57 protein-coding genes, 1 tRNA gene and 1 pseudogene (1 of these 59 only partly in view) are annotated in these 57,531 nt (G+C 64.1%); 45 read left to right on the forward strand and 14 right to left on the reverse strand.

Features of this window, described 5'->3' with window-relative positions:
- Positions 1-512, reverse strand: a pseudogene (locus ABEA06_RS07310) (integrase); the annotation flags it as partial.
- Positions 513-685: 173 nt separating this feature from the next.
- On the opposite strand from ABEA06_RS07310, the gene ABEA06_RS07315 reads away from it, so the two are divergent.
- From ABEA06_RS07315 to rpsI, 24 genes are all read left to right on the forward strand, one after another.
- Positions 686-758, forward strand: a tRNA-Asn gene (locus tag ABEA06_RS07315).
- 643 nt (positions 759-1,401) lie between these two features.
- Entirely contained in the window at positions 1,402-1,770 is a 369-nt protein-coding gene (rplN, locus tag ABEA06_RS07320) for a 50S ribosomal protein L14 (protein WP_095796586.1), read from the forward strand.
- A gap of 1 nt (position 1,771) precedes the next feature.
- Complete coding sequence (rplX, locus tag ABEA06_RS07325; protein WP_303381382.1) at positions 1,772-2,116, forward strand: 50S ribosomal protein L24; 345 nt, start codon at positions 1,772-1,774, stop codon at positions 2,114-2,116.
- Positions 2,116-2,685, forward strand: coding sequence for a 50S ribosomal protein L5 (gene rplE, locus ABEA06_RS07330; RefSeq protein WP_303381381.1), 570 nt, complete (start codon positions 2,116-2,118; stop codon positions 2,683-2,685). Before rplX ends, rplE begins: the two co-directional genes overlap by 1 nt.
- 75 nt (positions 2,686-2,760) lie before the next feature.
- Complete coding sequence (rpsH, locus tag ABEA06_RS07335; protein WP_190781368.1) at positions 2,761-3,159, forward strand: 30S ribosomal protein S8; 399 nt, start codon at positions 2,761-2,763, stop codon at positions 3,157-3,159.
- A gap of 31 nt (positions 3,160-3,190) precedes the next feature.
- Complete coding sequence (gene rplF, locus ABEA06_RS07340) at positions 3,191-3,727, forward strand: 50S ribosomal protein L6 (RefSeq protein ID WP_345311065.1); 537 nt, start codon at positions 3,191-3,193, stop codon at positions 3,725-3,727.
- 2 nt (positions 3,728-3,729) lie between these two features.
- Positions 3,730-4,101 carry a 50S ribosomal protein L18 gene (gene rplR / locus ABEA06_RS07345; RefSeq protein ID WP_303381379.1) on the forward strand — a complete coding sequence of 124 codons (372 nt, stop codon included), beginning with the start codon at positions 3,730-3,732 and terminating at the stop codon, positions 4,099-4,101.
- Entirely contained in the window at positions 4,098-4,823 is a 726-nt protein-coding gene (gene rpsE, locus ABEA06_RS07350; protein ID WP_303381378.1) for a 30S ribosomal protein S5, read from the forward strand. Before rplR ends, rpsE begins: the two co-directional genes overlap by 4 nt.
- Entirely contained in the window at positions 4,823-5,032 is a 210-nt protein-coding gene (rpmD, locus tag ABEA06_RS07355) for a 50S ribosomal protein L30 (RefSeq protein ID WP_190781372.1), read from the forward strand. Before rpsE ends, rpmD begins: the two co-directional genes overlap by 1 nt.
- A 2-nt stretch (positions 5,033-5,034) precedes the next feature.
- Positions 5,035-5,505 (forward strand): 50S ribosomal protein L15, encoded by a 471-nt coding sequence (gene rplO / locus ABEA06_RS07360; RefSeq protein WP_190781373.1) that lies wholly within the window; start codon positions 5,035-5,037, stop codon positions 5,503-5,505.
- A gap of 197 nt (positions 5,506-5,702) precedes the next feature.
- On the forward strand, positions 5,703-7,016 hold the full coding sequence (secY, locus tag ABEA06_RS07365) for a preprotein translocase subunit SecY (protein ID WP_312396507.1): 1,314 nt from the start codon (positions 5,703-5,705) through the stop codon (positions 7,014-7,016).
- Between the two features lie 99 nt (positions 7,017-7,115).
- The gene (locus ABEA06_RS07370) at positions 7,116-7,682 is read left to right on the forward strand and encodes an adenylate kinase (RefSeq protein WP_345311066.1); all 567 of its coding nucleotides are present in this window, start codon (positions 7,116-7,118) and stop codon (positions 7,680-7,682) included.
- Between the two features lie 99 nt (positions 7,683-7,781).
- Positions 7,782-8,615: a type I methionyl aminopeptidase gene (gene map, locus ABEA06_RS07375; RefSeq protein ID WP_345311067.1), complete on the forward strand. Its 834-nt coding sequence runs from the start codon at positions 7,782-7,784 to the stop codon at positions 8,613-8,615.
- Between the two features lie 37 nt (positions 8,616-8,652).
- Positions 8,653-9,801 carry a dual-specificity RNA methyltransferase RlmN gene (rlmN, locus tag ABEA06_RS07380; protein ID WP_345311068.1) on the forward strand — a complete coding sequence of 383 codons (1,149 nt, stop codon included), beginning with the start codon at positions 8,653-8,655 and terminating at the stop codon, positions 9,799-9,801.
- A gap of 252 nt (positions 9,802-10,053) precedes the next feature.
- Positions 10,054-10,275 carry a translation initiation factor IF-1 gene (gene infA, locus ABEA06_RS07385; RefSeq protein ID WP_016997072.1) on the forward strand — a complete coding sequence of 74 codons (222 nt, stop codon included), beginning with the start codon at positions 10,054-10,056 and terminating at the stop codon, positions 10,273-10,275.
- A gap of 91 nt (positions 10,276-10,366) precedes the next feature.
- Positions 10,367-10,480 carry a 50S ribosomal protein L36 gene (gene rpmJ / locus ABEA06_RS07390; RefSeq protein ID WP_016997073.1) on the forward strand — a complete coding sequence of 38 codons (114 nt, stop codon included), beginning with the start codon at positions 10,367-10,369 and terminating at the stop codon, positions 10,478-10,480.
- 161 nt (positions 10,481-10,641) lie between these two features.
- Positions 10,642-11,010: a 30S ribosomal protein S13 gene (gene rpsM / locus ABEA06_RS07395; protein WP_303382525.1), complete on the forward strand. Its 369-nt coding sequence runs from the start codon at positions 10,642-10,644 to the stop codon at positions 11,008-11,010.
- Positions 11,011-11,069: 59 nt separating this feature from the next.
- Entirely contained in the window at positions 11,070-11,474 is a 405-nt protein-coding gene (gene rpsK, locus ABEA06_RS07400; RefSeq protein WP_303382526.1) for a 30S ribosomal protein S11, read from the forward strand.
- A 144-nt stretch (positions 11,475-11,618) separates the two neighbouring features.
- Positions 11,619-12,638 carry a DNA-directed RNA polymerase subunit alpha gene (locus ABEA06_RS07405; RefSeq protein WP_303382527.1) on the forward strand — a complete coding sequence of 340 codons (1,020 nt, stop codon included), beginning with the start codon at positions 11,619-11,621 and terminating at the stop codon, positions 12,636-12,638.
- 74 nt (positions 12,639-12,712) lie between these two features.
- Positions 12,713-13,474, forward strand: coding sequence for a 50S ribosomal protein L17, sunset domain variant (gene rplQ / locus ABEA06_RS07410; protein WP_303382528.1), 762 nt, complete (start codon positions 12,713-12,715; stop codon positions 13,472-13,474).
- 67 nt (positions 13,475-13,541) lie between these two features.
- The gene (truA, locus tag ABEA06_RS07415; protein ID WP_345311069.1) at positions 13,542-14,438 is read left to right on the forward strand and encodes a tRNA pseudouridine(38-40) synthase TruA; all 897 of its coding nucleotides are present in this window, start codon (positions 13,542-13,544) and stop codon (positions 14,436-14,438) included.
- A gap of 79 nt (positions 14,439-14,517) precedes the next feature.
- Complete coding sequence (locus ABEA06_RS07420) at positions 14,518-14,781, forward strand: hypothetical protein (RefSeq protein WP_303382530.1); 264 nt, start codon at positions 14,518-14,520, stop codon at positions 14,779-14,781.
- Between the two features lie 287 nt (positions 14,782-15,068).
- Positions 15,069-15,512 (forward strand): 50S ribosomal protein L13, encoded by a 444-nt coding sequence (gene rplM / locus ABEA06_RS07425; protein ID WP_303382531.1) that lies wholly within the window; start codon positions 15,069-15,071, stop codon positions 15,510-15,512.
- A gap of 31 nt (positions 15,513-15,543) precedes the next feature.
- On the forward strand, positions 15,544-16,062 hold the full coding sequence (gene rpsI / locus ABEA06_RS07430; RefSeq protein WP_303382532.1) for a 30S ribosomal protein S9: 519 nt from the start codon (positions 15,544-15,546) through the stop codon (positions 16,060-16,062).
- Between the two features lie 335 nt (positions 16,063-16,397).
- Here the strand turns inward: rpsI and ABEA06_RS07435 are convergent, their stop codons facing one another.
- From ABEA06_RS07435 to ABEA06_RS07445, 3 genes are read right to left on the reverse strand one after another with little or no spacing between them, the layout of a single operon-like run.
- Positions 16,398-17,174, reverse strand: coding sequence for an amino acid ABC transporter ATP-binding protein (locus tag ABEA06_RS07435; protein ID WP_345311070.1), 777 nt, complete (start codon positions 17,172-17,174; stop codon positions 16,398-16,400).
- Positions 17,171-17,950, reverse strand: coding sequence for an amino acid ABC transporter permease (locus ABEA06_RS07440; protein ID WP_345311071.1), 780 nt, complete (start codon positions 17,948-17,950; stop codon positions 17,171-17,173). Before ABEA06_RS07440 ends, ABEA06_RS07435 begins: the two co-directional genes overlap by 4 nt.
- Positions 17,947-18,645: a transporter substrate-binding domain-containing protein gene (locus ABEA06_RS07445; protein WP_312396966.1), complete on the reverse strand. Its 699-nt coding sequence runs from the start codon at positions 18,643-18,645 to the stop codon at positions 17,947-17,949. The genes ABEA06_RS07440 and ABEA06_RS07445 overlap by 4 nt, the downstream gene beginning before the upstream one ends.
- A gap of 340 nt (positions 18,646-18,985) precedes the next feature.
- Here ABEA06_RS07445 and ppk2 point away from each other — a divergent pair, with 340 nt between their 5' ends.
- Together ppk2 and glmM are read left to right on the forward strand one after the other, a co-directional pair.
- Positions 18,986-20,038 (forward strand): polyphosphate kinase 2, encoded by a 1,053-nt coding sequence (gene ppk2, locus ABEA06_RS07450; RefSeq protein ID WP_312396965.1) that lies wholly within the window; start codon positions 18,986-18,988, stop codon positions 20,036-20,038.
- Between the two features lie 48 nt (positions 20,039-20,086).
- Positions 20,087-21,439, forward strand: coding sequence for a phosphoglucosamine mutase (gene glmM / locus ABEA06_RS07455; protein WP_312396964.1), 1,353 nt, complete (start codon positions 20,087-20,089; stop codon positions 21,437-21,439).
- A 76-nt stretch (positions 21,440-21,515) separates the two neighbouring features.
- On the opposite strand, the gene mscL is transcribed toward glmM, so the two are convergent.
- Positions 21,516-21,944, reverse strand: coding sequence for a large conductance mechanosensitive channel protein MscL (gene mscL, locus ABEA06_RS07460; protein ID WP_312396963.1), 429 nt, complete (start codon positions 21,942-21,944; stop codon positions 21,516-21,518).
- Between the two features lie 26 nt (positions 21,945-21,970).
- The gene (coaA, locus tag ABEA06_RS07465; protein WP_303382536.1) at positions 21,971-22,927 is read right to left on the reverse strand and encodes a type I pantothenate kinase; all 957 of its coding nucleotides are present in this window, start codon (positions 22,925-22,927) and stop codon (positions 21,971-21,973) included.
- A 73-nt stretch (positions 22,928-23,000) separates the two neighbouring features.
- Between coaA and glmS the strand changes: the two genes are divergently transcribed.
- The 9 genes from glmS to ABEA06_RS07510 all read left to right on the forward strand — a co-directional run bounded on the left by glmS (position 23,001) and on the right by ABEA06_RS07510 (position 36,883).
- A complete protein-coding gene (gene glmS, locus ABEA06_RS07470) occupies positions 23,001-24,884 on the forward strand; it encodes a glutamine--fructose-6-phosphate transaminase (isomerizing) (RefSeq protein WP_345311072.1) in 1,884 nt (627 codons plus the stop codon).
- 102 nt (positions 24,885-24,986) lie between these two features.
- On the forward strand, positions 24,987-25,358 hold the full coding sequence (locus ABEA06_RS07475) for a holo-ACP synthase (protein ID WP_303383102.1): 372 nt from the start codon (positions 24,987-24,989) through the stop codon (positions 25,356-25,358).
- Positions 25,351-27,000 (forward strand): bifunctional ADP-dependent NAD(P)H-hydrate dehydratase/NAD(P)H-hydrate epimerase, encoded by a 1,650-nt coding sequence (locus ABEA06_RS07480; RefSeq protein WP_345311073.1) that lies wholly within the window; start codon positions 25,351-25,353, stop codon positions 26,998-27,000. Before ABEA06_RS07475 ends, ABEA06_RS07480 begins: the two co-directional genes overlap by 8 nt.
- A 97-nt stretch (positions 27,001-27,097) precedes the next feature.
- Positions 27,098-29,284, forward strand: a complete 2,187-nt coding sequence (gene glgX, locus ABEA06_RS07485) for a glycogen debranching protein GlgX (protein ID WP_345311074.1) — start codon at positions 27,098-27,100, stop codon at positions 29,282-29,284.
- A 173-nt stretch (positions 29,285-29,457) separates the two neighbouring features.
- A complete protein-coding gene (gene treY / locus ABEA06_RS07490) occupies positions 29,458-31,821 on the forward strand; it encodes a malto-oligosyltrehalose synthase (RefSeq protein ID WP_345311094.1) in 2,364 nt (787 codons plus the stop codon).
- A gap of 2 nt (positions 31,822-31,823) precedes the next feature.
- On the forward strand, positions 31,824-33,644 hold the full coding sequence (gene treZ / locus ABEA06_RS07495; RefSeq protein WP_345311075.1) for a malto-oligosyltrehalose trehalohydrolase: 1,821 nt from the start codon (positions 31,824-31,826) through the stop codon (positions 33,642-33,644).
- A gap of 135 nt (positions 33,645-33,779) precedes the next feature.
- Positions 33,780-34,871, forward strand: coding sequence for an L-glyceraldehyde 3-phosphate reductase (gene mgrA / locus ABEA06_RS07500; protein WP_345311076.1), 1,092 nt, complete (start codon positions 33,780-33,782; stop codon positions 34,869-34,871).
- Positions 34,868-35,635 carry a LysE family translocator gene (locus ABEA06_RS07505; RefSeq protein WP_345311077.1) on the forward strand — a complete coding sequence of 256 codons (768 nt, stop codon included), beginning with the start codon at positions 34,868-34,870 and terminating at the stop codon, positions 35,633-35,635. The genes mgrA and ABEA06_RS07505 overlap by 4 nt, the downstream gene beginning before the upstream one ends.
- Before the next feature lie 162 nt (positions 35,636-35,797).
- A complete protein-coding gene (locus tag ABEA06_RS07510) occupies positions 35,798-36,883 on the forward strand; it encodes an inositol-3-phosphate synthase (protein WP_303382660.1) in 1,086 nt (361 codons plus the stop codon).
- Between the two features lie 75 nt (positions 36,884-36,958).
- On the opposite strand, the gene ABEA06_RS07515 is transcribed toward ABEA06_RS07510, so the two are convergent.
- Positions 36,959-37,756: a phosphatase gene (locus ABEA06_RS07515; protein ID WP_303382661.1), complete on the reverse strand. Its 798-nt coding sequence runs from the start codon at positions 37,754-37,756 to the stop codon at positions 36,959-36,961.
- A gap of 10 nt (positions 37,757-37,766) precedes the next feature.
- On the reverse strand, positions 37,767-39,029 hold the full coding sequence (locus tag ABEA06_RS07520; protein WP_312395306.1) for a glycosyltransferase: 1,263 nt from the start codon (positions 39,027-39,029) through the stop codon (positions 37,767-37,769).
- A gap of 50 nt (positions 39,030-39,079) precedes the next feature.
- On the opposite strand from ABEA06_RS07520, the gene alr reads away from it, so the two are divergent.
- The 4 genes from alr to tsaD are packed head-to-tail and all read left to right on the forward strand — an operon-like array spanning position 39,080 to position 43,435.
- Positions 39,080-41,095, forward strand: a complete 2,016-nt coding sequence (gene alr, locus ABEA06_RS07525; RefSeq protein WP_345311078.1) for an alanine racemase — start codon at positions 39,080-39,082, stop codon at positions 41,093-41,095.
- Positions 41,096-41,149: 54 nt separating this feature from the next.
- Positions 41,150-41,830, forward strand: a complete 681-nt coding sequence (gene tsaB / locus ABEA06_RS07530) for a tRNA (adenosine(37)-N6)-threonylcarbamoyltransferase complex dimerization subunit type 1 TsaB (protein ID WP_303382664.1) — start codon at positions 41,150-41,152, stop codon at positions 41,828-41,830.
- Positions 41,827-42,369, forward strand: a complete 543-nt coding sequence (gene rimI / locus ABEA06_RS07535; RefSeq protein ID WP_425559507.1) for a ribosomal protein S18-alanine N-acetyltransferase — start codon at positions 41,827-41,829, stop codon at positions 42,367-42,369. The genes tsaB and rimI overlap by 4 nt, the downstream gene beginning before the upstream one ends.
- Positions 42,356-43,435 (forward strand): tRNA (adenosine(37)-N6)-threonylcarbamoyltransferase complex transferase subunit TsaD, encoded by a 1,080-nt coding sequence (tsaD, locus tag ABEA06_RS07540; protein WP_345311079.1) that lies wholly within the window; start codon positions 42,356-42,358, stop codon positions 43,433-43,435. The genes rimI and tsaD overlap by 14 nt, the downstream gene beginning before the upstream one ends.
- 4 nt (positions 43,436-43,439) lie before the next feature.
- Here tsaD and ABEA06_RS07545 read toward each other — a convergent pair whose 3' ends face one another.
- The 6 genes from ABEA06_RS07545 to ABEA06_RS07570 all read right to left on the reverse strand — a co-directional run bounded on the left by ABEA06_RS07545 (position 43,440) and on the right by ABEA06_RS07570 (position 49,822).
- Positions 43,440-44,585: a glutamate--cysteine ligase gene (locus ABEA06_RS07545; RefSeq protein WP_303382666.1), complete on the reverse strand. Its 1,146-nt coding sequence runs from the start codon at positions 44,583-44,585 to the stop codon at positions 43,440-43,442.
- 95 nt (positions 44,586-44,680) lie between these two features.
- Positions 44,681-45,943, reverse strand: coding sequence for a class I SAM-dependent methyltransferase (locus ABEA06_RS07550; RefSeq protein ID WP_345311080.1), 1,263 nt, complete (start codon positions 45,941-45,943; stop codon positions 44,681-44,683).
- Positions 45,944-45,970: 27 nt separating this feature from the next.
- Entirely contained in the window at positions 45,971-46,729 is a 759-nt protein-coding gene (locus ABEA06_RS07555) for an iron ABC transporter ATP-binding protein (protein ID WP_303382668.1), read from the reverse strand.
- Complete coding sequence (locus ABEA06_RS07560) at positions 46,726-47,721, reverse strand: iron chelate uptake ABC transporter family permease subunit (protein ID WP_345311081.1); 996 nt, start codon at positions 47,719-47,721, stop codon at positions 46,726-46,728. Before ABEA06_RS07560 ends, ABEA06_RS07555 begins: the two co-directional genes overlap by 4 nt.
- Before the next feature lie 23 nt (positions 47,722-47,744).
- Positions 47,745-48,860, reverse strand: coding sequence for an ABC transporter permease (locus tag ABEA06_RS07565; RefSeq protein ID WP_345311082.1), 1,116 nt, complete (start codon positions 48,858-48,860; stop codon positions 47,745-47,747).
- On the reverse strand, positions 48,857-49,822 hold the full coding sequence (locus tag ABEA06_RS07570; RefSeq protein WP_312395296.1) for a siderophore ABC transporter substrate-binding protein: 966 nt from the start codon (positions 49,820-49,822) through the stop codon (positions 48,857-48,859). Before ABEA06_RS07570 ends, ABEA06_RS07565 begins: the two co-directional genes overlap by 4 nt.
- 418 nt (positions 49,823-50,240) lie before the next feature.
- On the opposite strand from ABEA06_RS07570, the gene groES reads away from it, so the two are divergent.
- The 6 genes from groES to ABEA06_RS07600 form a co-directional block, all read left to right on the forward strand.
- Entirely contained in the window at positions 50,241-50,537 is a 297-nt protein-coding gene (gene groES, locus ABEA06_RS07575) for a co-chaperone GroES (protein ID WP_095798825.1), read from the forward strand.
- Between the two features lie 108 nt (positions 50,538-50,645).
- The gene (groL, locus tag ABEA06_RS07580; RefSeq protein ID WP_303382254.1) at positions 50,646-52,244 is read left to right on the forward strand and encodes a chaperonin GroEL; all 1,599 of its coding nucleotides are present in this window, start codon (positions 50,646-50,648) and stop codon (positions 52,242-52,244) included.
- 153 nt (positions 52,245-52,397) lie between these two features.
- Positions 52,398-54,461 (forward strand): acyltransferase family protein, encoded by a 2,064-nt coding sequence (locus tag ABEA06_RS07585; RefSeq protein ID WP_345311083.1) that lies wholly within the window; start codon positions 52,398-52,400, stop codon positions 54,459-54,461.
- A 96-nt stretch (positions 54,462-54,557) separates the two neighbouring features.
- Positions 54,558-56,054 carry an IMP dehydrogenase gene (gene guaB / locus ABEA06_RS07590; protein ID WP_303382269.1) on the forward strand — a complete coding sequence of 499 codons (1,497 nt, stop codon included), beginning with the start codon at positions 54,558-54,560 and terminating at the stop codon, positions 56,052-56,054.
- A gap of 48 nt (positions 56,055-56,102) precedes the next feature.
- The gene (locus ABEA06_RS07595) at positions 56,103-57,224 is read left to right on the forward strand and encodes a GuaB3 family IMP dehydrogenase-related protein (RefSeq protein ID WP_345311084.1); all 1,122 of its coding nucleotides are present in this window, start codon (positions 56,103-56,105) and stop codon (positions 57,222-57,224) included.
- A gap of 35 nt (positions 57,225-57,259) precedes the next feature.
- Positions 57,260-57,531, forward strand: partial view of an SURF1 family protein gene (locus tag ABEA06_RS07600; RefSeq protein ID WP_345311085.1) — the 5' portion only. 784 nt of this gene lie beyond the right edge of the window; only the first 272 of its 1,056 coding nucleotides appear in the window; it begins with the start codon at positions 57,260-57,262; its stop codon lies off the right edge, out of view.

Raw genomic sequence — 57,531 nt, forward strand, 5'->3', positions numbered from 1 at the left:
AGGTCGATCTGGATAAACCCGGGCTCGGCGTCGTTCCACTCTCGCCAGGTCTTCATCGGGATTGAGGCCTTCAACATCGATCCCGGCCGGGTATGGCTGATCGGTTTGCGGGCCACCAGCCCGGCCCGGGCGTCGGCGAGGCGTCGATCGATCGTGGCCGGCGACATCGAACGCACCTGCGCAATGACCTCAGGGGCGACCCCGTCCAAGTGGCCGTGGAGTTCCAGGTTGGCCAGCACCTGCGGCAGCGCCGGATGCAGCCGCTTGCCCGTCGGGCCGTCCAACACGGCCCAACAGCGAGTGAGCAGCTCGACTGCGGCCGCATCATAGGTCCGGACTGGAACACGCTGCTTGTGTGGTGCCGGGCCGCCGCGAGCACGCTCGGTCAATCCCCGTCGGATCGCCTTGCGTGCGTGGTCACGGTGCCAGCCGGTCACCTCGCACACCGCGTCTAGGATCGCCGACTTCTCTGCTTTCGTGGCTTTTGGCCATTTATTGAGCTGAGCTGCCATGACCGCCCTGCGTTGTCCCATCGTGAGCTCCATCCCAGATGTTCTCGCACGCGGGCATTCTCGGATGAGTCAACGACTCGACCTACGCGGGCATCTTCAATGAGTCAACGCGTGGATTTGAGGAACCGGCGAAGGGTCTGTAAAGTAGCTTTTCGTTGCACGGATGTGCACGGTCCCCCGTAGCTCAATTGGCAGAGCATTCGACTGTTAATCGAAGGGTTACTGGTTCGAGTCCAGTCGGGGGAGCAAGCATCGAGAGAAGCCCCGGTCCGCCGGGGCTCTTTTCGTGTTCGGGGTTTGGCGCGCGATCGGGGTGGATACCTAAGCCTCGATCCACCGACGCGGGTTCAGGCCGGAGTGTGATTCCAGAAGCACCGGGTGAATTGATTTTGGGCGTGAGGAAGTNGTCAGTTGGACCCGAGGGTGCCTGAGCTGTAGAGTGGGGCAGTACGCGTGTGGCACACGTGTGCCCACATCACTGACTTCGACACTGCTGAGTCAGAATCCTCAATGCTCCTGGAACCGCCTGGCGGTCCACATTCTCGGAAGAGAAAGCGGGGCACGAGCCAGCGTATTCGCGCGTTCCGACACGCGAAACAGCGCGCGGCATCGTCAAGCGATGATCACCGCGCCTCAGCTGCCCGTTCACGGATTCTGGTTGCGCAGACCGATCCTCAGTGGGGCAGCGAAGCAGATGACCCGTTCGTCTGAGTCACTTCGAACCACTCACGCCACAAACCCAGCGCGTACGTGCTTTGTGAAAACGCCTCGGACCCCTCCTACGGTCACGGGGAGCACCGTGCAGCGAAGCGTTCAAATATCTACCGTTCCGCAAGGCTCGACATCGTCCAGATATGGATGAGAACCGGCGCGACGACAGGAGAAATCAGTGATTCAGCAGGAGTCGCGGCTTAGGGTCGCCGATAACACGGGTGCGAAGGAAATCCTCACCATCCGTGTACTCGGTGGATCCGGACGCCGTTACGCAGGCATTGGCGACGTTATTGTCGCCACCGTAAAGGACGCAATCCCCGGTGGCAACGTCAAGAAGGGCGACGTTGTCAAGGCCGTTGTGGTCCGTACCAAGAAGCAGAGGCGCCGTTCCGACGGCTCCTACATTCGTTTCGACGAGAACGCCGCAGTGATCTTGAAGACCGACGGGGATCCCCGTGGCACGCGCATCTTCGGCCCCGTGGGTCGCGAGCTGCGCGACAAGAAGTTCATGAAGATCATCTCGCTGGCTCCGGAGGTGCTCTGACATGGCGAAATTCAAGATTAAGACCGGAGACCTGGTTCAGGTCATTTCCGGCAGCAAGCAGAACAAGGGCAAGCAGGGCAAGGTCCTGCGCGTGAACACCGAAACCTCCCGCGTGGTGGTCGAGGGTGTCAACGTGATGACCAAGCACAAGCGTGCCAGCGCCCAGGGCGAAGCCGGTGGCATCGTCAAGACCGAGGCTCCCATTCACATCTCCAACGTGATGCTCGTGGACCCGGAGACCGGCAAGCCGACCCGCGTGGGCTACCGCACCGAGACCGTGGAGCGCGACGGCAAGCAGAAGACCGTCCGCGTTCGCGTGTCCAAGAGCACCGGCAAGGATCTGTGATGAGCGAAACGACCGAAACCAAGATGACACCGCGGTTCAAGACCAAGTACCACGAGACCGTTGCGCCGGCACTGCAGGAAGAGTTCGGTTTCACGAACGTCATGCAGCTGCCCCGCATCACCAAGGTCGTCGTGAACATGGGTCTGGGCGAGGCAGCCAAGGACTCCAAGCTGGTGGATTCCGCCATCAAGGACCTGACGGCCATCACCGGCCAGAAGCCCGTGGTCAACCGCGCCAAGAAGTCCATTGCACAGTTCAAGCTGCGCGAAGGTATGCCCATTGGCGCTCACGTCACCATGCGTGGCGATCGCATGTGGGAATTCCTGGACCGTCTGGTGACCCTGGCCCTGCCGCGTATCCGTGACTTCCGTGGTTTGTCCGATCGTCACTTCGACGGTAACGGCAACTACACCTTCGGTTTGACGGAACAGTCCATGTTCCACGAAATCGACCAGGACCGGATCGACCGCGTGCGCGGTATGGATATCACCGTGGTGACCTCCGCCAAGACTGACGACGAGGGTCGCGCGCTGCTCAAGGCGCTCGGCTTCCCGTTCAAGACCAACTAATTCCCGCGACGTCAGAGGTCCCGACTGGCTGTAACCGGCCGGGAAACCGTGACGAGGAAGGGCATGTGCCCAAACATGACAATGACAGATCCTGTCGCAGACATGCTGACGCGTCTGCGTAATGCGAACTCCGCATACCACGACACCGTGAGCATGCCGTACTCCAAGCTGAAGGCTCGGGTTGCGGACATCCTTAAGGCCGAGGGTTACATTGCGGACTGGAACGAGGAGCCGGCCAAGGTCGGAAAAACCCTCGTTCTGTCCCTGAAGTTCGGCCCCAACCGTGAGCGTTCCATTGCGGGCGTTCGCCGCATCTCCAAGCCGGGTTTGCGCGTGTACGCGAAGTCCACCAACTTGCCGAAGGTTCTCGGCGGTATGGGCATCGCGATCCTCTCCACCTCTTCGGGTCTGCTGACTGACAAGCAGGCCGGCAAGAAGGGCGTGGGCGGGGAAGTCCTCGCGTACGTCTGGTAATCGGTAGCACAGAACAAGAAAGGAAGAGAACATGTCACGTATTGGACGTCTCCCGATCTCTGTGCCCGCCGGTGTGGAGGTCGCTGTGGACGGTTCCGTGGTGAAGGTCAATGGCCCCAAGGGCGCATTGACTCAAACCGTGGCCGCTCCCATCACCGTGGTTGTGGAAGACGGCACCGTTCAGGTGTCCCGCCCCAACGACGAGCGTGAATCCCGCGCTCTGCACGGTTTGACTCGTACCCTGATCGCCAACATGGTCCAGGGTGCCTCCGAGGGTTACAGCAAGCAGCTGGAAATCGTCGGAACCGGTTACCGTGTGCAGGCCAAGGGCGCCAACCTGGAGTTCGCTCTGGGCTACAGCCACCCTGTCCCGTTCGAGGCTCCGGACGGCATCACGCTGTCCGTCGAAGGCTCGAACAAGGTCACCGTCGCCGGCATCGACAAGCAGCAGGTTGGCCAGGTTGCCGCGAAGATCCGTAAGCTGCGTCTGCCCGACCCCTACAAGGGCAAGGGCGTGCGTTACGCCGGCGAGCAGATCCGCCGCAAGGCCGGAAAGGCTGGTAAGTAATCATGGCTCTCGTAATCAAGGGCAAGTCGAAGTCCGCTCAGCGTGCACGCCGTCACCGCCGCGTACGCAAGTACGTTGCCGGCAGCGCTGTGCGTCCCCGTCTCGTAGTGACCCGCTCCGCGCGTCACATGGTCGCTCAGGTGATCGACGACGACAAGGGTGTCACCCTGGCGTCCGCTTCCACCATGGAAGCTGACCTGCGGTCCGCCTCGGACGACAAGACCGCCAAGGCCAAGCGCGTGGGCGAGCTCGTTGCCGAACGCGCCAAGGCTGCCGGAATCGAAACTGTGGTTTTCGACCGTGGCGGTAACAAGTACCACGGCCGTGTGGCCGCGGTGGCCGATGGTGCCCGTGAAGGAGGTCTGGCGCTGTGAGCGAGCAGAACAATGAGAAGGAAACCAAGGTGAGCGAAGCCACCAACGCTTCCAACGAAGCTACCGAGGCTCAGCAGGGAGCTGACGACAACCGCGGTGGCCGCGGCGGTCGCGGCAACCGCAACGAGCGTGGTGGCCGTGGCGAACGCGGCGGTCGTAACGAACGCGGCGGCCGTGGTGGCCGTGGCGGTCGTGACGAGGAGAAGGACAAGTTCCTCGAGCGCGTCGTGACCATCAACCGTGTGTCCAAGGTGGTCAAGGGTGGCCGCCGCTTCAGCTTCACCGCCCTCGTGGTGGTTGGCGATGGCAACGGCATGGTCGGCGTGGGTTACGGCAAGGCCAAGGAAGTTCCCGCCGCTATTTCCAAGGGCGTGGAGGAAGCCAAGAAGAACTTCTTCCGGGTTCCTCGCGTGGAAGATCGCACCATTCCGCACCGTGTGCAGGGCGAAGCCGCTGCCGGTGTCGTGATGCTGCGTCCGGCCACCCCGGGTACCGGTGTTATCGCCGGTGGTCCGGTGCGTGCCGTACTCGAGTGCGCGGGTATCCACGACGTGCTGTCCAAGTCCTTGGGTTCGTCCAACCAGATCAACATCGTGCAGGCAACCATCGAGGCCCTGCGGATGCTCGAAGAGCCCGCTTCCGTGGCTGCCCGTCGTGGCTTGCCCATGGACGAGGTTGTTCCGGCTCCGCTGCTGCGCGATATCCAGAAGGCAGGTGCCTGATGAACGGAAAGCGCATTCAGGCCGACGGTGCCAACCTGCGTATCAAGCAGATCCGCTCCATGGTCGGTCAGAAGCAGAACATGCGTGACACCCTGCGTTCCCTGGGCTTGAAGAAGCCGGGCAACGTGGTGGTACGCAAGGCCGATGCAGCGACCGCGGGCATGATCAATACCGTGTCGCATCTCGTAGAGGTTGAGGAGGCCGAGTGAGCATGGCTGAAAACATTGGGAGCAAGAAGCAGCACGCCCTGAAGGTTCACCACCTGCGTCCGGCCCCCGGATCTCACCAGTCCAAGACCCGTGTGGGTCGTGGTGAGGCTTCGAAGGGTAAGACTGCCGGTCGTGGTACCAAGGGCACCAAGGCGCGTTACCAGGTGAAAGCCGGCTTTGCCGGCGGTCAGCTGCCGTTGCAGATGCGTCTGCCCAAGCTGCGTGGGTTCACCAACCCGTTCCGGGTGGAGTACCAGGTCGTGAACCTGGACCGTCTGGGCGAGCTGTTCCCCGAAGGAGGCACGATCGGTATCTCCGATCTGGTCGCCAAGGGTGCAGTCCGCAAGAACCAGCCGGTCAAGGTTCTGGGCACCGGAGAGATCTCCGTTGCACTGAACATCACCGCGGACAAGTTCTCCGCCTCCGCGGCTGAGAAGATCGCCGCTGCCGGCGGTTCCACGCAGACCGCGTGAGACCGAACGCAGTAATCGGTTGTAGGGTGTAACCCTGAACTGAAGCGGGCCCCGTGCCGTATTGTCGGCGCGGGGCCCGCTACTTTTTACCGGGGTGTCGGCGCTCACCTCCCATCGTGAGCGCGCGGCATCCTTCGCTAGACTTGCCCGGGGTCGGGACCGGCCGGGCCAACACTGAAGTTTTTGGAGGAGGACCTGTGCTCAGTGCTTTCGCACGGGCGTTCACAACGCCGGAACTGCGCAATAAGCTGCTGTTCACCCTCGGGATCATCGTGATCTACAGGTTGGGCACTTTCATCCCCGCGCCTGGCGTGGACTACGGCAACGTGCAGCAGTGTCTGGCCTTGGGTAACACCAGCGGCGGCGTGTACGACCTGGTCAACCTGTTCAGCGGCGGTGCGCTCCTGCAACTGTCCATCTTCGCGTTGGGCGTGATGCCTTACATCACGGCCAGTATCATCGTGCAGTTGCTGCGCGTGGTCATTCCTCGTTTCCAGGAACTCCACGAAGAGGGCGCCCAAGGGCAGACCAAGCTCACGCAGTACACCCGCTATCTGACCATTGGTCTGGCCGCACTCAACGCCACCACGGTGGTGTCGCTGGCTCGCTCCGGTGCTCTGCTGGGTGACTGCCCCCTGCCGATCATTCCCGACGACTCGCTGATGATCCTGGTCATCATGATCCTCACGATGACCGCCGGCACCACCTTGATCATGTGGCTCGGTGAGCGCATCACCGACAGGGGCGTCGGTAACGGCATGTCCTTGTTGATCTTCACGTCTATCGCCGCAACCTTCCCCTCCGCGCTCGGTGACATTCTCCGCACCCGCGGTTGGGGCTTGTTCCTGGCGGTGTGTGCCGTGGGGCTGGTGGTCATCACGTGCGTGGTGTTCGTGGAGCAGTCACAACGCCGCATTCCCGTGCAGTACGCCAAGCGCATGGTGGGTCGCCGCACGATCGGTGGCACCAGCACGTACATTCCGCTCAAGGTCAACATGGCCGGGGTGATCCCCATCATTTTCGCGTCGTCCATGCTGATGCTGCCGTCCATGATCGCGCAGTTCGGAATGCCCAGCGACGGCTCACCGGTGCCGGGTTGGGTCACCTGGATTAACACGTACCTGACATCGGGTGATCACCCGGTGTACATGGTCACGTACTTCCTGATGATCGTGGCGTTCACGTACTTCTACGTGTCCATCACCTTCAACCCCGAGGAAGTCTCCAACAACATGAAGCGTTACGGAGGTTTCATCCCGGGCATCCGTGCGGGGCGCCCCACGGAGAACTACCTGCGCTATGTGCTCTCCCGGATCACCCTGCCCGGTGCCCTGTACCTGGGCATCGTGTCCATGATCCCGCTCGTTGCACTGGTGCTTTTCGACGCGAACCAGAATTTCCCGTTCGGCGGCCCGTCGCTGCTGATCATGGTGGGTGTGGGTCTGGACACCGTGAAGCAGATCGACGCCCAGTTGCAGCAGCGCCATTACGAGGGACTGTTGCGTCAGTAGTTGCCCGCCGAGTTCCCACGATCCCGAGGATCTGCCCCGCCAGTGGGCCGTTGCCAGTAAAGTGGTGGGGGACCAGAGAAGTTCGTGCAAGGAGAAACCATGACCCGTATGTTGATCATCGGACCGCCAGGCGCTGGCAAGGGCACGCAAGCGGCTCGCATCTGTGAACAATTGAGCGTTCCTGCGATCTCCACGGGGGATATTTTCCGAGCCAATATCAAGGAGCAGACCGAGCTCGGTCAGGAAGCCCAGCGCTACACGGACGCGGGCAACCTGGTCCCGGACTCGGTGACCAACTCCATGGTTCGGGATCGTCTGGCGCAGTCGGACGTCAACAACGGTTTCCTGCTGGACGGTTACCCCCGCACCGTGGCTCAGGTCGAAGAGCTGGACAACATTCTGGAGGCCAACGACACCCACCTGGACGTGGTGTTGCTGCTGACCGCGGACAATGACGAGCTCGTCAAGCGTTTATTGGGTCGCGCCCAGGACCAGGGCCGAACCGACGACACCGAAGATGTGATTCGGCATCGTCTGGACGTGTACGACGAGCAGACCGCACCGGTCGTCGAGGTTTACAACCAGCGTGGCATCGTGACTCAGGTGGACGGCCTCGGTGACATCGACGAGGTCACCGAACGCATCATGGCGACACTGGCCCGCTGACACGGATCGCGGCTGTAAGCCCTCGGAGCGGCGCTGCTGTGCGCCTTCCGAGGGCTTAGCCGTTGTCAATACACATCACTACGAAGGGAATGGCTCACCGTGTTTGGTCGCCGCAAGGTAGAACTGAAGTCCGACGCTCAGCTCGCGGTCATGGCCCGCGCAGGGGTGGTAACTTCGCGCGCTTTGGACGCCGCCGTTGCCGCGGCCGTCCCCGGCGCCACGACCGCTGACGTGGACCGGGCCTTTCGGGACGTCCTCGCGGACAACAATGCGGAGTCGAACTTCCTAGGGTACTTCGGCTACCCGGCCACGGTGTGCGTGTCCGTCAATGACCGGGTGGTGCACGGAATTCCAGGCAGCGACGTCTTGGCGGACGGGGACATCGTCTCCATCGACGGTGGTGCCATCGTCGACGGCTGGCATGGTGACTCGGCCCGGACCGTGCTGGTGGGGGAGCAGCACGACCCCGCGGACGTCGAGCTGTCCGAGGTGACCCGCGCAGCCATGTGGCGTGGCATCGCCGCCATGGCCACGGGCACTCACGTGGGCGACATCGGGCAGGCGGTGGAGAACTATGTGCACGGTGCTGTCGGGCAGCGTCTTGGTATCCTGGAGGACTACGTGGGTCACGGCATCGGCACCGCGATGCATATGGCACCGGACGTTCCCAACTACGCGGTGCGCAACCGCGGACCCCGACTGGTTGCGGGTATGGCACTTGCCATTGAGCCCATGCTGGTGCGCGGAGGTATTGAAACCAGAATCCTCGAGGACGATTGGACCGTGGTGACCGTGGACGGCTCCAACGCGAGCCAATGGGAACACAGCGTCTGCCTGCACTCCAAGGGACTGTGGGTGCTGACAGCCGAAGACGGCGGTGCTTGCGAACTTGAACCACTGGGCGTACATCCCGTCCCGATAGCCGCATCCTGAACCGCACGCGCGGTACGCACGAGCGAGAGGACCAGACATGGCCACCGAAACTGTAGAAATCACGCAACGACCCAAACCCGGCCAGCTGGTGTTCAAGCCCGCTCGTCGCGGGAAGCCGCCGCAGCACCTGGCGGATCTGGATCTGGCCGGGCGCAAGGACATGCTGCGAGAAGCCGGATACCCGGCCTTCCGCGCCGCGCAACTGTCCAAGCACTACTTCGAGCGCTTCGAATCCGACCCGGAGAAGATGACCGACCTACCGGCCGGCCAACGCGAGGAGTTGGTTGTCGCCGCCATGCCTCAGCTGCTGACCACGGTCAAGAACCTCAAGGCCGATCAAGGCATGACGGTCAAGTCCGTCCATCGCCTGTTCGACGGCGCCATGGTCGAGTCGGTGCTGATGCGCTACAGCAAGCGCGTGACCATGTGCATTTCCTCCCAGGCCGGTTGTGGCATGAACTGCCCGTTTTGTGCCACGGGCCAGGCCGGGCTGACGCGTAACCTTTCCGCCGCGGAGATCGTGGACCAGGTCGTGCAAGGCATCCGGGCCCTGCGTGACGGCGTGGTGGGCCCCGCAGAGGAGGCCCCGCTGCGGGTGTCGAACATCGTTTTCATGGGCATGGGTGAGGCGCTGGCCAATTACAAGGCCACCATGGGCGCCGTGCATCGTCTGATCGATCCCTCGCCCGAAGGCCTGGGCATTTCCGCACGCGGGTTGACCATGTCCACCGTTGGTCTGGTGCCGGGCATGCGTAAATTCACCCAGGAAAAGCTGCCGATCACCCTGGCGCTGTCCCTGCACGCACCGGACGACGAACTGCGCGACGAACTGATCCCGGTCAACAACCGCTGGAAGGTCGACGAAGCGTTGGACGCCGCACGCGAGTACTACGACGCCACCGGCCGCCGAGTATCCATCGAGTACGCGCTGATCCGTGACATGAACGATCAGGGCTGGCGAGCGGACCTGCTGGGGGAGAAGCTCAACAAGCGCGGTGCCGGATGGGTTCACGTGAACCCCATCCCGTTGAACCCCACGCCGGGTTCCAAATGGACGGCGTCGCGCCCGGGAGTCGAGCAGAACTTCGTGGAGCGGCTGCGCGCCCACGGCATCCCCACCACGGTGCGCGACACCCGCGGTTCCGACATCGACGGCGCATGCGGCCAGCTGGCCGCTGACGTCTAGGCCCGCGGCGGCGTCGTCGCCGGAATAGAACGTGGCCGGTAGCCCCTACCCATTACCGGATTGCATATCAAGTCTCAACCGCGTAACGTATTGCGTTGGTTGTCTGTGCTCGCGCCGCTGAGCTGTGCCCACCCACGAACCCACCCCGAACGTACGTTTCAGGGGAGAGTTGTGGCTGCCGGCCGTCAGTGGCGAGAGTTCTGTAAACCGTCCGGATAGATAACCGGACCCCTCGAAAAGTTAGCGGAGGATATGGCCAAGAAAGACGGAGTCATCGAGATCGAAGGCACTGTGGTCGAGGCTCTGCCCAACGCGTCGTTCCGTGTTGAGCTGAACAACGGTCACAAGGTGCTTGCCCACATCTCTGGGAAAATGCGCCAACACTACATCCGAATCCTCCCCGAGGACCGGGTCGTGGTGGAGCTGAGCCCGTATGACCTAACCCGAGGCCGGATCGTCTACCGCTACAAGTAGCACAATCGCGGCGCCACACACCGCGCGGATCGCTGTGATCTGCGGGGTGTTTGCTGCGTTATTCACCACCACTAGTACGCGAAGGAATGCGATGAAGGTCCAACCGAGCGTCAAGCAGATCTGCGACAACTGCAAGGTGATTCGCCGTAACGGCCGAGTCATGGTGATCTGTTCGAACCCCAGGCACAAACAGCGCCAGGGCTGACGGGAGCGCTCCCGTCCACGCAAGTGGATTGACAGAACGGACACTGCAGCCAGCACCGCACGGTGCGGCAACCCCCGGCACGGAGGCCGGAGACCGAACGGAACACCTTGTTCGGGACGCAGTGTTCAAGACCTCCGGACAGTACAAGGAGAACCGCCAACATGGCTCGTCTCGCAGGCGTAGACCTCCCCCGCGAAAAGCGGCTGGAAATCGCGCTGACTTACATCTACGGCGTGGGTCGTACCCGTGCACTCGCAACCCTTGATGCCACTGGCATCTCGGGCGACGTGCGCGTGAAGGATCTCACCGACGCTCAGCTCGTTGAGCTGCGCGACTACATCGAGGGCAACTACAAGGTCGAAGGCGATTTGCGCCGCGAGGTTGCCGCCGATATCCGCCGCAAGGTCGAAATCGGTAGCTACCAGGGTGTGCGTCACCGCCGTGGCCTTCCGGTCCACGGCCAGCGCACCAAGACCAACGCACGTACCCGCAAGGGTCCCAAGCGCACGGTCGCCGGCAAGAAGAAGTAATCGTGGTCGCCACCCAAGCCGGTGGCTGATCAACGTCGAAGATCTTTGTAGGAGAACTCATGGCTCAGAAAACTCGCGCGACGGCTGCTCGCAAGCCGCGCCGCAAGGTTAATAAGAATGTGACTCAGGGCCAGGCCCACATCAAGTCCACGTTCAACAACACCATCGTTTCCATCACCGATCCCTCCGGTGCCGTTTTGTCGTGGGCTTCCGCCGGCGCCATGGGCTTCAAGGGATCACGTAAGTCCACCCCATTCGCCGCTCAGCAGGCCGCCGAGGCCGCAGCCAAGGGTGCTCAGGAGCACGGCATGCGCAAGGTTGACGTGTTCGTCAAGGGACCGGGTTCCGGACGCGAAACCGCTATCCGTGCACTGCAGGCCACCGGGCTCGAGGTTGGCTCCATTCAGGACGTTACCCCGTCCGCTCACAATGGTTGCCGTCCCCCCAAGCGCCGTCGCGTTTGATGCGCGCAGCGTGAGCACCGAGCCGTCAAGGTTCGGTGCCCACGCATCGACGCGGTGATCTCGCCTGGTCTCCGCGCACCTCACCCCTTGTTTTCCACCACCTGCGTGCGTCATATGGCGGAGGCACGCTGAAAGGAAACATCAGTGCTCATCGCACAGCGCCCCACCCTCACCGAAGAGGTAGTGGCTGATAACCGCTCCCGGTTCGTGATCGAACCGCTCGAGCCCGGTTTTGGCTACACCCTCGGCAACTCCCTGCGCCGCACTCTCTTGTCCTCCATTCCCGGTGCCGCCGTGACCAGCATCCGCATTGACGGTGTGCTGCACGAGTTCTCCACCGTGGACGGTGTCAAGGAAGACGTCACCGAGCTGATCTTGAACATCAAGAAGCTCTCGCTGTCCTCCGAGGAGGACGAGCCCGTGACCGCGTGGCTGCGCAAGCAGGGACCCGGCGAAGTGACCGCCGCTGACATCTCGGCTCCGGCCGGTGTCGAGGTCCACAACCCGGAACTGCACATTGCCACCTTGAACTCTAAGGGCCAGCTGGAGATCGAACTGACCATTGAGCGCGGTCGCGGCTACGTTTCTGCTTCGCAGAACAAGTCCGCGGATTCCGAGATCGGTCGCGTTCCGGTTGATTCCATCTACTCTCCGGTCCTCAAGGTGACTTTCCGCGTGGAAGCCACTCGTGTGGAGCAGCGCACGGACTTCGACAAGCTCATCCTGGACGTGGAGACCAAGGAGGCCATCACCCCGCGTGATGCCATTGCTTCCGCCGGTACCACCCTGGTGGAGCTGTTCGGTCTGGCCCGCGAGCTCAACACCACGGCCGAGGGTATCGAGATCGGTCCGTCGCCCACGGATGCTGCCGCCGCCGCGGATATGGCCTTGCCCATCGAGGATCTCGAACTCACCGTTCGTTCCTACAACTGCCTCAAGCGTGAGGGCATCCACAGCGTGGGTGAACTGGTTGCACGCTCCGAGGCAGATCTGATGGACATCCGCAACTTCGGTGCAAAGTCCATTGACGAGGTCAAGGCCAAGCTCCAGGAGCTCGGCCTGGCACTCAAGGACTCCCCGCCAGGTTACGACCTCGCCGCGCACGCAGCTTCGTTGGAGGACGAGGACGAGAACAACAACCCGTTCGACGTCGACCTCGACTGAAGTCTTACAACTTTCCCGTTTCTCACGAGGCCGCGAGCTAGCCACGCGAGAGACCGATCACCAGGAGATCTACTATGCCTACCCCTACCAAGGGACCCCGTCTCGGCGGCGGGCCTACCCACGAGCGCATGATGCTCTCGAACATGTCTCAGCAGTTGTTCGAGCACAAGCGCATCACCACCACCGTGACCAAGGCCAAGCGCCTCCGTCCCGTGGCAGAGCGTCTGATCACCTTCGCCAAGCGCGGTGACCTGGCTTCCCGCCGTCGCGTGATGCGTCAGCTCAACGACAAGTCCGTGGTGCACGAGCTGTTCACCGCCATTGCTCCGGCTATGGACGGCCGCGACGGTGGTTACACGCGCATCACCAAGATCGGTAACCGCAAGGGCGACAACGCCCCCATGGCGGTCATCGAGCTGGTCATGGAGCCCGTTGCCACCAAGTCCACTGTGGCCGAAGCAGAGAAGGCCACGGAGAAGGCTGCCGTGGCTCCGGCCGCACCGGTCGATACCCCGGCCGACACCACCGCCGAAGAGGTCAAGGCTCAGGAGATCCCCGCTGAAGAGCGGGCTCCCGAGACCCCCGAAGAGGCAGCCGAGGTCGCAGCCGAGAACCAGGACGCCGAGTTCGCCGGTTCGCATGCGCCGTTGGAGTCCGGTGAAGCCCCCGAGGGCTTCTCCATCAAGGGCAACAAGAATTCCATGAAGTACCACGTTCCCGGCTCCCGCTGGTACTCCGGTACCACCGCGGAGATCTGGTTCGATTCCCCGGCCAACGCCGAGGCCGCCGGTTTCCAGCCGGCCGGTGGCGCTGCCGCTCAGAAGATCGCTGAGTAAGCACTACGCTGCTCGACCGACGCCGCCGCAGGTAACCTGCGGCGGCGTCGTCATTTTTCGGGAGGATATGAACATGTCGGGTGAGCTGGTGCGCTTGCGGATCAATGTGGCGTACGACGGCGCCCCGTTCAGCGGGTGGGCACGTCAACCCTCGCTGCCCACCGTGCAGGGCGCGGTGGAGGCCGCGCTCGAGCTGGTCCTGCGCCGCCCGGTGCGCACGGTCGTTGCGGGGCGCACGGACACGGGTGTGCATGCTCGGCGACAAACCATTCACGTGGATGTGCCGGTGGCCGCCTGGGAATCGACGGCTGCCCGCGCGGGGGTCGCTCCGGGGGAGGCGCTGGTTCGTCGGCTCAACGGTGCCCTCAACCGGGTGCTGGGCAAGGACCGCCTCAGCCAGGGGCTCACGTCCGCTCTCGGCGCCGTTATCGTCCACGACGCCGCTGCGGCACCCGCCGGATTCGACGCAAGGTTCTCGGCGCTGTCCCGCAGTTACGCCTACCGGATCTCCGACGCCGCCAGCGGTCACGATCCGTTGACGCGCGGTTTTGCGTGGTGGGTCAACGAAAAGCTCGATGTTCCGGCCATGAACTCGGCGGTGGAACATTTACTGGGACTCAACGACTTCTTAAGTTTCTGCAAACCACGGGAAGGCGCTACGACGATTCGTGAACTGCAGTCCGCAGCGGTGGAACGGGATGCATCGGGTCTGGTGACCGTGCAACTGCGGGCCGACGCCTTTTGCCATCACATGGTCCGTTCCGTCGTGGGCGCGGCCGTTCGGGTGGGCCAGGGCCGCTACGAACAGGATTGGTTGGGGGATCGGTTGGCGGCGCGCGTGCGCGATGCCCGGGTGCTGCTCGCGCCCCCGCACGGGCTGGTCCTGGAATCCGTGGAGTACCCCGCGGATCACGAATTAGCCGCGCGGGCGGAGCAGACGCGGGCCAGACGCCCGGGGGGCTGAGCCCCTGCTGACCGAGCGGTTGAGTGAGTAGGCTCAGCGGTAGAGCGTGCATATTTGCCCCTCTGACCTGGAGGCATTCATGACCAATACAGCAACGGACTACCGACCACGGCCGAACTGGGGCGGGCCAGTCGCGCCGATAGTGGCGTGGGCGGGTGCACTGCTCAGCCTGACCGCCGTGGGTTTCGCGCTCTCCGGTTACTCCGCTGGCACATGGCTCTCTTTCCCACTGGGGCTACTCGGTGCGGTTGCCGGGGGTAATGCGCGACGCTTCTTGCCCATGATCCTGTGCATCATCGCCGCCTCGGTGCTGCCCCTCGCCATCTTGTTAACCGGATTCTGACGGCGGTACGTGAACACGTGCCGTCGCCAATCATTACCTGCTGAAATGCACAGGACCCGTTAATTGGCGCCGATTTGAAGCTTCCGGTAACATGGCTTGCTGTTGTGCGTGCCCGCCCGGTCACGTGTACCCAAAGCGGTTGCTCATGTTGCAGAGCGCAAGACCGATTGGTGCACCGGGTTGCGGGAGCGCGGATGCCGCCAGGCTCTCACCCTGGCCCCGAAGCACAGCGAAACAACCCGACACGGACCGTCGTGTCATCAGTAGACAAACGAAGGCAGATCAACGTGCGTACGTACACTCCGAAGCCCGGTGACGTCCAGCGTCAGTGGCACGTCATCGACGCCACCGACGTGGTCCTGGGTCGTCTTGCCAGCCAGACCGCAACACTGCTGCGCGGGAAGCACAAGCCGACCTTCGCTCCCCACGTGGACATGGGCGATTTCGTCGTCATCATCAACGCAGAAAAGGTCGCACTGACCGGCGCCAAGCTGGAACAGAAGCGTGCCTACCGCCACTCCGGTTACCCGGGCGGTCTCAAGTCCACCAACTACGCAGAGTTGCTGGAGAAGAACCCCACCCGTGCAGTGGAAAAGGCCATCAAGGGCATGCTGCCCAAGAACAAGCTGGCCGCTCAGCAGCTGTCCAAGCTGAAGGTCTACGCAGGCCCCGAGCACCCGCACTCGGCACAGCAGCCCAAGCCCTACGAATTCACCCAGGTCGCCCAGTAATTCGGGCCAACGAGAGCACATAAGGAGAATCGTGGCTCAGAATACTGAAGAAGTAGAAGTTGTCGAAGTAACCGAAGGTACCGAGGAGCTCAGCAGCTACACCTCGGAATCCACCGGCCCCGTCGAAGGTGGTGCCCCCGCTTCCGAGCGCGCGCCCCTCACCGTTTCCGGTCAGGCCGTCGGCCGCCGCAAGCAGGCCATTGCACGCGTGCGCCTGGTGCCCGGCTCCGGCAAGTGGATCGTCAACGGCCGCGAACTGGCCGAGTACTTCCCGAACAAGTTGCACCAGCAGGAAGTGAACGATCCGTTCCGTCTGCTGGACCTCGAAGGTGCTTACGACGTGAGCGCCCGCATCTCCGGTGGTGGCCCCTCCGGCCAGGCCGGCGCCATGCGTCTCGGCATCGCTCGCGCGCTGAACGAGATCGACCTGGAGCACAACCGTCCGGCACTCAAGAAGGCCGGCTTCCTGACTCGTGACGCCCGCGTCATCGAGCGCAAGAAGGCAGGCCTCAAGAAGGCCCGCAAGGCTCCTCAGTACTCCAAGCGCTAAACCTGCGCGCCCCCACGTCGAACACGGCGTGGACTCGGGGCCCCGCACATCGGCATCGTCCGCTGTACGGGGTCCCGCTTCGTTTTAAGGGCCGTTATAACCCTCCACTACCGATGAGGGGCCGTCATAGCCCTGGCGCTGCTGACCACAGAGGCGCTACCGGCCCCTCGGACGTACGGCATGGTCCCGCCGGCTCTTGGGGCGGAGGTCGCCGCTCCACCGTGCGTGGCCAGGGGCACGGTGGGACGACGGCGTCGGCATACAAGACTCGTGCACGCGGTGACTCGGTGGCCGGCAGGATGGCCGGCACGGGTGCACCCCGCGGAATCCCTGGGTTAAAGCACCTTGGACAGGAAGTCCCGAAGCCGGGGCTGCTGTGGGTTGTCGAAGATCTGCTGCGGGTCGCCGTCCTCGATGATCGCACCGTCGGACATGAACATGACTCGGTCACCGACTTCGCGGGCGAAACCCATCTCGTGGGTCACCAGGACCAACGTCATGCCGGACTTGGCCAGGTCGCGGATCACCTGCAGGACTTCGCCCACCATTTCGGGGTCCAGAGCGCTGGTCGCCTCGTCGAACAGCATGATCTCCGGGTTCATGGCCAGGGCACGCGCAATGGCCACGCGTTGCCTTTGTCCACCGGACAACGACGCCGGCCGGGCGTCGGCCTTTTCCTTCAATCCCACGCGGTCCAGGAGCGTGAGCGCTGCTTCCCTGGCATCGGCCGTACTGAGTTTTTTGACCTCGGTGGGTGCCAGCATGATGTTTTCCGCCACGGTCATGTGCGGGAACAAATTGAAGTGCTGGAACACCATGCCGATGTGTTGGCGGACGGCGTTGATATCGACCTTGGGGTCCGTGAGGTCGAAACCGCTCACGGTCACCGTTCCTGCGGTGACATCTTCGAGACGGTTGAGACAGCGCAAGAACGTCGATTTACCGGAACCGGAGGGGCCGATCACACAAACCACTTCGCCCTCGTGAATGTTCGTGGTGATGCCGTTGAGCACATGGTTGTCCCCAAAGGCCTTTTCCAGATCTCGGACGACGATCTTCTGGTTGCGCTGGTCCTGGGGGGACTCGCTCCGATCAGTGACTGAAGTGCTCATTTGTTGATCTTCCTATCGGCGAAGTTTGCGAGCTGGGTCAGGAGCGTAATGGCCACGAAGTAGATCACTGCCACAATCAGCAGTACTTCGGTGACGCGGAAGTTGGATGCGTAAATCTGCTGAGCCTGGTAAAGCAGTTCGGCAAAACCAATGGCCAGCAGCAATGGGGAATCCTTGAGCATGATGACCAGTTGGTTGATCAGGGACGGGGTCATGATCTTGAACGCTTGCGGCAGAACGACCTTCTGCATGGACTTGCCGTGGCCCAGTCCCAGCGAACGCGCCGCTTCCATCTGTCCCGGGTCCACGGACTGCACACCGCCGCGTACGATCTCGGCAATGTAGGCAGCGCCGTTGAGCGCAAGGGTGAGCACACCGGCAACCCAGATGTTCACCGGTGTCCCGATCAGCTGGGGGAGACCGAAGTAGAAGAAGAAGGCCCACACCAGAATCGGAGTGCCGCAGAAGACACTGACGAACGCCGTGGAAATTGCCCTGAGAAAACGGTTGCGCGAGATCTTCAGGAAACCGAACACCAGACCCAGGACCATGGCGATCACGAAGGCGACGGCCGTGACGATCAAGGTGTTCTTCAGGCCCGTCAGAAGCGCGGGCATGGCGATGACCACCAGGCCCCAGAACGTGGATCGGTCCACCGCTTGATCATCGCTGGCCAGGAACTCATCCACGATTTCCTGATACCGACCGCTGTCCTTGAGCTCAGCAAGCCCAACGTTGAACTGTTCCAGCAACTCGGTGTTCTTGCCCTTGTTCACAGCGAAACCGTAGTCGCCGGCCTTGACCTGCTCACCACGGTGACGAGACCGGATCCTTGCTGCACGCCGTAGGCGATCACCGGGTAATCGTCCATGAGCACGTCCGCGTTGCCGGACTTCACGGATTCCACCAGGGTGGTGGTTTGGTCCAAGGAAGTGATCTCGTAGCCGTACTGGTCCTGCCGCTCGCGAGCCACTTCCTTGGACATGGAACCGGTCTTCATCATCAGGCGCTTGTCCAGCAGATCGTCCCAGCTCAGGATCTCATCCGCCTGATCCTCGTTGACGGCCAAGGTCATGGTTCCGGTGAAGTAGGGATCGGAGAAGTCGTAGACCTCCTTGCGTTCGTCCGTGATGGACATACCCGCAATCACGCCATCAGCCTGATCCGCGCTCAAGGCCTGTAACGCGGCATTGAAGCCCAGGGAGCACCATTCCACCTGGAAGCCCTGATCTTCGGCAACGGCCTCCATGATCTTGATGTCGATGCCGGTGAGTTCACCGGACGAGTCCCGGAACTCGAAGGGCGCAAACAGGGTGTCCGTGGCGATCACATAGGTTTTGCCCGATCCCCCGCCTGTCTCCTGCGCGGGATGCAGGGGCATTGCCACGGCGCCGGGCACGTTCACGGCTAATACTGTGAACAGTGCCACTAGGGTTGCTAAGAACGACGTGAAACGCCGAAGGTACGCCATGAACGACTCCTGGCTCGTGGTTCCCCAACCTGGCGGGTGGTCTGTCATCGTCCGGATTCACATGCTCGGAATCCGGTACCGGGGCAGCGGTGCGGGGTTTTGAACGGGAGAGATCGATGGCTCGACTGTGAGCCACAGCATACCGGGGGCCGGTAGTTCTCCAGGACATTCGGGGCCCTTTCACACACCGGAGCAGGGGCAGCGCGACAGGTAACGCGCCGCGGCATCGGCGAGACAACACCGCGTCATCGGCCAACGAAAGCCGAACTAGTTGCAAATGGGGCGTAAAATGAGGTGTGGAGCACAATGGCTCCGCACCCGAATCCATGAGAGGGCCCGGATGAGCAAGCAAACGGATCAACAGCAGAGCGAAACGTCTTTTAAGACGACCGGCGACGAAAAAGCCCTCGCGGAAGAACTGGCCCGGGAAAAAGACCTCGTGACCGCCGGGCTTGCCCAGGAAGAGCACCACCGGATCTCCGTGGTGGAGGATTACGCCGCGGAGCTGGATGAAATAGCGGAATTGGATCGCAAACTCCACGGCGGCTCCGGGCTGTCCCGTTCCGAGGCGTGGAAACGCGGTTACCCGTACGACGAGAAGCTCAGCCGCAAGGAGTACGAGAGGACCAAGCGGGCTCTGCAGATCGAATTGCTCAAACTGCAGTTGTGGATCAAAGAGACCGGTCAGAAGCTCCTGATCATTTTCGAGGGCCGCGACGCCGCCGGTAAGGGTGGCTCGATCAAGCGTTTCACCGAGCACCTCAATCCGCGTGGTACTCGTGTGATCGCGTTGGAGAAGCCCACTGACATCGAGCAGACGCAGTGGTATTTCCAGCGCTATATCAAGCACCTGCCCTCCGGGGGTGAGATCGTGCTCATGGATCGGTCCTGGTACAACCGAGCGGGTGTGGAACGCGTGATGGGTTACTGCACGTCGCAGCAGTATTACGAGTTCATGCGACAGGCCCCCGAGTTCGAGCGCATGCTGGTGAACTCCGACACCCACCTGATCAAATTCTGGTACTCGGTGACTCGTGCCGAGCAGTTGGCCCGCTTCCAGGCTCGCCGCACCGACCCCGTGCGTCAATGGAAACTCTCACCCACTGACGTTGCCTCCCTGGACAAGTGGGATGACTACACCGAGGCCAAGGAAGCCATGTTCTTCTACACGGATACCGGTGACGCACCGTGGACGGTGATCAAGTCCAACGACAAGAAGCGCGCTCGCCTGGAAGCCATGCGTCACGTGCTGTCCCAGTTCGACTATCCGGACAAGAATCACTCCGTGGTGGGCACGCCCGATCCCAAGATTGTGGGCGAATCCATTGACGTCATGGATGACAGCGGAGCCAACCCCGATGGGTTTCCTGTACTCCGACCCGGCAACAACTAGTGGATGCGCTTCGCGGTTCTCGCGCGGCACGTCGTAGGATGACAGGCGATGTCTAGAATTTTTGGAACGGACGGCATTCGCGGGCTCGCGAACGGCCTCCTCACAGCCGACCTTGCAATGGAGCTGTCACAAGCAGCCGCGATCATCTTGGGACACGGGCATGCCAAGCCCGGTTCCCGACCGAGAGCGGTCGTCGCCCGGGACGGTCGCGCGAGCGGCGAGTTCATTGGCGCGGCGGTCACCGCCGGGTTGGCAAGCTCGGGCGTGGACGTGTACGACGCCGGGGTGATTCCCACTCCGGCCGCGGCGTACCTCGTGGCGGACATCGACGCCGATTTCGGCGTCATGATTTCCGCGTCCCACAACCCGGCTCCTGACAACGGCATCAAGTTCCTGGCTCACGGCGGCAAAAAATTGCCGGATGCCATGGAGGACAAGATCCAAGAGGTCTACGAGAAGCGTGAATTCATGCGCCCCACCGGCGACGAGGTCGGTCGCATCAATCGTCTCTCCGACGCCGAGGACCGGTACATCCTTCACCTGGTCGGAGCGATCCCGCAACGCCTGGATGGGCTCACGGTGGTTCTGGACTGCGCCAATGGTGCGGCGTCCGGCGCCTCACCGGACGCCTTCCGTGATGCAGGAGCCGATATCCACGTGATCGGGGCCCAGCCAGATGGCCTCAACATCAACGACGGCGTGGGGTCCACCCACCTGGGGCCCCTCAAGGAAGCGGTGCTCAAGCACGGCGCGGACCTTGGAATCGCTCACGACGGCGACGCCGATCGGTGCCTTGCCGTGGACCACACGGGTGCCGAAGTGGATGGCGACCAGATCATGTGCATCCTGGCCCTGGCCATGAAGGATGCGGGGACGCTCAATCAGGACACCCTGGTGGCCACGGTGATGAGTAACCTGGGTCTGCAGTTGGCCCTGGAAAAACACGACATTCATCTGGAACGCGCCGCGGTGGGGGACAGGTACGTCTTGGAATCCATGGTGGCCAACAACTACAACCTGGGTGGCGAACAATCCGGGCACGTGATCATGGCCGATTACGCCACGACCGGAGACGGCCTGCTGACCGGTTTGATGTTGGCCTCCCGCGTGGCCCAGACCGGTATGCCGCTGTCTGAACTTGCCTCCGTCATGACACGAATGCCACAGACCATGATCAACGTGGCCAACGTGGACAAGGCCGCGGCCAAGACCCACCCCCAAGTTTTGGCAGCAGTCACGGACACCGAGGAGCGGTTGAACGGAAAGGGCCGTGTGTTGTTGCGACCTTCCGGCACGGAACCGGTGGTGCGCGTGATGGTCGAGGCCGCGAGCCATGAGGAAGCGCGCCACGAAGCAGAGGCGCTCGTGAAGGTCGTGGAGCACCACTTGAGCTTGAGCTGACAGCGACAGAAACTATTCGGGCCCGCATCCCTAGGGATGCGGGCCCGAATAGTTTCTGGTGTTGATTGGGTAAGAATTACAGGGTCTGGGAACCGGGGCCGTCCACGGTGCCGCCCTTGCCAGCGACCAGCGCGTCCCGGATTTCGGTGAGCAGCAGGGTGTTGGGATCGGCTTCTTCGGCGGCCGGGTCGATGCCCAAGCGGCGATTGCGAGCCTCGATCATCTTGTTCATCGGCAGGACGATGGCGAAGTAGACAGCGGCTGCGATCAACAGGAAGTTGACGATGGCGGTCAACAGGACACCGAACTTGATGTCGTTACCGTTGAAGGTGACCAGCGCGAAGTTGTCGAAATTGGGGGAGCCCACCACACCAGAGATAGCGGGCATCAGAACGGATTCAACCAGAGCGTTGACGATCTGGCCGAAGGCAGCGCCGATGATGACGGCGACGGCAAGGTCAAGGACGTTGCCCTTCATGATAAATTCTTTGAAACCATTGAGCATGCCGATAGATTACCCAGACCCCGATATCAGTTCTTCCGAAGGAGCACGCGCCTGATCTTGTGGTCCCCATCCTTGGAGAGGATGAGACGCGCCCGCCCTCTGGTGGGGCGCACGTTCTGCTCCAGGTTGGGTTCATTGATGCGTCGCCAAATATCAGTGGCCACTTCGACTGCTTCCGCGTCCGTGAGGTTGGCATAGCGGTGGAAATAGGATTGCGGACTGGCGAAGGCCGAGCTACGTAGGGCCTGGAACCGTTCCACGTACCAGCGCTCAATGTCGCTGGTTCGCGCGTCCACGTAGATGGAGAAGTCGAAAAAGTCGCTTAAGGCCAAAGCCGCGCGGTTTCCCGGACCCAATTTGGCGGGGGCGAGCACGTTCAAACCCTCGACGATCACGACGTCGGGCTTGGTCACCACTATTTCCTCGTCCGGGAGGATGTCGTAGGTGGTGTGTGAATACCTGGGAGCTCGGACCTCGGGGGCGCCGGATTTGATCTCCGACATGAATCGCAGCAGCGCCCTGCGATCGTATGACTCCGGGAAGCCCTTGCGCTCCATGAGCCCGCGGCGGACCAATTCGGCATTGGGGTACAGGAACCCGTCCGTCGTGACCAATTGGACGTTGGGGGTGGAGGGCCAGCGGGCAAGCATCTCGCGCAGCAGACGCGCCGTGGTTGACTTACCGGCCGCAACGGAACCGGCGATGCCGATGACAAAGGGAGTGCGCGCGTGGTCCTCGCCCAGGAACGCGTTGGTCTCAGAGTTGAGGTGATTCGCGGAGGCGTCGTAGAGCGTGAGCAGTCGAGAGAGCGGGAGGTAGACCTCGCGCACCTCGTCCACGTCCATGCGGTCACCAAGACCGCGCAGGTTCTCGATCTCCTGCGCGGTGAGGGGCACGTCTATTTCGTGCGACAAGCGCGACCACGTTTGCCGGTCCAGCTCCACAAACGGGGATGCGCGATGAGTCAGTGAGTGTGTGCTCATGTTCAGACCAGTCTAGGGCCGACGGTGGCAGGCTACAGCAGGGACTCAGGCGGTTTCCGGTAGAGTTCTCCGCATGTGTGGAATTGTGGGCTATGTAGGATCCCCGGACGTCAAAGCCGGTGGACACAACGCGTTGGACGTGATTCTTGAGGGTCTGCGCCGTCTCGAATACCGCGGATACGACTCCGCCGGTGTCGCCGTCATCGCGCACGGTACGGTGGATTACCGTAAGAAAGCGGGCAAGCTGACCAACCTCTTGGCCGAGCTGGAGGCAGACCCGCTGCCGAAATCCCAGATCGGTATCGGTCACACTCGCTGGGCCACGCACGGTGGTCCCTCGGACGTCAACGCACACCCCCATGTGGTTGACGGCGGCAAGCTGGCCATGATCCACAACGGCATTATCGAAAACTTCAACGAGATCAAGCGCGAATTGGCCGCCGAGGGCGAGACGTTCTTGTCCGAAACCGACACCGAGGTCGCCGCGGTGCTGTTGGCTCGTACCTACAATGCGCAGCCCGCTGACTCCAAGGACCTGACCGTGGCGATGCAGGACACGAGTCGTCGCCTGGAAGGCGCCTTCACGCTGCTGGCCGTGCACGCCGATCATCCCGACCGCGTGGTCGCATCGCGCCGTAACTCGCCGCTGGTCATCGGCCTGGGCGAGGGCGAGAACTTCCTCGGCTCGGATGTTTCCGGTTTCATCGACTACACCAAGAAGGCTGTGGAGATGGGGCAGGACCAGATCGTGACCATCACCGCCGATGACTACCAGATCGTGGACTTCAACGGTAACCCGGCGGAGGGCAAGCCCTTCGACATCGAATGGGACGCCGCAGCAGCGGAGAAGGACGGGTATCCGTCCTTCATGGAGAAGGAGATCCACGATCAGCCTTCCGCGGTGGAACAGACCCTGCTGGGCCGCCTGGACGAGTCCGGTCGCTTGACCCTGGACGAGATCAAGATTGACGAAGCTGTTCTGCGCTCGATCGACAAAATCGTGGTGATCGCCTGCGGTACGGCCTCCTACGCAGGACAGGTGGCCCGTTACGCCATCGAGCACTGGTGCCGGATTCCCACCGAGGTGGAACTGGCCCACGAGTTCCGATACCGCGACCCCATTGTCAATGAGAAGACCCTGGTCGTCGCGGTTTCCCAGTCCGGTGAGACCATGGACACCCTCATGGCCGTGCGACACGCGCAGGAGCAGGGCGCCAAGGTGGTTGCCATCTGCAACACCAACGGCTCCACGATTCCCCGTGAAGCGGACGCCGTGCTGTACACCCACGCCGGCCCCGAGATCGCGGTGGCCTCCACCAAGGCGTTCCTCGCCCAGATCACCGCGGCCTACCTGTTGGGTCTGTACCTGGCACAGCTGCGCGGCAACATGTTCAAGGACGAGGTAGCCACCATGCTCACCGAGCTGGAGGCCATGCCTGCCAAGATCCAGCGCGTGCTCGACGAGATCGAGGGCGACGTCAAGGATTTGGGGCAAGCCATGAAGGACGCTTCCTCCGTGCTGTTCCTGGGCCGTCACGTGGGCTTCCCCGTGGCCATGGAAGGTGCGCTCAAGCTCAAGGAGATCGCCTACATCCACGCCGAGGGCTTCGCCGCCGGTGAGCTCAAGCACGGCCCGATCGCCTTGATCGACGAGGGCCAGCCGGTCTTCGTGATCGTCCCGTCCCCCAATGGCCGTGACTCGTTGCACGCCAAGGTGGTTTCCAACATCCAGGAGATCCGCGCTCGCGGTGCCGTGACCATCGTGATCGCCGAAGAGGGGGACGAGGCCGTCAAGGACTTCGCCAACCACATCTTCTACGTGCCGGAGGCTCCCACTCTGCTGCAGCCGTTGCTGGCCACCGTGCCATTGCAAATCTTTGCTGCCGAGCTCTCCAGCGCCAAGGGCTATGACGTGGATCAGCCGCGCAACCTGGCCAAGTCCGTGACCGTCGAATAATTTTTTTCGACTCACGCATCGCCGACGGCGGGTGCCCACCAAGACCTTGGTGGGCACCCGCCGTCGTCATTCGTGTCCGCGCCCGCGGGTAGGCTGGCGGGCATGATCGTGGGAACGGGCGTGGACATTGTGGATGTGGAGCGGTTCAAGAGACAGCTGGAACGGACACCTCGGCTGCGGGAGCGGCTGTTCGTGGCGCACGAACGCGACCTGTCCCTGAACTCGCTGGCCGCGCGGTTCGCCGTGAAGGAAGCCGCGGCCAAGGCACTGCTGGCCCCTCCCGGAATGATCTGGCAGGACTGCTGGATCACCAATGACGAACACGGTGCGCCCCGGTTACACACCACGGGCACGGTCGCAGAAGTGGCCGAACGGCGCGGTGTGCAGACATGGCACGTGACGATTTCCCACGACGGTGGGATGGCCGTGGCATTTGTCGTGGCCGAAGGGTCGGGAGGTCCCAAGAGTGATTGACGCATACACGGGCGCCGGCGTGCGCGCCGCGGAACAGCCCCTGCTCGATGCGGGCCACGGGGACATCTTGATGCGCCGAGCCGCACTGGGCTTGTCCCGGGTGTGCGAAACGCATTTGCGCCGCGCCAACCGCAAGGGCTTACTGTCCGGGACCACGACCGTCATCCTGGTGGGTTCGGGCAACAATGGTGGTGATGGGCTGTGGGCCGGGTCGTTCCTACGCCGCGCGGGAGTGATGGTCACTGCCATTCTGACCGGTTCCACGGCTCACCCGCAGGGTCTCAAAGCCCTGCGAGCCCTGGGTGGTTCCGTGGTGCGGCTCGAAGGCCAGGGTTCAGCCACCGATCCGAACACAGCTCCCGACGCGTCGATCGCCGGTTTTCACGCCCTGGACCGGGGCCAGGCGCTGTCCACAATGACCTCTGCGCACCTGGTGCTCGATGCCATGCTGGGCACCGGGGCGTGGGGCGGTCTGCGCGGGGAGGCCGCGGCCCTCGTCGAGGACTTCAACGCTATCCGGCGCGAAAGCGCTACGGGCCCCCGCATCGTCGCGTGCGACGTGGTGTCCGGGGTGAACGCGGATAGCGGCGAGGCTCCGGAGCCGGTGCTGAAAGCCCACGCCACCGTGACTTTCGGTGCGGCCAAGGTGGCCCACGTGGTGGCCCCGGGGGAACAGTTGACGGGGCACCTCACGGTGATTCCCATTGGTATCGAAGACCGGTTGGAGCACCCCTCCGTGTACCGGCTCGAGGCCCAGGACATCCTTGCCGCGTGGCCGCGGCCGACCGCCACGGACACGAAATACACTCGCGGGGTCTTGGGTGTGGTTGCGGGAACCCCCAGTTATCCGGGTGCGGCAATCATGTCCACGAACGCCGCGGTGCAAACTGGAGCCGGAATGATTCGTTTCCTGGGAGACGCCTCCACGCGGGGCATGGTGCTGGCCCAGAGTCCCGAGGTGGTGTGTTCGGACGACCAACCGTGGGACGTTCATGTGCAGGCGTGGTTGGCGGGACCGGGCGTCGCTGACGACGAGAGTCAGGCCGCCAGGGTCCAGGCCGTGGTCGAAGCCCAGGAACCGGCCGTGCTCGACGCCGGTGCCCTCACCGCCGCCGCGCAGTCCGTTGCGGACGGACGGCTGGGTGCGCATAAGATTTTGACTCCGCACGCGGGGGAACTCGAGCAGGTCTACGAATGGCTCAAGGGGTTCGGCGTCACGGACGACGCCCCGGACCGCACCCGCATCGAAGCGGCACCCGTCCACTGGGCACGCGAGGCGGCTCGACTGACCGGGGCAACCGTGCTCCTCAAGGGCGCAACCACCATCATTGCCTCACCCGGGTCCGAAGAGCAGGACCAGGTGTGTTTGAGCATCGGGCAGGCCAGCCCCTGGCTCGCCACCGCAGGATCGGGGGACACCCTTGCCGGGATCCTGGGCGCAGTGGTTGCCCACGTGGCCGAGCACCCGGAGGCCCTCCGCCGGCTCGGGGAGTGGGCCCGCGGGGACGGTCGCTGGGCCGCCGCGGCCGCACTGGGGGCCGGTGTGCACGCGCTCGCGTCACGCGTCGATGGTGAGGGCCCTGTGCCCCCCACGGTGCTGGCTGCCAACGTCCGCAGGGTGTTACGAACCAAGGGACAGTGAGTACCCGTTACTCTTGGGTGTTGGCCAATGACGCCCCAACGCGCCCGCGCGTACGCAACGTCGTTCGCCATGACATCGATATCTAGGAGACAACCCCATGGAAGTTTGGCCCGGTCACGCCTATCCGTTAGGCGCCACGTTCGACGGCACAGGCACCAACTTCGCCCTTTTCTCGGAAGTGGCCGAAAAGGTGGAGCTGTGCCTGTTCGACGAGGACGGCCAGGAAACCCGCGTGGATGTCACCGCCGTGGACAGCTACGTATGGCACGCCTACCTCCCGCAGGTCCAACCCGGTCAGCGCTACGGCTACCGCGTGCACGGCCCCTGGGAGCCGTCCCGGGGCCTGCGCTGCAACCCCAACAAGTTGCTGCTCGATCCCTACGCCAAGGCCGTGGAAGGTGTCATGGACTGGGACGAGTCCATGTTCTCCTACCACTTCGGTGACGAGGACTCCTACAACGATCAGGACTCCGCCGAGCACATGATGAAGGGCGTGGTGATCAACCCGTTCTTCGACTGGGAGGGCGACCGCACCCCGAACACGCCGTACCACAAGTCCGTGATCTACGAAGCCCACGTCAAGGGCCTGACCATGCAACACCCGGAGGTTCCCGAGGAGCAGCGCGGGACGTACGCGGGCGTGGCGCACCCCGCGGTCATCGAGCACCTGCAGAAGCTGGGTGTGACAGCTATCGAGCTGATGCCGGTGCACCAATTCGTACAGGATTCCACGCTATTGGATCAAGGGCTGCGTAACTACTGGGGTTACAACACCATTGCGTTCTTCGCCCCGCACAACGAGTACAGCTCGGCCTCCCACCTGGGTAGCCAGGTGCAGGAGTTCAAGGCCATGGTGCGTGCACTGCACCAAGCGGACATCGAAGTGATCCTGGACGTGGTCTACAACCACACCGCCGAGGGCAATCACATGGGCCCCACGTTGTCCATGAAGGGCATCGACAACAACGCCTACTACCGCACCGTTGACGATGACCACAAGTTCTACATGGATTACACCGGCACCGGTAATACCCTCAACGTGCGCCACCCGCACTCGCTGCAGCTGATCATGGATTCACTGCGCTACTGGGTGACGGAGATGCACGTGGACGGTTTCCGCTTCGACCTGGCTGCGGCTCTGGCACGGGAGTTCTACGACGTGGACAAGCTCTCCACGTTCTTTGAACTCGTGCAGCAGGACCCCGTCGTCTCGCAGGTCAAGCTCATTGCCGAGCCGTGGGACGTCGGCCCGGGTGGCTACCAGGTGGGTAACTTCCCGCCGCAGTGGACCGAGTGGAACGGTAAGTACCGTGACACCGTGCGTGATTTCTGGCGTGGCGAGCCGGCCACCTTGGGTGAGTTCGCGTCCCGGATCACGGGTTCCGCGGATCTCTACGAGAACAGTGGCCGCCGTCCGTTCGCGTCCGTGAACTTCGTGACCGCTCATGACGGTTTCACGCTACGTGACCTGGTCTCGTACAACGAGAAGCACAACGAGGCCAATGGTGAGGGCAACAACGACGGCGAGTCCCACAATCGCTCCTGGAACTGCGGTGCGGAGGGCCCCACGGACGATCCCGCCGTCTTGGCCCTGCGCGCCCGCCAGCAGCGCAATTTCCTGACCACCTTGCTGCTGTCCCAGGGCACCCCCATGCTGTTGCACGGTGATGAGCTGGGCCGCTCGCAGGACGGTAACAACAACACGTACTGCCAGGACAACGAGCTGTCGTGGATCAACTGGGAGCGCATGGACGGTCCGTTGATCGAGTTCACGGCCGCGATCACGCACCTGCGGCAGAACCACCCCACGTTCCGCCGCTCGCAGTTCTTCGACGGCCGTCCCGTGGACATGGGCGAGCTCTCGGACGAGGATCCCATGCCGGACATTGCCTGGCTCAACGCCGATGGCACGCCCATGGTGCCGCAGGACTGGGATGAACCGCTGACCCGGTCCATGGGCATGTGGCTCAACGGACAGGGCATCGCGGGTGTGGACATGCGCGGCCGCCAGATCGTGGACGTCAACTTCATCGTGTACTTCAACTCGGCACCCGAGGAAGTGGAGTTCACCCTCCCCGCCGCCAATTACGGTGAGAAGTGGGAAGAGATCCTGGACACCGCCGGTGAGCACGGTGACGGTGAGATTCGCGATCATTCCACGCAGATCACGCTGGCCGGTAAGTCCACGGTGGTCCTGCGCGCGTGGGAAGCTCCCGAGGAAGAGCCGGACGCCTCGGTTGCAGCCTCCGTGGCCGCGTACGCCCAGGTACCTCAGAGCCAGTAGTATTTCGCCGTGCGAGCGTGCCTTGACCCAGGGTGCGCACCACGACCGCCGACGCCGCCCCGCACCGGGCGGCGTCGGCGGTTGCGTTAACGGTCGGCAAGATCACGGGCGGTGCGTTCTCGCTCGTGGCGGACCCGCTGGCATTGCGGGGCATGAGCGACAAGACTGGAAGCGTGCTGACTCCCACCTCAACGTACCGGTTGCAAATCACCTCACAGCAGGACCTCTTCCGCGCGGCGGAACTCGTCCCGTACCTGAAGCGTCTGGGCGCGGATTGGGTGTATCTCTCGCCCATTTTGCGCGCAACGAGTGGTTCGGACCACGGTTACGACGTGACCGACCCCACCGAGATCGATCCCGAACGCGGGGGAGCGGACGGTTTGACCGCGCTCTCGAAGGCCGCCCACGACGCGGCAATGGGCGTGGTGGTGGACATCGTGCCCAACCACCAGGGTGTTGCCGTGCCACGGGAGAACCCGTGGTGGTGGTCGCTGCTGACGGACGGCAAGAACAGCCCGCACGCCGATTCCTTCGATGTGGACTGGGCGGCCGGCAACGGCAAGATCGTGATTCCGGTGCTGGGCGACGGGGACGAGGACCTTTCCGCGCTGACCGTGGAGGACGGCACCCTGCGCTACTACGAGAACGTCTACCCGCTGGCCGAGGGGACGTATCAGGACGGCGACTCGCCCCAGGGTGTGCATGCCAAGCAGAACTACGAGCTCGTCAACTGGCGCCGCGGGGATTCCGAGCTGAACTACCGCAGGTTCTTCACCGTGACCACCCTGGCGGGCGTGCGAGTGGAGGACCAGAAGGTCTTTGACGACTCCCACGTGGAGGTGCGCCGCTGGTTCGACGAAAAGCTCGTGGACGGCCTGCGTATCGACCACCCGGATGGCGTACGGGATCCCGAGGACTACCTCGCGAAACTGGCGGACGTGACCGGTGGTGCCTGGACCACCGTGGAAAAAATCCTGGAACCCGGTGAGACGCTGCCACGGCAGTGGAAGACCGCCGGGACCACGGGTTACGACTCCCTCGGTTGGATCGACCGCGTGCTCACCAACCCAGAGGGTCACTACGAGTTGGCGTCCCTGGACACCAAGCTGCGCGAGGGCGACCCCGTGCGGTGGGAAGAACTGATCCACGGCACCAAGCGCCGCATGGCAGACGTCGGGCTTTCGGCTGAAGTGCACCGCGTGGTGCGCGATCTCCCCGGGGACTTCGGTCATTCGGATGAGCAGGCCTACGACGGCCTGGCGGAAATCCTCGCGCACTTCCCGGTGTATCGCACGTATCTGCCCTTCGGCGTCGACTACCAGCGCGAGGCGGTGGCCGCAGCGAAGCAGGCCCGCCCGGAACTCAGCGCCGTGCTCGACGATCTCGCCCAGGTGCTGGGTGACGCAGCGGCGTCGGCGGAGGAACTGACCGAGGCCGCCCAGCGTTTCCAGCAAACCTCCGGCATGGTCATGGCCAAGGGCGTGGAGGACACCGCGTTCTACCGGTTCTCCAAGCTGACCTCGCTGACCGAGGTGGGCGGTGACCCGTCCGTGTTCTCGCTGACCCCGGCCGAGTTCCACGAGCTGGCCGCCGAGCGTCAGCGGGAATCCCCGGACACCATGAACGCGCTGACCACCCACGACACCAAACGTTCCGCGTCCGTGCGCGCACGCATCACGGTGCTGTCCGAATCCGCCAAGGCATGGTCCGAGGTGTTGGCCACGTTGTTCCCCCGGGCTCGTGAGGCCGGAATTGCCATCACGGACGGCCCGGCCGTAAACCTGGTACTGCAGGCCATTGTGGGCGCGTGGCCGCTCGAGCGTGAGCGCGCCGTGGACTACGCGATGAAGGCCGTCCGGGAAGCATCGGTGTCCACGGCGTGGGTGGACGGTGATGAGGAATTCGAGGAGCAGCTGACCCGCTTAATTGATTTCGTGTTCACCAACCCGCGGGCCAGGGGCATCGTGGAGGGTTTCGTGGAACGCGCCACGGCACCGGGTTGGTCCAATGCCCTGGCCGCAACCGCACTGCAGCTGACGCTGCCGGGCGTGCCGGACGTGTACCAGGGGCAGGAACTGTGGGAGCCGTCCCTGGTGGATCCGGACAACCGGCGACCGGTGGACTTCGAGCTGCGCGCCGAACTGCTGACCGATTTGGACGCAGGCCTGCCGGGCACCGCCGGTGGCTCACCGGCGGTGGACGACACCGGTGCGGCCCGCATGTTGCTGACATCTCGTGCACTGCGGCTACGCCGTGAACACCCCGAGCTGTTCACCGGTTACGAACCGCTCGGGCTCACCGGCACCCTGTCCGATCACGCGCTGGGCTTCGACCGTGGCGGTGCGGCCACCGTGGTGACTCGTTTCCCGGTGGGCCTGGCCAGGGCCGGCGGCTGGACCGACGAAACCGTGAACCTGGCCGACGGCGAGTGGGAGGACATCCTGACGCGCCGCACCTTCACCTCGACCGGCGGCGTGAAACTGGCCGAACTTCTTGATACCTATCCCGTGGCGCTACTGCGCCGAAAGGACCGCTGAGCATGACCAACGATCATCGTTTTGACGTGTGGGCACCCCACGCCCGCGAAGTCACCGTCCGCGTGGAAGGTGTGGACCACCCCATGGCGGGTCTGGCCGAGCGCCCCGGGTGGTGGACGCTCGCGGACGGTGAGCAGGCGGCGTCGGGAACCGTGCGTTACGGCTACCTGCTGACCAAGGTCTTCGACGAGGGCACGGCCAAGGAACGTACATCCGTCTCCGATGTACTGCCGGATCCGCGCTCGCGCCGCCAACCGCAGGGCGTGCATGAACTGTCCTGCACCTTTGATCCCGACGCCTTCCAGTGGGACGACGCCGCGTGGCAGCCTCCCCTGCTCAAGGACTCCGTACTGTACGAGCTGCACCCGGGCACGTTCACGCCCGAGGGCACGTTGGACTCGGCCATCGAGAAGCTGGATTACCTGGCGGATCTGGGTGTCGATTACGTGGAGCTGTTGCCGGTCAACGGCTTCAACGGCGACCACAACTGGGGTTATGACGGCGTGGCCTGGTACACCGTGGACGAGTCCTACGGGGGTCCGGAGGCCTATCAGCGCTTCGTGGCGGCCTGCCATGCCAAGGGAATCGGCGTGATCCAGGACGTGGTCTACAACCACCTGGGTCCCAGTGGTAACTACCTGCCCCTGTTCGCGGACTACTTCAAGCCCGGAGCCTCCAGCTGGGGCGACCTGGTCAACCTGGACGACTGGGGCTCGGACGGGGTGCGCGAGTACATCCTGGACAACGTGACCATGTGGCTGCGCGACTACCACGTGGACGGCTTCCGCCTGGATGCCGTGCACGCGCTCGCGGATTCGCGCGCCAAGCACATCCTGCAGGAGATCGCCGAACGCGTCGCGACAGAATCCGAACGCACGGGCAAGAACTTGTTCACGATTGCGGAATCGGACCTCAATGATCCGCGCATGATCATTCCCGCCGAGGAGCACGGGCAGGGTATGGACGCCCAGTGGCTGGACGACGTGCATCACGCCGCGCACGTGGCCTTCACCGGTGAGACCCAGGGCTACTACGGGGACTTCGACTCCCTGCATGCGCTGGAGAAGACCATGCACACCGCGTACTTCCACAACGGCACGTACTCCACGTTCCGCGGGCGTTCGCACGGCCGGGAGATCAACCCGTCCGAGGTGTTCCCGTGGCAGTTCGTGACGTTCTTGCAGAACCACGACCAGGTGGGCAACCGCGCCGCCGGTGACCGCATGAACCACACCGTGAGCGCGGACCGGGTGCTGTGCGCGGCCACGTGGCTGATGACTCAGCCGTTCACCCCCATGCTGTTCATGGGCGAGGAATTCGGTGCGAGCACCCCGTGGCAGTTCTTCACCGCTCACCCCGAACCCGAACTGGGCAAGGCCGTGGCGGAGGGTCGGAAGGCGGAATTCGCGTCCATGGCCTGGGACCACGCGTCCGTGCCCGATCCGCAGGACCCGCAGACCTTCGAGCGGTCCAAGCTCAACTGGGACGAGGTGCACCGGGGCGATCACGAGCGGATCTTCACCGCCTATCGTGACCTGATCGCGCTGCGGCGCACCACCCCCGAGCTGACCAGCCAGGACTGGGCCACCATGGCCACCCAGGCCAGTGACGACGAGCAGTGGTTCGTGCTCAAGCGCATGAGCGAACCGGAGTCCGAGCACGGCGTGGTGACCGCGATCAACCTGTCCGACCACGAGCGAGAGCTGCCCGTCATGGGAGGTCACGCGCCCCAGGTGCTGTTCGCGAGCGGTGCGGAACCCGGACTGGACACCCCCGGAAAGGTGACGTTGGCGCCCAACACCGCTGCGGTGCTGCGCGTCTGAGCGGGACTGAAGCCGCGGCGACCGGAATCGACGGATTCTCGGTTGCCGCGGCTTGCCTCTTGTCTCGGCAGCACAAGAACGTGAGTCTGACGCGGTGTGAGTAACCGGCGTCCAACAGATGGCACACTGGTCACCATGCTGACTTTCGGTGATGACACAGTCTGGACCCCGGCCGAGGACCGTTACGACACCATGCCTTATCGGCGGGTGGGGAACTCGGGCCTGAAGTTGCCCGCGCTGTCCCTGGGCCTGTGGCACAACTTCGGTGACGACACCCCGTTGACCTCCATGCGCGCCACCCTGCGCAAGGCCTTCGACCTGGGCATCACACACTTCGATCTGGCCAACAATTACGGTCCGCCGGCGGGATCCGCGGAACTGAACTTCGGCCGCATCCTCCGTGAGGACTTCGCGCGGTACCGTCAAGAACTGGTCATTTCGACCAAGGCCGGATGGCAGATGTGGCCGGGCCCGTACGGGGGAGTGGGGGGCTCCAGGAAATACCTGCTGGACTCCATTGACCAGTCCCTGGAACGCATGGGCCTGGATCGCGTGGACATCTTCTACCACCATCGTCCGGATGCCGACACGCCGCTCGAGGAGACCATGGGTGCGCTGGATCACATTGTGCGCTCGGGTCGGGCGAGCTACGTGGGCATCTCGTCCTACAGCGCGGACCTCACCCTCGCGGCGCAGCAGATCATGAGGGAGCTGGGCACGCCGTTGCTCATTCACCAGCCCTCCTACTCCATGCTCAACCGGTGGATCGAACAGCCCGACGAGCGCGCAGACGGCAAGAACCTGCTCGCCGCCCTGACCGAGGCCGGCATGGGTTCCATCAGCTTTTCCCCGCTGGCGCAGGGCATGTTGACCAACAAGTACTTGGGCGGCGTTCCGGAGGAATCCCGCGCCGCGGCCGGTAAGTCCCTCAACCCGGAGTGGTTGACCGACAACACCCTGGAGCAAATCACGGAACTGAACTCGATGGCCCAGGACCGTGGGCAGACCCTGGCCCAGATGGCCATTGCGTGGGTGCTGCGTCCGCAGACCGACGGCCAGGTCACCACGGCGCTCGTCGGCGCGTCTTCGTCGGAGCAAATTGCTGATTCCGCCGAGGCCATCCACAACCTGGACTTCACGGCTGCCGAACTTGAACGGATCGACTCCCTCGTCACGGACGCGGACATCAACATCTGGGGTGCCGCAACCGAATCCAAGCACGCATGAGCACAACGCAGTACTTGGCGCTACTCGGTCTGTGGGTCGCGGGCATCGTCTCGCCGGGCCCGGACATCTTGGTCATCCTCCGCAACGCGTTCCTGTCCTCGCGCGGAAAAGCCATGCTGACCGCCCTGGGCGTGATGATCGGCAACATCATCTGGATCACCCTCTCGCTCACCGGCGTCACGGTGGTGATCAACCAGAACGAGGTTCTAAAACTCACCATCCAGATCGCGGGCGCCCTGTTCCTCGCGTGGCTGGGCTACGGCTCGATTCGCTCGGCGCTCGCGGCCAAGGCGAATGCACGACGTAGTCCGGAGACCGCGCGCGCGTCCGCACCGGGCGGTGCCGTACCCGGCTCGGACGAGGCGGCGCCGTCGCCGGCCACCGTGGAGGCCGCCGAGCAGATCCCGGAGCCGGCGTACAGTGCGCGCGGTAGCGGAGTCCTGGGCACCAAGAACCTGACCGGGTTCCGGGCAGTGGTGCAGGGCATCATCACCAACCTCTCCAACGCCAAGGCCATTGTGTTCTTCATTGCGCTGTTCGCGTCGGTAGTACCGGCGAACGCGCTGTGGTGGGAATCCATGCTCGTGGCCGTGCTGTTGTTCGTGGTGGGGCTGGCGTGGTTCTGCGCGGTCGCGTGGTTCGGATCCGTGCCGGCGCTGGCCGCGCGGTTCCAGGCCCACTCGGTGGGTGTGGAACTCGTGGCGGGCGTGGTGTTCCTGGCGGTTTCCGTGCTGCTGCTCGGCGAGGCCGCGCTGTCCTGGTGAGCCCCCGCCCGTGACCGCTCGCAACGGTGCGCCAACCGACCCGCTGCCTGATTAGACTGGGGAGTTGGTTCTGTGCGGCGCTGCACAGTGGTGGTCAGCCACCCGTGTGTCGGCGCGGGTCTGCACAATGACCACTGACTACCTGATTCCCCTAGGAGAACCGTGTCCGAACACCCCATTCGCGTGGCCATTGCAGGTGTGGGCAACTGTGCCACATCGCTGATCCAGGGCGTGCACTTCTACCGCGACGCCGACCCGTCTGAGGCCGTTCCCGGCCTGATGCACGTGCAGTTCGGTGCCTACCACGTGCGCGATGTCGAATTCGTGGCAGCCTTCGACGTGGACGCGGCCAAGGTGGGCTCGGACCTCTCCGAGGCGATCCTGGCGTCCGAGAACAACACCATGAAAATCGCGGACGTCCCCCATCTGGGCGTGACCGTCCAGCGCGGACCCACCCGGGACGGCCTGGGCGTGTACTACCGCGAGATGATCACCGAATCGGACGCCGAACCGGTGGACGTTGCGCAAGCACTGCGCGAGGCCAAGGTGGACGTGCTCGTCTCCTACTTGCCCGTTGGCTCCGAGGACGCGGACCGCTATTACGCGCAGGCGGCCATTGACGCCGGCGTGGCCTTCGTCAACGCCCTGCCCGTGTTCATTGCCGGCACCGAGGAATGGGCGCAGAAGTTCCGCGACGCCGGTGTTCCCATCGTGGGCGATGACATCAAGTCCCAGGTGGGTGCCACCATCACCCACCGTGTATTGGCCAAGCTGTTCGAGGACCGCGGCTACGTGCTCGACCGCACCTATCAGCTCAACGTGGGCGGCAACATGGACTTCAAGAACATGTTGGAGCGCTCCCGCCTGGAGTCCAAGAAGATTTCCAAGACCCAGGCCGTGACCTCCAACGTGCCGCACGAGATGCGCGCCAAGGACGTGCACATCGGCCCGTCCGATTACGTGGGCTGGCTGGATGACCGGAAGTTCGCGTTCGTGCGCCTCGAGGGCCACGGTTTTGGCAACGCCCCCATCTCGCTGGAGTACAAGCTCGAGGTGTGGGACTCCCCGAACTCCGCGGGTGTGATCATCGACGCCATCCGCGCGGCCAAGATCGGCCTGGACCGCGGCATCGGCGGCCCGCTGGTCTCGGCGTCCTCGTACTTCATGAAGTCCCCGCCCGAGCAGTTCGACGACGATACCGCTCGCGAGAACGTGGAAAAGTTCATCCGCGGCGAGATCGAGCGCTAACACGCCTTAGAACGAACGACGCCGCCCGGTACCGAAGCACGTCGGTGCCGGGCGGCGTTGTGCGACGGGAGCGGCCTACCGCCGGTCCTGCCCCGCCAGCCCGGCGCGGGAAATGATGTAGTCGACCAGCGGGTTGTAGAGGTGCGGGGCCACGTTGTCGTCCAGGGGTACGGTGACTTCCACATCGCCCTGGGCCTCGGCGACGAAGATCCCGGGGTCGTTGCAGTCACCCATTGCAATGGTGCGTAGCTTGGCCCGGGAACCGGCGTAACCGGCCATGCCGTGATCGGAGATCACGAGGTCCGGTTGCTCGCGGCCCTCCGCAGCCAGCTGCTCCAGAACCAGTCTCATGGGCTCGGGAGAGTGGGTGTGCCGCAGTCCGCCGTACTGTTCGACCATCACCACGTCCTCGATCTGGCGCACGTCGCCGTCCTCGAAGGGCAGGGCGCCGTCAATGCGCAGAACACGCGCACCGGATTTCCGGGCCACTCGGGCGAGCCGGGCGTAGACCGGGGCGAGCCCGGCGGGGTGCGCCGTGGCGAACAACAAGCGGTTGCGGCCCTTGATGGCCTCACTGAAAATGTCCGCGTACTTATCGAGCGCGGCAATGCACAGATTCGCGGAAATGGAGTCCTGGCCCTGCGTGTACTTGGGGTCCTCATTGATGCCCACGCGCTCACGCATGAGCTTGAACACAGACTTGTAGGTCCAGTCCCGGGTTTGCTCGACACCCATGTGTTGGTGCTGGTCACCATCCAGGAAACCCTGGATATTACGCAGGTTGGCTTCGCGAGGGGTCGCTACGGCGCCGGTGATCCTGGATCGATCCAGATACCTGGCCAGCGATTCACGGCTGAGATACGCGGTGGTCACACCCTCGAGTCTAGGTGGTTACGCGCTCGCCCGCGCAGCGCATGTAAGCCACCTCATGTTGGGCGGCAACGTGATCCCATGTGAGCTCGCGCGCGCGTTCCGCCGCAGCCCGGGACATGGCCCGCCAACGATCGGGGCTCGACGCCGCTCGATACAGTGCCTCCGCCCACAGCTGCGGGGTGCGCCCGGGCACCAACCACCCGGTCCGCTGGTCCTCCACCGCGTAGCGCAGTCCGTCCACGTCGGTGGCCAGAACCGGGGTTCCGCACGCCTGGGCCTCGAGGGCCACCAGCCCGAAGGTCTCTGACGAGGACGGCATGGCCACCGCGTCTGCGGAGCGCATGAGTGCGGCAAGTTCGGAAGACGGCATGGAGCCTTGGAACTCCACGGCGTCCGCCACATCATGTTCTTCCACCAACCGGTGCAACTCGGCCAGGAACTCCGGGGATCCCGCACCCGCCAGAGTCAGATCCACCGTGCAGCCCGGATGCTTCTTGCGCAACAGTCCCAGGGCGGCCACCAGAATTTGGGGTCCCTTGAGGGGTTGCATGCGGCCGGCGCACAACACCGTGAACGGACGTGCATCGACGCCGTCGGAGGACGCGGTGCTGTGGGGATGCGGGGTGGTTTTCACGGCGGGGTAAAAGATCTCCGGGTCCACCCCCGGCGGGATCACGCGAATCCGGTTGCGGGATGCGCCGTACAACTCCACCATGTGATCGGCCTCGGCGGGGGTGTTGACCACCAGGGTGCACGAGGTGGCCACCACGTCCTGCTCTGCCCGCTCGCGAGCAACCGGTTCCGGGTTCTCACCCGGGCCGGCCCGCAGGTTCTTCACCGCGGCGGACGTGTGCAGCGTCAGCATCAACGGGATGCGGAGGTTCGCACAGATTTCACGGGCCGCAACCGCGGACAGCCAGTAGTGGGCATGCACCAGGAGGGGAGCGGCGGCGTCGTCGTAGAAGGCGGCGAGGGCGCCGCCGAACGCGAGCGCGAACTCGGAAAGGCGCTGTTTGGGAGCGGTGGCGGCACCGGGAACCGCGACGGTCAGCAGACGGGGACCGTCCGGCAACGAGTCCACGCTGACACCGGCGGGGTGGGACGGATCGCGGTCCAGCGTGGCCATGTCCACCGCCCAGCCGCGCTGGGACAGCGAGCGGGCCAGGTGCAGGACGTACACGTTCATACCGCCGGCGTCGCCGGAGCCGGGTTGATCCACGGGCGAGGTGTGCATACTGACGAGCAGCACGCGCGGCGGAGTCTGTTGAGGCACGCGACCAGCCTAACGGGAACCGTCGAGTAGCTGGGCGCGGAGAAGGCACAATGGAGGACGTGAGCGTAACAACGTCGTGGCAGTCCCAGGAACCCAGCGAGCGCAGCGCGGTCATCGACCTGTCTGCCGTGTGGCACAACGTGGTCCGATTAACGCAGTTGGCCCGCGGGCGGAAGCTGATAGCCGTGGTCAAGGCGGACGGCTACGGCCATGGTGCACCCGAGGTGGCCCGCACGGCATTGTCGGCCGGTGCGGACCTGCTGGGCACGGCCCACGTGAGTGAGGCGCTCGCCTTGCGCTACGCCGGGATCACGGCGCCCGTGCTGTCGTGGCTGCACACCACGAGCACAGACTTCCTCGAGGCCCTCGAGCACAATATTTCATTGGGTATCAGCGGCTGGGAGCTGCACGCCATCCTGTCGGCCGCCCGCGAGACGGGCAAGACGGCCACGTTGCACCTGAAGATCGACACCGGGCTGGGCCGTAACGGCTCCACGGCCGCGCAGTGGCCGGACCTGGTGGAACGCGTGGTGGCCGCGCAGAATCAGGGCCTGGTGCACGTGGAGGGGATCTTCACGCACCTCTCGGTCGCCGACGAACCCGCCCGCGGTGACGAGACCATGGAACAGCTCAACGCGCTGACGGACGCGGTGCGGATCGCCCGCAAGGCCGGTTTGAAGCCGACCATGATCCACGCCGCCAACACCCCGGCCCTGCTGTCCGCGGATCAGCTGGAGGACCCCGACTACATTCTGCGCGATGCCGTGCGCGTGGGCCTGGGCATTTACGGACTGAGTCCGTTCGAGGACCGGACCCCCAAGGACTTCGGCCTGATTCCCGCCATGACCCTGCGCACACGCGTTGCCAACGTCAAGGCCGTGCCCGCCGGGCACGGTGTGTCGTACGGTCTGACCTACCGCACCGAGACCCCCACGCACCTTGCGCTCATTCCCCTGGGTTACGCCGACGGCGTTCCTCGCGTGGCGACCGGAGCTCCCGTTCACATCGGGGGCCGGGTCTACCCCGTAGTGGGCCGGATCGCCATGGACCAGTGCGTGATCGACCTGGCACGGGGCAAAACGGTGACGCCGGAAGGCATCCCCGCGGGCACCCCCATGGTGGACGAGGCGGTGGATCCCATGGTGCACATCGGGGACGAGGCCGTGCTGTTCGGGGCCGGTGATCACCCCTCCGCCACGGAATGGGCCGATGCGAGCGGGAGCATCAACTACGAGATCGTCACGCGGGTGTCCCCGCGGGTGCCGCGTGAATACACGAGTCACAGCCACCTGACCCTGGGGGACGTCACCGTGTCCCGCAGCGCGAGTGCGCTGGCCGCACACAGCCTGCCGCAGGATCCGCGACCCACGCGCGATTCGTCGGGGGAGTCCTATACCCAGCCAAATTGGACCCTGACCCGCTACCCGGCCTCCGCCGAGGAAACCCAGCTGATCGCGCGGAAACTTGCCACGCACTTGAAGGCCGGGGATCTTCTCATGCTCAACGGCGAACTGGGCGCGGGTAAGACCACGTTCACGCAGGGCCTCGGCGCCGGATTGGGGGTGCGGGAGGGCATCATTTCACCCACGTTCGTGCTGTCCCGCCAGCACCCGAACCTGCCGGGCGGCTCGAACCCCGGCGGGCCGGATCTGGTGCACGTGGACGCGTACCGCCTGGACACCGCCGCGGACATCGACAACATCGACCTGGAGGACACCGTGGCAACCAGCGTCACCGTGGTCGAGTGGGGCACGGGCAAGGTGGAGCACCTGAGCGAATCCCGCCTGGTCATCGACATCGTGCGGCCGCGGGGAGCGGTGGGGGCGCCGTCGGCGGCCTTCTCCCTGGACTACGAGATCAATCGGGCCGCGGGTGAGACGGCTGAGTCCGAACGGGCCGGGACCGAAACGGCTGAGACCGAAACGATCGAACCCGGCGCGGACATTTCCCGGGCGCTTGCGGCCCTCAACGAGGAATGGGACGAGAGCGAGCGGAACACGGACGAGCCGCGCACCATCATCATGCGAGGCTACGGACCCCGCTGGTCCGAGCGACTGGACCTCTGAGCCCCCAAACTCTGAGCACCCGGCCCTCCGAGCGGCGGGGCTTAGACTGTTCGGGTGCTTGTGCTGAGTCTGGATTCGTCGTCCATTGCGTCCGCGGCGCTGACCCGCAACGGGGAGGTGCTGGCGGAATTCGCCACCCGGGACACCCGCTCCCACGCCGAAGCGCTCGCCCCGGCCGTCTACAACCTCTTGGGTCGGGCGGACGTGGAGCCGGCCCAGCTGAAAGCCATTCTCGTGGGCACCGGGCCCGGTCCCTTCACCGGCCTGCGCGCCGGCCTGGTGAGCGCCCGCACCTTCGGCTTCGCATGGCAGCTGCCCGTGTACGGCATGTGCTCCCTCGACGCGTTGGCCCACCGTGCGGCGCAGGGTGCGGTGGGAGGCACCGAGTTCCTGGTCGCCACCGATGCCCGCCGCAAGGAGCTGTACTGGGGCCGCTACATCACGCACGAGGACGGTCACGGGCGCTTCGCGCAACCGTTGGACGGCCCGCAGGTCACCGCGCCCGACCAGCTGCCCGAACTACCGGCTTACGGCTACGGCGCGGGACTGTACACCGAGCAGCTGCCGCACGTGGTGACCGAGTCCGCCGAGTGGCAACCCGCCGCCGCGGATCTGTCCCGCGCCGCGTGGGCGCTGCGGGAGCGCGGCATCGAGCTGAGCGCGGACACCGCACCGCTCTACCTGCGTGAATCCGATGCCAAGGTGCCCGTGCAACGCAAGAAGGCACTGCGGTGACCGGGCATCAACCGGCCGGGGCGGCGGCGTCGTCGTTGCCGGAAGGCTATGCCCTGCGTCCCATGCAGCCGGCGGACCTGGAGCGGGTCTACGCCCTGGAGACCCAGCTGTTCCCGGACGACGCGTGGCCGCGCCGCATGTTCGAGGAGGAACTGGCCCACCCCACCCGGCAGTACTGGGTGCTCACGCGTGAGCGGGAGATCGTGGGGTACGCGGGCATGATGTGCATCCCGCCGGTCGCGGACGTCCAGACCATTGCCGTGGCCGCCGGACACGAGGGTAGGGGGCTCGGAAGCGCCCTGCTGCGCACGCTGCACGAGGCCGCCCGCCACGCCCGAGGCACCGAAATCCTGCTGGAGGTGCGCACGGACAACCACCGGGCGCAAACGCTGTACAAGCGCTTCGGTTACGAACACATCCACACCCGCCCCGGCTACTACGGGGACGGTCATGACGCGCTGATCATGCGCTGCGAGCTGGCCCCGGCCGGACCCCCGCAGCGCAGCGCGGACGGAAGGACCATCCATGGCAACCGCTGAACCGCTCGTGCTGGGCATTGAATCCTCGTGCGATGAAACGGGCGTGGGCATTGTGCGCGGCACCGAGCTGCTGACCAACACGGTGTCCTCGTCCATGGCCGAACACGTGCGCTTCGGCGGTGTGATCCCCGAGATCGCCTCCCGCGCCCACCTCGAGGCCTTCGTTCCCGCGCTGCAGGCAGCCCTCGACGACGCCGACGTCACGTTGGACGAGATCGACGCCATTGCCGTGACCTCCGGGCCGGGCCTGGCCGGCGCGCTCATGGTGGGCGTGGCCGCGGCCAAGGCGCTCGCGGTCGCCACGGAAAAACCGCTCTACGCGATCAACCACCTGGTGGCGCACGTGAGCGTGGGATTACTCGACGAGCGGGGGAAGCTCCCCGAGAATCTGGGTGCGCTGCTCGTCTCGGGCGGCCACACGGAAATTCTTTCCGTCCCGGACATCACCGGTGACGTCCGCTTGCTGGGCGCGACGATCGACGACGCCGCCGGCGAGGCCTACGACAAGGTCGCCCGCCTGCTCGGGCTGGGTTATCCCGGGGGGCCGGCCATCGACATGGCCGCCCGGGACGGTGACCCCACCGCGTTCCGCTTCCCCCGGGGGCTCACGGCTGGCAAGTACATGGGTTCGGCGGAGAAACCGGGAACGCACCGCTACGACATGTCCTTCTCGGGGCTGAAAACCGCGGTGGCGCGGGTGGTGGAGACGTTCGAGGCCTCCGGGCAGCCGGTACCGGTCGCCGACGTCGCCGCGTCCTTCCAGGAATCCGTGGTGGACGTGATCTCCCGCAAGACCGTGCTCGTGTGCACCGAGAATTCAATCGACACGCTGCTCATGGGCGGCGGCGTGGCCGCGAACTCGCGGTTACGCGCCCTGGTGATCGAGCGTTGCAAGGCCCGGGGGATCGAGGTGATCGTGCCGCCGCTCGAGCTGTGCACCGACAACGGGGCCATGGTGGCCGCACTCGGAGCGCGACTGGTGGCCGAGGGTCGAGCCCCGACCGGCATCGTGTTCACCGCTGACCCGGGGCTGCCGGTGTCCACTGTCTCGATGGGGGCGGGGTAACCGCTCAGAACGAGGCGCGGTTGCGCTCCACAATGTCCAGGGCCACGGCGCGCAGGTCGCCGTTGTGCTCCTGGGCCACGCGCTGCTGCCGTTGATATCCGGCGCCGTAGCGGATGATGTCCTCCACACGCGCCAACTCGGTGCCGCACCCCAGGTCCGAGGCAATGGGCTCCAGCTTGTTGAGCAACTCGGTGAGGTCCTCGGTGACCGGGCGCTCGTCGCTCTGGGCGTTCTGGATGATGATCGCGTCCAAGCCGTAACGCGCCGCGCGCCACTTGTTCTCCTGGTGGTGCCACGGCGGCATGGTGGGAACCGTGCCGCCGTTGTCCAGTGTGCGGGAGAACGATTCCACCAGGCACTGGGTCAGAGCGGTCAATGCGCTCACGTCGTGCAGGGTAGTGGGCCCATCACACACGCGCATCTCCACGGTGCCGAAGCGCGGCACGGGGCGGATGTCCCACCGGTTCTCCGATTCATCCTCGATCACACCCGTGGTGAGCAGGTCCTGGACATAGGACTCGTACTCGTCCCAGGCCGAGAACCGGAACGGCAGCCCCGCTGTGGGCAGCTGCTGGAAGACCTGGGAGCGGTGGGATGCGTACCCGGTGTCGTGGCCGCACCAGTACGGCGAATTGGCCGAGAGCGCCAACAAATGCGGGTAGTAGTTCAGCAGACCCTCAAGGACGGGCAACGCCTTGTTCTTATGGTCCACACCCACGTGCACGTGCAGTCCGTAAATCACCATTTGGCGGCCCCAGTACTGCGCGCGGTCCACCACCTTGTAGTAGCGCTCCTTGTCCACCACGGGCTGGTCCTCCCACTCCGAGAACGGGTGGGTGCCGGCGGCAAAGATCTCCAGGCCCTCGGGGTCTGCGACCTTGCGGATCTCGTCCGAGGTCAGCTTCAGGTGCGCCATGGCCTCTTCCACGTCGTGGCACACACCCGTGACCATTTCCACGGTGTTCTGCAGGAACTCGCCGGTCACGCGCGGGTGATTGCCGTCCTCGCCCATGTCTGGGTTGGCCGCAATGACGGCTTCGAGGACTTCCTGGCCGCGCGGCTCGAGCTCGCCGGTTTCACGGTCCACCAGGGCGATCTCCCACTCAACGCCCAGCGAAGAGCGATCGGAAGAGGCGAAATCAATGTGCACGGCAGTGGTCCTCTCATGGGTGCACCGGGGATGTCCCGCGGTCCACGAACGGGATCGGGAGTTGTTCACCGGTCTCGTACTGCTGTGCGGGTACTTCAGTGTACGGGTTCAACGACCAGCACCACGCGACGTTCGCGCCCGTCGTGCTGCAAACGTGTCATCACCAGAGTGACTTGTTCGGTACCGCGCGGCGCCAGCTGTTTCCTGAGCTGTTCCGGGGTGACGTCCGTTCCCCGTTTCTTGATGTTCAGGGTCCCCACGTTGTGATCCCGCACCCACTTCTTCAGTGTTTTCACGTTGTGGCCCAGCACCTCCCGCACACGGTACGCGGTCGCGAGCGGGCTCTCGTGGAGTTCGTCCCCGGACAGATACGCGATGGTCGGGTGGATCAGGCGCGCATCCAGGGCCCGCGCCAGGTCCGTGACGAGACCGGCACGGATCACGGCGCCGTCCGGCTCGTAGAAGTACTCGCCCACTTCGCCCAGCAGCTCACCTTCGGGGGCGGGGGATTCCCAGCTCTCGGAAGTCAGTTCGGCGGCGGTCGCCGTGCCGTCCGCGTGCGAGCCCAGGACCAGGGCCGCGCGGGCCACCTCCGGGCGGCGCACCGCGTTGAACCAGAGCACCACTTCGACCACATCGCCGTGGTCGGAGACCCACTGGGCTTCGGCACCGTCGGGAATGTGCTCGTGGGGGATACCCGGGCCCAGTTTGGCGCCCACGGCCAGACCCTCCCCGGCCAAACCCGTCACGAAGGACAGGGGCGGCGAGAACGCCTCGGGATCGAACACGCGCTGGGTGCGCCCCGAACCGGTGACCCTGCGTGCGGGATCCAGCCAGACGCCGTCGGGCGCGCCGTTGTCCAGACCGGCCAGATCCAGGGTTTCGACGTCGCCGCAGAGCACGGCGGTGCGGGGCCACCCGGTGAGGTTCACGGTGGCCACCGCCGCGGTCAGTTCGTCCTTGTCGACGGCGGTCACGGTGCGTTCCAGGGCGGCCAGGGCCAGGGAGTCCGCGCCGATGCCGCAGCCGAGATCGGCGATGTGCGTAAGGTCTGCCTGGGCGAACCGGCGGGCGTGCAGGGCAGCGACGGACCAACGGGTGGCTTGTTCGAGTCCGTTGCGGGTGAACACCATGTGGTCGGCGAACTCACCGAACTTGGCCCGTGCGTGGGTGCGCAGCTTGGCCTGGGTCAGGGCCGCGGAGACCAGTTCCGGGGCGTAGCCCCGCGCTCGCAGCGATTCGGACAGCTTCAGGGAGCGATCCGGATCGTAGGCGCCGATCGAGTCGACCAGGGCCAGGCCCTGGGGTGTGAGGAGCTGGGCGAGGGCGTGCATCTCGGCATCGGCGGGGGAAGTCACGGTTCCATCACATCACGAGCTCGCGGGTCACATGTAGTACATGCCCACGTGGTGGCCGTTGATGACCTCCACGCGGATGTCCATGTCGTAGATGTCCCGCAGGATGTCCGGCTGCATGATCTCCTCGGGGGTTCCCTGACAGACCAGGGCGCCCTGCTTCATGGCCAGGACGCGGTCCGAATAGCACGACGCGAAATTGATGTCGTGGATCACCAGGATCACGGTCTTACCGAGCTCGTGGGTCATGCGCCGCAGGAGCTTCATCATTTCCACGGAGTGCTTCATGTCCAGGTTGTTGAGCGGCTCGTCCAGGAGCACGTAATCGGTGTCCTGGGCGATCACCATGGCAATGAACACGCGCTGGCGCTGGCCGCCGGAGAGCTCGTCCACATAGCGGTCCTGGAACTCGTTGAGGTTCAAATAGTCCAGGGCCCGGTCGATGTGTTCGGTGTCGTCGGGACGCAGCCGGCCCTTGGAATGCGGGAAACGGCCGAAACCCACCAGATCGCGCACCGTCAGGCGGACGTTCAGCGTGTTTTCCTGGCGCAGGATGGACAGCTTCTTGGCGAGCACGTCCGAGGGGGTATTGAGTACGTCGTGTTCATCCACGAACACGGATCCATTGTCCATGGCCACCAGGCGGGCGATCATGGACAGCACCGTGGACTTGCCGGCGCCGTTGGCGCCAATGATCGACACCACGCCACCGGACTCGATCTGAGCCGAGACATGGTCCACCACGGTCGTCTCGCCATATGTCTTGGTGAGACCGGACAGCTCGATCACTTGATGGACCCTCTCAACAGCAGGAACAAGAACAACAACCCACCGCAGAACTCAATCACAATGGACAATGCCGTATCGAACGCGAACACGCGTTCCAGGATCAATTGTCCGCCCACCAGTGCCACAACGCCCAACAGCACGGAGATCGGCAGGATCCAGGCGTGTCGGAACGTGCGGCACAGGGCGTAGGCCAGGTTCGCGACAATCAGGCCGAAGAACGTAATGGGACCCACCAGAGCGGTGCACACACCCACGAAGACCGAGCACACGATCAGCACCGTGGTCACGGTACGGGTGTGATTGATCCCCAAACTGATGGAAGTGTCGCGTCCCAGGGACAACACGTCGAAGCGACGGCGCATCACGACCAGCGGAACGGTGGCGACCGCAATGATGAGCACGGAAATTTGCAGCAGCCCCAGGTCCACACCCGTGAATGAGGCGAACATGGAGTCCTGAAGCACCATGAACTCACTGGGATCCAGCAACCGCTGCAGCAGCGAGGAAATGCCGCGGAACAGCGTGCCGAACACGATTCCGATCAGCAGCACCAGGTGCAGGGACAGGCCGGAACCGGTGAACAGCCAGCGGTACATGATGGCCGCGAAGACCACCATGAGTCCGAGCTCCAACAGGAACAGGGGATAGGTACCCAGCTGCGTGCGGCCCACTGTGCCGATCGCGAAGATCAGGACCGTCTGGATGAGCATGAACAGGGAATCGAAGCCCATGATGGAGGGCGTCAGGATCCTGTTGGAGGTGACCGTCTGGAACAGCACGGTGGAGACACCCACGCAGAAGGCCACCAGGACCATGGTGAACACGCGGTTCGCGCGGCGGGGGAGCACGTAGGCGGCATTGGAGTCGAGCCCCAGGAACAAGTACAGGCCGATGCACACGAGCGCCAGGACGCCGATACCGGCGGTGACCACGGCCGGCGACACGGATCGCACGACAAAGCGTTTGCGCTTCTGCTGAATGGCGCTGGGCATCGGCAGAGCGGAGGACTTGGGGGTCATCGGGAACGAGCTCGCTTCCGCAGCAACATGGCCAAGAAGATAGCGGCACCCACCACGGCCACCACGGTGCCCACGGGAATTTCGAACGGAAAACGGATCACACGGCCCACAATGTCGCACACGAGCACGAAGCCCGCGCCGAAGACGCCTACCCATGGAACCGAGCGGCGCATGTTGTCACCGATCAGCAGTGACACGATGTTGGGTACCACCAGGCCCAGGAACGGAATGGAGCCGATGGTCACGACCACCACGGCGGAGATCAGGGCCACGATGGTCATGCCGAGCGCCATGATGCGCTTGTAGTTCACCCCGAGGGTCGTTGAGACGTCCTGGCCCATGCCCGCCACGGTGAAGCGGTCGGCGGCAATGTAGCCGATCAGGGTCAGCGCGGCCACGAGCCAGAGCAGTTCGTAGCGGCCCTTGATCACACCGGAGAAGTCGCCGATCATCCAGGTGTTCAGCGTCTGCAGCAGGTTGAATCGGTAGGCGAAGAACGTGGTGATCGCGGCAATGACGTTGCCGAGCATGATGCCGACCAGCGGTACGAGCAACGCATTGCGCAGCGGGATCTTTTGCAGCACGGCAAGGAACAATGCGGTACCGCCCACGGCGAAGACCGCGGCCACACCCATCTTGCCGAGCAGAGGAGCGCTCGGGATCAGCACGGTGACGGCGAGCAGACCCAGGGAGGCGGATTCCACGGTGCCGACCGTGGAGGGCTCCACGAATTTATTGCGTGCCATTTGCTGCATGATCAGGCCGGCAACGGCCATGGCCATGCCGGCAAGAATCACGGAGATGGTGCGCGGGAAACGGGAGACGGAGAGGAGATGGAAGGACTCTTGGAGTCCGGCGGTGTCCCCGCCGGCCACCTGACGGATCAGGGTGGCCGGCGTGACATCCGCGACGCCCACGAACGTTGAGATCACTGCCAGGACGAAGACCGCGAGGGCCGCCGTCACCAGGGCGCCGTTGGAGCGGAGCAACCGCTTGAAGGGCCCGGGTGTGGTGGCCCGGTCCGTGCGGTTGGTCCTTCCACGGGTTGCAGCGGGTTCGGGAACCGAACCGTTGCCGCCGGTGTTCTCAGGTGCGCGAGCGATAGTGCTCACGTCAAGCTGTCCTGAACTTCAGTGATCATTGCGGGGAAGTTGTTCAGGCCGGGTCCCACGATGTACCACGCGGAGGGATCCAGGTAGGTGATCTGGTCCTTGGTGGCGGCGGTGGTCTGGTTGACCAGGTCGTTGTCCAGTACCTGCTGCGCGGCCTGACCGGATTCTCCCTGGCCCACGGCCACGTCGCGGTCGATCACGTACAGGCGGTCCGGGTTGGCCTCGGAGATGGCCTCGAAGGAAAGGGACTCGCCGTGGCTGCCTTCGGACTGCACGTCACCGGCGGGTTCCAGGCCCAGGGTGTCAAAGATGATGTTGCCGAAACGCGAACCGGGGCCGTAGGCGTTGACCTCGCCGGCGTTGGTCATCAGGAACATGGCGGAACCCGCGTCGGCCGCGGCTTGTTTGGTGTCGGAGATCTGCTGGTCCACATCGGCCAGCTTGTCCTCGACCTCGGACTCCTTACCCAGGATCTGCCCGATGGTCTCGGACTGCTTCTTGAACGAAGCCACCGGATCCTTCTGATCCATGGTCAGATCCACGGTGGGTGCGATTTCCGAGAACTGGTCGTAGAAGTCGGCGGTGCGACCGGAAATGATGATCAGGTCCGGGTTGGCGGCGGAGATCGCTTCCATGTCCGGTTCCTTCATGCCACCGGCGTTGACGTACTTCTCGTCCTGGTACTTCTCGAACTCGTCCGGCAGGGACGCGGGCTTGGGGAGGCCGTCGACCTCTTCGCCCAGGGCCTCGAAGCTGTCGATCACACCCAGATCCATGGAAATCACGGTCTCGGGGTTCTTGGGGACCTCGGTGGTGCCCTGGACGTGCTCCACGGTCACGGTTTCGTTCGACGAACTTTCCTCGGAGGAGGAGTCGCCGGCGGCTTCGGTGGAGCAACCGGTGAGAGCGAGCAGGCCACCTGCGGTGAGCAGTGCCATGGCCTTAGGGCTGATGCGGTTCATTACGTTCCTCAAGTGTCAGGGAAGGTGCGAGATCGTGCGGCCGCGCAAGCCGGTGGCGATGCCGGGTAGGTACGACGGCGCCGTCGTCCCCTGACCCGCGGATGCATCGTCTTAGGATTGCCTTACCTGACAAGCTATCGGGAGCCGTCTCGTGTACGCAAACTAATAGCGAATATATTAATGTCCTAAATGACTTCACCGGCGAGTGAACGTTTGGCACTCGCCTTGACCGACTGCCAGCCCAACCCTAGAGTGACTATTGGCACTCTCCGGGTGAGGGTGCTAAGGGCCAGGCGCTCAATCGGCACCGCGACGACGGTTGGCACGCCAACTGGCTCGTAGCGCATCCGCGGTCACGGGACCCCGTGAACCACCGTGGGCGCTCACCGTCTCATACGCCTAAAGAAAGGGAGAGATCGTGTCGGTCTCCATCAAGCCTCTCGAGGACCGCATTGTGGTCCAGCCACTGGCCGCCGAGCAGACTACTGCTTCCGGTCTGGTCATCCCCGATACCGCCAAGGAAAAGCCCCAGGAGGGCACCGTCCTGGCTGTGGGTCCGGGCCGCGTCGACGACAAGGGCAACCGCATTCCCGTGGACGTCAAGGAAGGTGACCTGGTCATCTTCTCCAAGTACGGCGGAACCGAGGTCAAGTACAACGGCGAAGAGTACCTCGTGCTCCCGGCACGCGACGTGCTGGCTGTCATCGAGAAGTAAATCTTCCACAACCTTTCTGCGCGGTGCCCGCTGCGCCTACTCGTGAGTGGGTGGCGCACGGGTACCGCGTTATTCATTCTTAGTCTTCTCGCCCGATAAGGAGCACACATGCCCAAGCAGTTGGCGTTCAACGACGCCGCTCGCAAAGCCCTTGAGGCCGGTGTCAACCGGCTAGCCGACACTGTCAAGGTCACCCTCGGCCCGCGCGGGCGCAACGTTGTCCTGGACAAGAAGTGGGGCGCCCCCACGATCACCAACGACGGCGTCACCATTGCTCGCGAAGTAGAGCTGGACGACCCGTACGAGAACCTCGGCGCGCAGCTCGCCAAGGAGGTCGCCACCAAGACCAACGATGTTGCCGGTGACGGCACCACCACCGCGACCGTGCTGGCTCAGGCACTGGTCAAGGAGGGTCTGCGCAACGTGGCCGCCGGTGCAGCGCCCAGCGAGATCAAGCGTGGAATCGAAGCCGCGGTGGAGGCCGTCTCCCAGCGACTGCTGGACAACGCCCGCCCGGTCGAAGGCCAGGACGTGGCCCACGTGGCCGCGATCTCCGCGCAGTCCACCGAGATCGGTGAGCTGATTGCTCGCGCGTTCGAGACCGTGGGCACGGACGGCGTCATCACCATCGAGGACGGCTCCTCCACAGAGGTCGAGCTGGAGGTCACCGAAGGTATGCAGTTCGACAAGGGCTACCTCTCGCCCTCCTTCATCACCGATCAGGAACGTCAGGAAGCCGTCCTCGAGGACAGCCTGATCCTGCTCTACCAGGGCAAGATCTCCTCCGTGCAGGACCTGATGCCCGTTCTGGAGAAGGTGCTGCAGGCCAAGAAGCCGCTGACGATCATTGCAGAGGACGTCGAGGGCGAAGCCCTGTCCACCCTGGTGGTCAATAAGTTGCGTGGCACCCTGGACGTCGTCGCCCTGAAGGCTCCCGGTTTCGGTGACCGCCGCAAGGCGATCATGCAGGACCTGGCCGTGCTGACCAACGGCACTGTGATCACCGCCGAGCTGGGCATTTCGCTGGACAGTGTTGACCTGACCCAGCTGGGTACCGCTCGTCGCGTGAGCGTGACCAAGAGCCTGACCACCGTGGTGGACGGCGGCGGTACGGCCGAGCAGATCGCCGATCGCGTGGCTGAGATCAAGGCAGAGGTGGAGCGCACCGATTCCGAATGGGATCGCGAAAAGCTCCAGGAACGACTGGCTCGTCTGGCCGGCGGCATCTCGGTGGTCAAGGTGGGCGCCGCCACAGAGGTGGAGCAGAAGGAACGCAAGCACCGCATCGAAGACGCCGTCTCCTCGACCCGCGCCGCACTCGAAGAGGGCATCGTGGCCGGCGGCGGTTCCGCTCTGGTGCACGCATCCAAGGCGCTCGACGGCGCCGAACTCGGTCTCGACGGCGACGCCGCCACGGCCGTGGGTATCGTGCGTCGCGCCCTGGTCCAGCCCTTGCGTTGGATCGCAGAGAACGCCGGACAGGACGGCTACGTAGTGGCCTCCCGCGTGGCGGACCTCGAGCCGGGCCACGGCTACAACGCCGTGACCGGAGAGTACGAGAACTTGGTCTCGGCCGGCATCATCGACCCGGTCAAGGTCACCCGTTCCGCCCTGCAGAACGCCGCATCCATTGCCGCTCTGGTGCTCACCACCGAAACTCTGGTGGCCGAGAAGAAGAACGACTCTGAGGATCACCACCAGCACTGATCTGCTGCGATGAGATCCACGCTGACCGGCGGTTCGCCCACATCACGGGCGGGCCGCCGGTTTTTCATTGCGTGGATCCAGTAGCTGTCCTTACTGGCGGTGACGACGGACCTCGATTCTGCATGTCAACTCGAGGGGGTTAAGGTGGCAGTCATGCCCGAAACCCTTCCCCCACGGTCGAGCGCGCCCCACGTTCGCCCCGACGTCGTCTCGCGCTATTCCGGTTTCCGAACCGAAGTGCAGGGTTTGCGCGCCGTAGCGGTCCTGCTGGTGGTGATTTACCACGTGTTTCTGGGCCGGGTGTCGGGCGGTGTGGACATCTTCTTGTTGATCTCCGCGTTCTTCATGACGTTGTCTTTTGTGCGCAAGATCGAAAGCGGTCGCCCGCTGGCCATCGGCCGGTACTGGTTGCACACGTTCAAGCGGCTGCTTCCGCTGGCCACCGTGGTGATTCTCGTGACGATCGGGTTGCTCACGGTGTTTCCCGAGTCCTCGGTCGCGCAGTTCCGCTGGGAGGCCCTGGCGTCCGTGTTCTACGTGGAGAACTGGGCTCTTGCGGCGTCGTCGGTGGATTATTACGCGGCGGATCATTCCACGGCCTCGCCGTTCCAGCATTTCTGGTCCCTGTCCGTCCAGGGCCAGGTCTTCTTGTTGTGGCCGTTGCTCTTTGGTTTCGCGTGGCTACTACGACGCCGCACACGCATCAGTTCGGTGCCCATTTTGGTGGTGTGTTTCGGGCTGATTTTTGCGGCGTCCATGATTTTTTCGGTGATCACGACCGAGACTCAGCAGGCTTACGCCTATTTCGACACCCGTGCCCGGTTGTGGGAGTTCGCGCTGGGTTCTCTGATCGCCTTGGCGATTCCCTACCTCAATCCGCCGCGGGTGCTGCGCATCATCCTGGGGTGGGTGGGCATTGTGAGCATGGTGTCCGTGGGCGTCCTGGTGGACGTTCAAGGTGCTTTCCCGGGCTGGATCGCTCTGTGGCCGCTGCTGTCCGCGGCCGCAATCATCGTGGCCGGTAACACCGAGTCCCGGGTGGGGTTCGACCGGTTTTTGTCCTGGCGGCCCGTGGTGAAGTTGGGCGACGCCGCCTACGCGTTGTACCTGGTGCATTGGCCTCTGCTGGTCACGTACCTGGTCATCATGGATCGTCCCTGGGCCGGACCGCGTTCGGGTGTTGCGCTGGTGCTGGTGTCGATTGTTCTGGCGCTGGTGCTCACGGCGTTCATTGAAAACCCGCTCAAGGCGTGGACGTGGCCCGAGCAGACCAAGCGCCGTTTGGCACTCGTGATCATCGCGTGTTTAGCGGTGGTTTCCACTGCGGTACTGTCCTGGGCCGCCGTGGACGCCCACCGCAGCGCGCAGTTGGAAGCGGAGGCCGCGCGCAACAACCCCGGGGCAGCGGCACTTGCGGTCGAGGATCCCAGCGGCACCGAGACGGATGCGCCGCTGGTGCCGATCATTCAAGGGGATTACCCGAAACCGTCCCTGGGAGAGCCCTGCCCGGAAGAAATGGGTTTGAGTGCCGCAAATCAGACATGGTGTGGAATCACCATCGATGATCCGCAGGCAAGCCAAACGATTCTCGTGGTGGGCAACAGCCACACGATCCAATGGCTTCCGGCCATTGAGGATCTGGCGCGCAGCCAAGGGTGGAACATGGTGAGTTACATTCGGGGAAACTGCATCCTGGGCAGCGCCGATGACCAAGTGAGGGATCAGGCGGAGTGCGCAGAATGGCTCAGTGAGATCGACAAGGTCATCGATGACGCAGATCCGGACTTGGTCGTCACGACAGGCACCCGCTCCTTGGAAGACGGGGGTGAAGACCTGAGCCCGGGAATGGTGGAGAAGTTGCAGGAGTTGTCGCAAAAGACCGGGCATCTCCTGGCTATCAGGGACAACCCTCGTTTCGTTGACGCCCCGGGTCTTTGCGTCCAGGACGACCGGCGAAGCGCGCAGGATTGCACCCCTCCCGCCACCGACATCACGACCTCTCCGAACCCCCTCGAATCCATCGCCGGCCAGAACGAGGGGATCTCCACGGTGGACATGGGGGATCTCATTTGTCCTGACGGAATGTGCGCACCCGTCATCGGCAACGTGATCGTGTACTGGGACAATAATCATCTCACGCAGAACTACGTCCGTTCCTTGTCCCCGTTCTTCGTGGAACGCGCGGAGAAGGCCCTCGCCGAGAACGGTTTGCTCTAGGGCGGCAACCGAGCCGTAGCCGCATGACCGTAGAATGAAACGGAAACTATTTGGTGAAAGGGAGCTTTCGTGACCGATGCCGTGCCTACCGCACTGATGGATGACCCGTTCGGCTTGACCGGACTGACCTACGATGACGTTTTGTTGTTGCCCGGCAACACTGATGTGATTCCTTCCGAAGCATCGACCAAGACCCGGCTCTCACGCCGGATCGAGATCGAGGCGCCCGTACTGTCCGCGGCCATGGATACTGTCACCGAATCCGCCATGGCCATTTCCATGGCCCGGTTGGGTGGCATGGGTGTAATTCACCGCAATCTGTCCATCCAGGACCAGGCCGATCATGTGGACCGCGTGAAGCGCAGTGAATCCGGCATGATCACCAAACCGGTGACCGTGGGCCCGGACGCGACCCTGGCCGAGTTGGACCACCTGTGTGGCTACTACAAGGTCTCCGGCCTGCCCGTGGTGGATGAGAACCAGAAACTGCTGGGCATCATCACCAATCGTGACACCCGCTACCTGCCGGAATCCGATTTCCACACCCGGCTGGTGCGCGATGTCATGACCCCCATGCCGCTCGTGACCGGCAACGTGGGCATGAGCAAGGACGAAGCTCACAAGCTGCTGGCCACGCACAAAATCGAGAAGCTGCCCCTGGTGGACGAACAGGAGCGCCTCACGGGCCTGATCACCGTCAAGGACTTCACCAAGGCCGAACAGTATCCGCTGGCCACCAAGGACGATGAGGGTCGGCTCCGTGTGGGTGCCGCCGTCGGCTTCTTCGGCGACGGTTTCGAACGAGCCATGACCCTGGTCGAGGCCGGGGTGGACGCGCTGTTCATCGACACCGCCAACGGCCACTCGCAGGGTGTGCTGGACATGATTTCGCGACTCAAGCATGAGTCCGCCGCATCCCACGTGGACATCATCGGGGGACAGGCCGCCACTCGTGCCGGTGCCCAAGCCATTGTGGATGCCGGGGCGGACGCCGTGAAGGTGGGCGTGGGGCCGGGTTCCATCTGCACCACCCGCGTGATTGCCGGCGTGGGTGTGCCCCAGATCACCGCGATCAATGAGGCCGCCAAGGCCACGATCCCCGCCGGGGTCCCGATGATTGCGGACGGTGGTTTGCAGTTCTCCGGTGACATCGGCAAGGCCATGGTTGCCGGTGCGGATTCCGTGATGCTCGGGTCGTTGTTGGCCGGTTGCGACGAGTCCCCGGGAGAACTCGTGTTCGTGGGGGGCAAGCAGTTCAAGGCCTACCGCGGCATGGGTTCCCTGGGTGCCATGCAGTCTCGCGGTAAGAAGACCTCCTACTCCAAGGACCGTTACTTCCAGGCGGACGTCTCCGACGACGAGAAGCTGATCCCCGAGGGTATCGAGGGTCAGGTGCCCTACCGCGGCCCGCTGGCTTCCGTGCTGCATCAACTGGACGGTGGCCTGCGCCAGACCATGTTCTACGTGGGCGCGCATGACGTGGCGGAGCTGAAGATGAAGGGGCGGTTCGTGCGAATCACCCCGGCGGGCCTCAAGGAATCGCACCCGCACGACATCACCATGACCGTGGAATCGCCCAACTACAAGCGCTGATTCGCCCCTCCCGCTACTCGCGCGTGATGTGCGGGGAAAGGACTATCCGTGAGCTACGACATTGAGCTGGGCCGATCCAAGCGGGCCCGCCGCACGTTCAACCTCGACGAGATTGCACTCGTTCCGTCCCGGCGTACCCGCGATCCGCAGGACGTGAGCACCCACTGGCAGATCGACGCCTACAAGTTCGACATTCCCGTGGTGGGCGCCCCCATGGATTCGGTGATGTCACCGGAAACGGCCATTGCCCTGGGCCGGTCCGGCGGTCTGGGCGTGTTGGACCTCGAAGGCCTGTGGACTCGTTACGAGGACCCGCAACCGGTACTCGATGAGATCGCGGACCTCTCGGTGGAGAACGTCCCCGAGGCCACGCGCCGCATGCAGGAGCTCTACAGCGCGCCCATTCAGCCCGAGCTGATCAAGACTCGGTTGGCGGAGATCCGAGATGCCGGCGTGATCGTGTCGGGTTCGCTGTCACCTCAGCGCGTGGTGGAGCACTACAAGACCGTGCTGGAAGCGGGTGTCGACCTGTTCGTCATCCGGGGCACCACGGTATCCGCCGAGCATGTCTCGCAGAACCAGGAGCCCCTGGACCTGAAGAAATTCATTTACGACCTGGACGTGCCGGTGATCGTGGGCGGTGCGGCCGGTTACACCCCCGCACTGCACCTCATGCGCACCGGTGCCGCGGGTGTCCTCGTCGGCTTCGGCGGGGGCGCGTCGCTGCGCACCGAGTCCATCCTGGGCATCCACGCCGCGATGGCCACGGCTATTTCCGACGTCGCCGCGGCGCGGCGCGACTACCTGGACGAGTCCGGTGGCCGTTACGTCCACGTGATCGCCGACGGCGGCCTGGGGACCTCGGGTGACATCGTTAAGGCGATCGCGATGGGCGCGGACGCCGTGATGCTCGGAACCGTGCTGGCCCGCGCCGAGCAAGCTCCGGGGCAGGGTTGGTTGTGGGGAGCAGAGGCCCACCACCAACATTCGCCACGCGGTGAGCGCACGCGCGTGGGCACGGTGGGGTCCCTGGAAGAGGTCTTGAACGGTCCGGCGCGTCACGTGGATGGGTCTTCGAACATCATTGGGGCGCTGCGTCGGGCCATGGCCACAACCGGTTACTCGGACCTCAAGGAGTTCCAGCGCGCGGAGGTCGTGATCCGCGACTAGTCACACGCACCAACCAGTGTTGGGCCGCTCTGAGCATGGACCGATCCCCTGACGGGATTTGGGAAACGCACAGGGCGGCCCACTACTCTTATGTGGTGCTCAAGATCGCTCTCAGCCCCCGGTCGCTCGCCTTTCTGACGGTGAGCTTGATCATTGCGGCGCTGTTCGTGGTGTTGAGCATGTGGCAGTTGAGCAGTTCGGATCAGGCCGCCGTGGTGGCCGATCCGGACAAGGACACAGTGAAACCGCTGACCGAAGTGATCAAGCCCGGCGAGGTGGTCACCTCCGCCGCTGCCGATCACACCGT

The sequence above is a fragment of the Kocuria gwangalliensis genome (assembly GCF_039544365.1).
In the GTDB taxonomy this organism is placed as follows: Bacteria; Actinomycetota; Actinomycetes; order Actinomycetales; family Micrococcaceae; genus Kocuria; species Kocuria gwangalliensis.

Excerpts from the sequence above, each read along its gene's own strand:
- rpsK (WP_303382526.1), top strand. The coding sequence starts at position 11,070 with ATGGCTCAGAAAACTCGCGCGACGGCTGCTCGCAAGCCGCGCCGCAAG.
- glmS (WP_345311072.1), top strand. The coding sequence starts at position 23,001 with ATGTGTGGAATTGTGGGCTATGTAGGATCCCCGGACGTCAAAGCCGGT.
- ABEA06_RS07435 (WP_345311070.1), bottom strand. The coding sequence starts at position 17,174 with ATGAGCACTTCAGTCACTGATCGGAGCGAGTCCCCCCAGGACCAGCGC.
- treZ (WP_345311075.1), top strand. The coding sequence starts at position 31,824 with ATGACCAACGATCATCGTTTTGACGTGTGGGCACCCCACGCCCGCGAA.
- ABEA06_RS07475 (WP_303383102.1), top strand. The coding sequence starts at position 24,987 with ATGATCGTGGGAACGGGCGTGGACATTGTGGATGTGGAGCGGTTCAAG.
- rplO (WP_190781373.1), top strand. The coding sequence starts at position 5,035 with ATGGCTGAAAACATTGGGAGCAAGAAGCAGCACGCCCTGAAGGTTCAC.
- ABEA06_RS07570 (WP_312395296.1), bottom strand. The coding sequence starts at position 49,822 with ATGAACCGCATCAGCCCTAAGGCCATGGCACTGCTCACCGCAGGTGGC.
- rpmJ (WP_016997073.1), top strand. The coding sequence starts at position 10,367 with ATGAAGGTCCAACCGAGCGTCAAGCAGATCTGCGACAACTGCAAGGTG.
- glmM (WP_312396964.1), top strand. The coding sequence starts at position 20,087 with ATGTCTAGAATTTTTGGAACGGACGGCATTCGCGGGCTCGCGAACGGC.
- ABEA06_RS07420 (WP_303382530.1), top strand. The coding sequence starts at position 14,518 with ATGACCAATACAGCAACGGACTACCGACCACGGCCGAACTGGGGCGGG.
- tsaD (WP_345311079.1), top strand. The coding sequence starts at position 42,356 with ATGGCAACCGCTGAACCGCTCGTGCTGGGCATTGAATCCTCGTGCGAT.
- rplQ (WP_303382528.1), top strand. The coding sequence starts at position 12,713 with ATGCCTACCCCTACCAAGGGACCCCGTCTCGGCGGCGGGCCTACCCAC.
- ABEA06_RS07560 (WP_345311081.1), bottom strand. The coding sequence starts at position 47,721 with ATGCCCAGCGCCATTCAGCAGAAGCGCAAACGCTTTGTCGTGCGATCC.
- guaB (WP_303382269.1), top strand. The coding sequence starts at position 54,558 with ATGGATGACCCGTTCGGCTTGACCGGACTGACCTACGATGACGTTTTG.
- rpsH (WP_190781368.1), top strand. The coding sequence starts at position 2,761 with ATGACAATGACAGATCCTGTCGCAGACATGCTGACGCGTCTGCGTAAT.
- rplR (WP_303381379.1), top strand. The coding sequence starts at position 3,730 with ATGGCTCTCGTAATCAAGGGCAAGTCGAAGTCCGCTCAGCGTGCACGC.
- rpmD (WP_190781372.1), top strand. The coding sequence starts at position 4,823 with ATGAACGGAAAGCGCATTCAGGCCGACGGTGCCAACCTGCGTATCAAG.
- rpsM (WP_303382525.1), top strand. The coding sequence starts at position 10,642 with ATGGCTCGTCTCGCAGGCGTAGACCTCCCCCGCGAAAAGCGGCTGGAA.
- ABEA06_RS07370 (WP_345311066.1), top strand. The coding sequence starts at position 7,116 with ATGACCCGTATGTTGATCATCGGACCGCCAGGCGCTGGCAAGGGCACG.
- coaA (WP_303382536.1), bottom strand. The coding sequence starts at position 22,927 with ATGAGCACACACTCACTGACTCATCGCGCATCCCCGTTTGTGGAGCTG.
- ABEA06_RS07445 (WP_312396966.1), bottom strand. The coding sequence starts at position 18,645 with ATGGCGTACCTTCGGCGTTTCACGTCGTTCTTAGCAACCCTAGTGGCA.
- rplX (WP_303381382.1), top strand. The coding sequence starts at position 1,772 with ATGGCGAAATTCAAGATTAAGACCGGAGACCTGGTTCAGGTCATTTCC.
- ABEA06_RS07505 (WP_345311077.1), top strand. The coding sequence starts at position 34,868 with ATGAGCACAACGCAGTACTTGGCGCTACTCGGTCTGTGGGTCGCGGGC.
- truA (WP_345311069.1), top strand. The coding sequence starts at position 13,542 with ATGAACATGTCGGGTGAGCTGGTGCGCTTGCGGATCAATGTGGCGTAC.
- alr (WP_345311078.1), top strand. The coding sequence starts at position 39,080 with ATGGAGGACGTGAGCGTAACAACGTCGTGGCAGTCCCAGGAACCCAGC.
- rplE (WP_303381381.1), top strand. The coding sequence starts at position 2,116 with ATGAGCGAAACGACCGAAACCAAGATGACACCGCGGTTCAAGACCAAG.
- groL (WP_303382254.1), top strand. The coding sequence starts at position 50,646 with ATGCCCAAGCAGTTGGCGTTCAACGACGCCGCTCGCAAAGCCCTTGAG.
- rplF (WP_345311065.1), top strand. The coding sequence starts at position 3,191 with ATGTCACGTATTGGACGTCTCCCGATCTCTGTGCCCGCCGGTGTGGAG.
- ABEA06_RS07585 (WP_345311083.1), top strand. The coding sequence starts at position 52,398 with ATGCCCGAAACCCTTCCCCCACGGTCGAGCGCGCCCCACGTTCGCCCC.
- infA (WP_016997072.1), top strand. The coding sequence starts at position 10,054 with ATGGCCAAGAAAGACGGAGTCATCGAGATCGAAGGCACTGTGGTCGAG.
- mscL (WP_312396963.1), bottom strand. The coding sequence starts at position 21,944 with ATGCTCAATGGTTTCAAAGAATTTATCATGAAGGGCAACGTCCTTGAC.
- ppk2 (WP_312396965.1), top strand. The coding sequence starts at position 18,986 with ATGAGCAAGCAAACGGATCAACAGCAGAGCGAAACGTCTTTTAAGACG.
- glgX (WP_345311074.1), top strand. The coding sequence starts at position 27,098 with ATGGAAGTTTGGCCCGGTCACGCCTATCCGTTAGGCGCCACGTTCGAC.
- mgrA (WP_345311076.1), top strand. The coding sequence starts at position 33,780 with ATGCTGACTTTCGGTGATGACACAGTCTGGACCCCGGCCGAGGACCGT.
- rlmN (WP_345311068.1), top strand. The coding sequence starts at position 8,653 with ATGGCCACCGAAACTGTAGAAATCACGCAACGACCCAAACCCGGCCAG.